General features: G+C 61.7%; 42 protein-coding genes and 1 tRNA gene (1 of these 43 running past the window's edge). 29 read left to right on the forward strand and 14 right to left on the reverse strand.

Translation table 11 applies throughout. From position 1 onward, the window contains the following. Positions 1-731: 731 nt before the first annotated feature. The 7 genes from N3J91_09340 (at position 732) to lsrF (ending at position 9319) form a co-directional block, all read left to right on the forward strand. Positions 732-1586 (forward strand): IclR family transcriptional regulator, encoded by an 855-nt coding sequence (locus tag N3J91_09340; GenBank protein MCX8156634.1) that lies wholly within the window; start codon positions 732-734, stop codon positions 1584-1586. Continuing rightward, complete coding sequence (locus N3J91_09345; GenBank protein ID MCX8156635.1) at positions 1579-5535, forward strand: SUMF1/EgtB/PvdO family nonheme iron enzyme; 3957 nt, start codon at positions 1579-1581, stop codon at positions 5533-5535. The genes N3J91_09340 and N3J91_09345 overlap by 8 nt, the downstream gene beginning before the upstream one ends. Before the next feature lie 132 nt (positions 5536-5667). After that, positions 5668-6270 carry a hypothetical protein gene (locus tag N3J91_09350; GenBank protein ID MCX8156636.1) on the forward strand — a complete coding sequence of 201 codons (603 nt, stop codon included), beginning with the start codon at positions 5668-5670 and terminating at the stop codon, positions 6268-6270. A gap of 48 nt (positions 6271-6318) precedes the next feature. Then, positions 6319-6639, forward strand: coding sequence for a VOC family protein (locus N3J91_09355; GenBank protein MCX8156637.1), 321 nt, complete (start codon positions 6319-6321; stop codon positions 6637-6639). Positions 6640-6652: 13 nt separating this feature from the next. Further along, positions 6653-7654 carry a dihydroxyacetone kinase subunit DhaK gene (locus N3J91_09360; GenBank protein MCX8156638.1) on the forward strand — a complete coding sequence of 334 codons (1002 nt, stop codon included), beginning with the start codon at positions 6653-6655 and terminating at the stop codon, positions 7652-7654. 103 nt (positions 7655-7757) lie between these two features. Then, complete coding sequence (gene dhaL / locus N3J91_09365) at positions 7758-8387, forward strand: dihydroxyacetone kinase subunit DhaL (GenBank protein ID MCX8156639.1); 630 nt, start codon at positions 7758-7760, stop codon at positions 8385-8387. 53 nt (positions 8388-8440) lie between these two features. Continuing rightward, positions 8441-9319, forward strand: coding sequence for a 3-hydroxy-5-phosphonooxypentane-2,4-dione thiolase (lsrF, locus tag N3J91_09370; GenBank protein ID MCX8156640.1), 879 nt, complete (start codon positions 8441-8443; stop codon positions 9317-9319). An 11-nt stretch (positions 9320-9330) separates the two neighbouring features. Here the strand turns inward: lsrF and N3J91_09375 are convergent, their stop codons facing one another. Further along, complete coding sequence (locus tag N3J91_09375) at positions 9331-10674, reverse strand: endo-1,4-beta-xylanase (protein MCX8156641.1); 1344 nt, start codon at positions 10672-10674, stop codon at positions 9331-9333. A gap of 111 nt (positions 10675-10785) precedes the next feature. Beyond that, complete coding sequence (locus N3J91_09380; protein MCX8156642.1) at positions 10786-12048, reverse strand: FAD-dependent monooxygenase; 1263 nt, start codon at positions 12046-12048, stop codon at positions 10786-10788. 156 nt (positions 12049-12204) lie between these two features. Here N3J91_09380 and N3J91_09385 point away from each other — a divergent pair, with 156 nt between their 5' ends. The 10 genes from N3J91_09385 to gyrA all read left to right on the forward strand — a co-directional run bounded on the left by N3J91_09385 (position 12205) and on the right by gyrA (position 28240). After that, positions 12205-12729 carry a hypothetical protein gene (locus N3J91_09385; GenBank protein ID MCX8156643.1) on the forward strand — a complete coding sequence of 175 codons (525 nt, stop codon included), beginning with the start codon at positions 12205-12207 and terminating at the stop codon, positions 12727-12729. A 102-nt stretch (positions 12730-12831) separates the two neighbouring features. Continuing rightward, positions 12832-12908: transfer RNA gene (locus tag N3J91_09390), tRNA-Arg, on the forward strand. Positions 12909-13000: 92 nt separating this feature from the next. Continuing rightward, the gene (locus N3J91_09395) at positions 13001-13387 is read left to right on the forward strand and encodes a hypothetical protein (protein ID MCX8156644.1); all 387 of its coding nucleotides are present in this window, start codon (positions 13001-13003) and stop codon (positions 13385-13387) included. Between the two features lie 243 nt (positions 13388-13630). Continuing rightward, positions 13631-14812, forward strand: a complete 1182-nt coding sequence (locus N3J91_09400) for a TolC family protein (GenBank protein MCX8156645.1) — start codon at positions 13631-13633, stop codon at positions 14810-14812. 186 nt (positions 14813-14998) lie between these two features. Then, on the forward strand, positions 14999-16372 hold the full coding sequence (locus N3J91_09405; protein ID MCX8156646.1) for an efflux RND transporter periplasmic adaptor subunit: 1374 nt from the start codon (positions 14999-15001) through the stop codon (positions 16370-16372). Positions 16373-16378: 6 nt separating this feature from the next. After that, complete coding sequence (locus tag N3J91_09410; GenBank protein ID MCX8156647.1) at positions 16379-19450, forward strand: CusA/CzcA family heavy metal efflux RND transporter; 3072 nt, start codon at positions 16379-16381, stop codon at positions 19448-19450. Between the two features lie 192 nt (positions 19451-19642). Further along, complete coding sequence (locus N3J91_09415) at positions 19643-21397, forward strand: S1C family serine protease (GenBank protein ID MCX8156648.1); 1755 nt, start codon at positions 19643-19645, stop codon at positions 21395-21397. 4 nt (positions 21398-21401) lie between these two features. Then, positions 21402-22706 (forward strand): trypsin-like peptidase domain-containing protein, encoded by a 1305-nt coding sequence (locus N3J91_09420; protein MCX8156649.1) that lies wholly within the window; start codon positions 21402-21404, stop codon positions 22704-22706. Positions 22707-22977: 271 nt separating this feature from the next. Next, positions 22978-25524, forward strand: coding sequence for a DNA topoisomerase (ATP-hydrolyzing) subunit B (gyrB, locus tag N3J91_09425; GenBank protein MCX8156650.1), 2547 nt, complete (start codon positions 22978-22980; stop codon positions 25522-25524). 31 nt (positions 25525-25555) lie between these two features. Then, entirely contained in the window at positions 25556-28240 is a 2685-nt protein-coding gene (gene gyrA / locus N3J91_09430) for a DNA gyrase subunit A (GenBank protein MCX8156651.1), read from the forward strand. 60 nt (positions 28241-28300) lie between these two features. On the opposite strand, the gene N3J91_09435 is transcribed toward gyrA, so the two are convergent. The 8 genes from N3J91_09435 to waaF all read right to left on the reverse strand — a co-directional run bounded on the left by N3J91_09435 (position 28301) and on the right by waaF (position 36683). Next, positions 28301-29368, reverse strand: coding sequence for a 6-bladed beta-propeller (locus N3J91_09435; protein MCX8156652.1), 1068 nt, complete (start codon positions 29366-29368; stop codon positions 28301-28303). A gap of 91 nt (positions 29369-29459) precedes the next feature. Then, a complete protein-coding gene (locus tag N3J91_09440) occupies positions 29460-30200 on the reverse strand; it encodes an outer membrane lipoprotein-sorting protein (GenBank protein ID MCX8156653.1) in 741 nt (246 codons plus the stop codon). Further along, the gene (gene lon / locus N3J91_09445; GenBank protein ID MCX8156654.1) at positions 30197-32590 is read right to left on the reverse strand and encodes an endopeptidase La; all 2394 of its coding nucleotides are present in this window, start codon (positions 32588-32590) and stop codon (positions 30197-30199) included. Before lon ends, N3J91_09440 begins: the two co-directional genes overlap by 4 nt. A gap of 46 nt (positions 32591-32636) precedes the next feature. After that, entirely contained in the window at positions 32637-33041 is a 405-nt protein-coding gene (locus N3J91_09450) for an Hsp20/alpha crystallin family protein (protein ID MCX8156655.1), read from the reverse strand. 57 nt (positions 33042-33098) lie between these two features. After that, a complete protein-coding gene (locus tag N3J91_09455; protein ID MCX8156656.1) occupies positions 33099-33308 on the reverse strand; it encodes a hypothetical protein in 210 nt (69 codons plus the stop codon). Positions 33309-33315: 7 nt separating this feature from the next. Further along, a complete protein-coding gene (locus N3J91_09460; GenBank protein ID MCX8156657.1) occupies positions 33316-34227 on the reverse strand; it encodes an MnmC family methyltransferase in 912 nt (303 codons plus the stop codon). Positions 34228-34232: 5 nt separating this feature from the next. Beyond that, positions 34233-35459 (reverse strand): 2,3-bisphosphoglycerate-independent phosphoglycerate mutase, encoded by a 1227-nt coding sequence (locus N3J91_09465; GenBank protein ID MCX8156658.1) that lies wholly within the window; start codon positions 35457-35459, stop codon positions 34233-34235. 153 nt (positions 35460-35612) lie between these two features. Further along, positions 35613-36683: a lipopolysaccharide heptosyltransferase II gene (gene waaF / locus N3J91_09470; protein MCX8156659.1), complete on the reverse strand. Its 1071-nt coding sequence runs from the start codon at positions 36681-36683 to the stop codon at positions 35613-35615. A 176-nt stretch (positions 36684-36859) separates the two neighbouring features. Between waaF and N3J91_09475 the strand changes: the two genes are divergently transcribed. From N3J91_09475 to N3J91_09520, 10 genes are all read left to right on the forward strand, one after another. Then, positions 36860-37777 (forward strand): segregation/condensation protein A, encoded by a 918-nt coding sequence (locus tag N3J91_09475; protein ID MCX8156660.1) that lies wholly within the window; start codon positions 36860-36862, stop codon positions 37775-37777. A 3-nt stretch (positions 37778-37780) separates the two neighbouring features. Further along, a complete protein-coding gene (gene scpB, locus N3J91_09480) occupies positions 37781-38509 on the forward strand; it encodes an SMC-Scp complex subunit ScpB (GenBank protein MCX8156661.1) in 729 nt (242 codons plus the stop codon). Positions 38510-38521: 12 nt separating this feature from the next. Continuing rightward, on the forward strand, positions 38522-39583 hold the full coding sequence (gene pheA, locus N3J91_09485) for a prephenate dehydratase (protein MCX8156662.1): 1062 nt from the start codon (positions 38522-38524) through the stop codon (positions 39581-39583). Positions 39584-39589: 6 nt separating this feature from the next. Beyond that, entirely contained in the window at positions 39590-40564 is a 975-nt protein-coding gene (locus N3J91_09490; protein MCX8156663.1) for a KpsF/GutQ family sugar-phosphate isomerase, read from the forward strand. Positions 40565-40632: 68 nt separating this feature from the next. Continuing rightward, entirely contained in the window at positions 40633-41340 is a 708-nt protein-coding gene (locus tag N3J91_09495; protein MCX8156664.1) for a prolyl oligopeptidase family serine peptidase, read from the forward strand. A 37-nt stretch (positions 41341-41377) separates the two neighbouring features. After that, positions 41378-42793, forward strand: a complete 1416-nt coding sequence (uxaC, locus tag N3J91_09500; GenBank protein ID MCX8156665.1) for a glucuronate isomerase — start codon at positions 41378-41380, stop codon at positions 42791-42793. Positions 42794-43023: 230 nt separating this feature from the next. Beyond that, a complete protein-coding gene (locus N3J91_09505) occupies positions 43024-44163 on the forward strand; it encodes a hypothetical protein (GenBank protein ID MCX8156666.1) in 1140 nt (379 codons plus the stop codon). Further along, positions 44160-44666 (forward strand): Rieske (2Fe-2S) protein, encoded by a 507-nt coding sequence (locus N3J91_09510; protein MCX8156667.1) that lies wholly within the window; start codon positions 44160-44162, stop codon positions 44664-44666. Before N3J91_09505 ends, N3J91_09510 begins: the two co-directional genes overlap by 4 nt. 23 nt (positions 44667-44689) lie before the next feature. Then, entirely contained in the window at positions 44690-45760 is a 1071-nt protein-coding gene (locus N3J91_09515) for a cytochrome bc complex cytochrome b subunit (GenBank protein ID MCX8156668.1), read from the forward strand. Positions 45761-45775: 15 nt separating this feature from the next. After that, positions 45776-47170 (forward strand): cytochrome ubiquinol oxidase subunit I, encoded by a 1395-nt coding sequence (locus tag N3J91_09520; protein ID MCX8156669.1) that lies wholly within the window; start codon positions 45776-45778, stop codon positions 47168-47170. 31 nt (positions 47171-47201) lie between these two features. Here N3J91_09520 and N3J91_09525 read toward each other — a convergent pair whose 3' ends face one another. The 3 genes from N3J91_09525 to mutY all read right to left on the reverse strand — a co-directional run bounded on the left by N3J91_09525 (position 47202) and on the right by mutY (position 51887). Beyond that, positions 47202-49523, reverse strand: coding sequence for a carbohydrate-binding protein (locus tag N3J91_09525; protein MCX8156670.1), 2322 nt, complete (start codon positions 49521-49523; stop codon positions 47202-47204). Positions 49524-49606: 83 nt separating this feature from the next. After that, on the reverse strand, positions 49607-50608 hold the full coding sequence (locus N3J91_09530; GenBank protein MCX8156671.1) for a lipid A deacylase LpxR family protein: 1002 nt from the start codon (positions 50606-50608) through the stop codon (positions 49607-49609). Between the two features lie 145 nt (positions 50609-50753). Continuing rightward, positions 50754-51887, reverse strand: a complete 1134-nt coding sequence (gene mutY, locus N3J91_09535) for an A/G-specific adenine glycosylase (GenBank protein ID MCX8156672.1) — start codon at positions 51885-51887, stop codon at positions 50754-50756. A gap of 111 nt (positions 51888-51998) precedes the next feature. On the opposite strand from mutY, the gene N3J91_09540 reads away from it, so the two are divergent. After that, positions 51999-54494 carry a glycoside hydrolase family 95 protein gene (locus N3J91_09540; protein ID MCX8156673.1) on the forward strand — a complete coding sequence of 832 codons (2496 nt, stop codon included), beginning with the start codon at positions 51999-52001 and terminating at the stop codon, positions 54492-54494. A 23-nt stretch (positions 54495-54517) separates the two neighbouring features. On the opposite strand, the gene N3J91_09545 is transcribed toward N3J91_09540, so the two are convergent. Next, positions 54518-56035, reverse strand: a complete 1518-nt coding sequence (locus tag N3J91_09545; GenBank protein MCX8156674.1) for a sulfatase-like hydrolase/transferase — start codon at positions 56033-56035, stop codon at positions 54518-54520. 381 nt (positions 56036-56416) lie between these two features. Here N3J91_09545 and N3J91_09550 point away from each other — a divergent pair, with 381 nt between their 5' ends. Next, positions 56417-57671, forward strand: partial view of an adenylosuccinate synthase gene (locus N3J91_09550; protein MCX8156675.1) — the 5' portion only. It continues 20 nt past the right edge of the window; only the first 1255 of its 1275 coding nucleotides appear in the window; its start codon is at positions 56417-56419; its stop codon lies beyond the right edge, outside the window.

The following is a 57671-nucleotide window of genomic DNA, read 5'->3' on the forward strand; positions in this document are numbered from 1 at the left end:
TGAACAAGGTGGAGATGGCGTTTCGGGCGTATGATCCGTGCCTGGGATGCGCGACGCACAGCCTGCCCGGCCACCTGCCGCTGGAAGCCCGCGTCTATAACCACCGCCGCGAACTGGTGGACCTCATCCGCCGGGATTGAACACCCCTCGTGTGTCTTGCCGATAGCCACGTGGACATGGGGGTTATGTCCCTCCACCGGGGATGAGTGTTGCCCACAACCCGCCTCTGTGGCATCCAGCGCTCAGTTGAAATAAATTATTCAAGAAACTATTTGCCTCCTTCGTTGCCCCAAACGTGCCGAAGGTTTCCCACGTTTGCATTCACTTCCGCCTCACCTGCGATCAATAACCCCCAGAGCCATCCTCTCTGCAAGTCCATTTAGGAGAAGGCAAAGTGCAAAATGCAATACGGGCTAGGTGCGGGCCAGGAGGAGGACGAAAGCTGAGTTGCTCAAGCACGATTCAGTTGCAATGGGCATCCTGCTTAATTGGGTGAGGGCTTTTGGCTTTGGCACGTCTGTGAGCCGCTGGCAGGGACATTGGCAATTCCTGCAATCCCTGAGTGGCAGGCGAGAGACTGAAGAGTTTGGCGCGACAACCAGGCCCCGCCATCCCAAGATCGGGACTCGGTCCGGAGGAGGGATGCAACATAAGCAAAGTAAATCTATGATTGACAGGAACCGCCGAGGTTCTTAATTTCACCTGCGAAATACAATTTCATAAGTAAAAGCATGGGCCACCGCCCCGTCCAGCGGCCGGCTGTTGCCGGCAGGATGTCCCGCTACCAGGTGCCGAATCTGGAGCGGGGCCTGAAGATTCTGGAGCTATTGCTCGACTATCCGGAAGGATTGACACAACGCGAAATTGCGGCCCGATTGCGCTGTCCGGCCACCAGTGTTTATCGGATCACCCTGACACTGGCGGCCTATGGATATGTGCAGCGCGACGAGGAGAGCAAGGCGGTGCGCTTAAGCCCCAAGTTGCTGGCGATGGGCAGCCGGGTTTTAGCCGAGGAGGATTGGTTGAGCGTGGCCATGGACGCGGCCAAGGTGTTGCGTGACGCGGTGAAAGAAACGGTACTGATTGGCACGCTGGCGGGGGATGCGTTTGTGGTGCTGGGCCAGGTGTTGGGTGCGCATCCGTTCAAGTTTTCGGTGGATTTGGGCACGCATCTGCCCCTGCACACGGCTGCGCCAGCCAAGGCGATGCTCGCGTTTTTGCCCGAGGAGGAGCGCCGCCGGGTGTTGTGGAAAATCAAGTACGAAAAATTCAATGAGCGCACCTTGAGCAACGTCCAAGCATTACAAGCCGAGCTAATGCAGGTGGCGCGGCTCGGGTATGCTGTGGACCGGCAGGAGCAGTTGACCGGCATTCATTGTGTGGCGGCGCCAGTTTTGAATCGTCACGGCTACCCCGTGGCAGCCTTGTGGACCACTGGCCCGGCCGATCGGTTGCGGGAAACAGATTTTCCCCAGGTGGCGGCGCAGGTGATGGCGCAGGCCCGGCGGGTGTCGCAGCACCTGGGCTTTGGGTGGATTGCCGCCTCCGGCAGGAGCGACGGCCAAGGGCAGCACGGACATGAATAAGATACTGCGGGTCAAATGGATGGTGGGGGCGATGCTTTTAAGCTGGCTGGCCGTCGGAATCCAGGCGGCGGCCCCGGGCTGGGCGGAAGCCTTGCTGGCGCAACGCAAGGCCGCGCTGGAAAAAACCGCGGTTCAAGAATCGCCCTGGTTCACCACCGGGCCGCTGCCGGCTAAATCTTTTGGCGAGGCGTTGTTTCCCGAAAAGGAGATCAACCTCGAAGCGCGCACAGAAGATGGCAAGCGGCGACTTTGGCAGGTGAAGGATTATCCCAACGGGGTGGTGAATGATTTGCGCGCAGGCAACAGCATGTCCACGTATTTCTATCGCACGCTGGTGGCCAGGACGGCGGGGCCGCTGCGGATCAGCCTGGGCAGCGACGACGGCTGCGAGTTTTGGTTCAACGGGGAGAAGGTGTTGTCGCGTGATGTGCCGCGGGGCGCGGCCCCGGATCAGGATGTGGTGAATGTGCAACTCAGACCGGGCACCAACACGGTGTTGTTCAAAATCTACAACCGCACGGGGAATTGCGGTTTTTACTATCAAAGCGGGGTCACCTCGCCGACGGCGATCCTGGCCGGGCTGGCCAGCCGGTATCCGCGGGAGATGGCGTTGTTTGCCAGGTACGGCCAGCCGGCCCGCTGGCTGCGCAACGCGGACAACACCACGGTGGAGCAGGAGGTCATCATTGGTTTGCTTAAGCGACTCAAAGAAGTGGAGGCGGCCCGGCAGCAGTTTCAATCGCTGGTGGAGTCCAAGGCCGCGCCCGACAATCCGGCCTGGCTCACGCTATGGCTGGGGCTGGCGGAGGAAGTGGATGCGTTCGAGCAGGCCAGGGCCGAGGTGGATCGCTTGAGTCCGGCCGCCCTGCGGCTGGCGGTGGAGGACTTGCAAAGGACCCATGGGGAGAAATACCGCGAAGGCGCGGCGGTGTTGGCGGAGTTGCAGCGTTTCGAGCAGGGGCTGCCAAAACTCAAAGAAGCCCTGGCCGCCGGCGAGCGTCGCGCCTTGCAGGCGGTGCAACACTACCGCGCCCTGGAGCGAAGAGCGTTGCTGGCCAATCCAGCCATAGATTTTCAGGAAATCCTGCTCATCAAGCGGCGCGAGGGCAACCTGGGCCTGCCACAAAACTGGCAGGGCAACAGCAGCCTGAATCCGCGCATGGAAAATGAACTGGTGCGGATGAACGTGCGCGAGGAGTTGCCGGCGTTGCGGCGGGTGTACAAGCCCACCAATGATGTTTTCGTGGGCGATGTGGATTTGCATTACGACGGCCAGAAACTGCTCTTTTCCTCCATTGGCTCGCACGGGCGCTGGCAGGTCTTCGAGATCAACGTGGACGGCACCGGCCTGCGGCAGGTCACCCCGGGGGACGAGCCGGACATTGACAGTTATGATGCCATTTATCTGCCGGACGATCGGATCATCTTTGATGCCACCACTCCCTTCACCGGCGTGCCTTGTGTGGGCGGCGCGGACTATGTGGCCAACCTGCATCTCATGACACCGGACGGCCGGCACATCCGGCGGCTGTGTTTTGACCAGGATAACAACTGGTGTCCGGTCATGCTGCCCAACGGCCGGGTGATGTACCTGCGCTGGGAATACACGGACAGCGCCCATTATTTCAGCCGCGTGCTCATGTCCATGAATCCGGACGGCACAGGACAGATGGAGTTCTATGGCAGCAATTCCTACTGGCCCAACTCGCTGTTTTATGCGCGGCCCCTGCCGGGCAGCGCGACGAAATTTGTGGGCATTGTGAGCGGGCATCATGGGGTGCCGCGCATGGGCGAGCTGGTGTTGTTTGACGCGGCGCGCGGGCGGCAGAGCGACGCCGGGGCAATCCAGCGCATTCCGGGGTACGGCAAGCCGGTCAAAGCGGAGATCAAGGATGCGCTGGTGGATGGCTCGTGGCCGAAGTTTTTGCATCCGTTTCCGTTGAGCGACAAACATTTTCTGGTGGCCTGCAAGCCCACCCCGCAGGCGCTGTGGGGCATTTATCTGGTGGATATTTTCAACAACCTGCTGTTGCTGCGCCAGGAGCCGGGCTATGCGCTGTTCGAGCCGGTGCCCCTGCGCAAAACGGAGCGGCCGCCCATCATCCAGGACAAGGTGCGGCCCGGCGCCACCAATGCCGTGGTGTACCTGCACAATGTGTACCAGGGCGATGGTTTGCAAGGCGTGCCGCCGGGCACGGTGAAAAGCCTGCGGTTGTTTCAGTATGAATATTCCTATCGCAACATGGGCGGGCATTATTTCATCGGCATGGAAGGGGGCTGGGACGTGCGGCGCCTGATTGGCACCGTGCCGGTGCAGCCTGATGGCTCGGCTTTGTTCAACGTGCCCGCCAACACGCCGTTGGCCATCCAACCGCTGGACGCCGAAGGCAAGGCGCTCCAGCAGATGCGGAGCTGGTTTGTGGGAATGCCGGGCGAGTATGTTTCCTGCGGCGGCTGTCATGAGCGGCAGAATCAGAGCTCCACCCTGCGCAATGCTCTCGCGGCTCGCAGCACACCGGTGGATCCCACGCCGTGGCACGGTCCCAAGCGTGGATTCAGTTTCCTGCGGGAGGTCCAGCCGGTGCTGGATCGCTATTGCTCGGGTTGCCATGATGGCAAAGACCCCGCGCGGCCCAATCTTGCCGACACGCAAATCGTGCGGACCACCGTCGGGGCGCGGCTGCCGGTATCCTATTTGAACCTGCATCCCTTCGTGCGCCGCAACGGCCCGGAAGGGGATTATCATGTGCTGACTCCCCTGGAGTTTCACGCCGACACCAGCCGGCTGGTGCAGATGTTGCGCAAGGGGCATTACAATGTGCGTCTGGATGCGGAGGCGTGGGATCGTCTGATTACCTGGATTGACTTGAATGTGCCGGCCCACGGCACCTTTCACGAGGCGGGCAGCATCCCGTCCAACTTTGCGCAGCGGCGGCGGGAGGCCGCGATAAAATATGCCAATGTCCACGAAGACATTGAGGAAATCCCCAATCCCTCACCGCCCCGCCCGGCCTTTCAAATGCCCCCGCCGATGCCGCCGCGGCCGGCGCCCGTGACCCTGGCCGGCTGGCCCTTCAGCGAGGCCGAGGCCAAAACCCGGCAGGCGCAACTGGGCACCTCGGAACTACGACTCGATTTGGGAGGGGGCCAGGCGATTGTCTGCCGGCGCATTCCAGCAGGCGAATTTCCAATGGGCGATGTGCAGGGCGAGGCGGATGAATATCCGATGACTGTGGTCAAAATTGAACGGCCCTTCTGGCTGGGCGTAATGGAAGTGAGCCTGGCGCAATATCAACAATTTGATCCGCAGCATCGAAACGGTTACTACGACATGCATTACAAAGATCAGGTCAAGCCGGGTTATCTTATGGACGCGCCCAACCTGCCGGTCATCCGGGTGTCCTGGGAGCAGGCCATGGCCTTTTGCCGCTGGCTCTCGGCGCGCACCGGCAAACGGGTCACGCTGCCCACCGAGGCGCAATGGGAATGGGCCTGCCGGGCTGGCACGGCGTCCCCCATGTACTACGGAGATTTGAACACGGACTTTGCCCCGTTTGCCAATCTGGCAGACGCCACCATCAGCCAGTTGGCCGTGCAGGGGGTGGACCCCCAACCCATACCCAACCCGGACAAGTTTTGGGATTTTGTGCCCAAGGATGCCCGTTTCAATGATGGAGTGCTGCATCTGGCTGAGTGCGGCCGCTACCGTCCCAATGCCTGGGGGTTGCACGACATGATCGGCAACGTCGCCGAGTGGACTCTGGACGACTACCGGCCTTATCCCTACACCCCGGCGCCCGCTGCAACTGTGACCGCCCAAACCCGGAAAGTCGTGCGGGGCGGCTCCTGGGCCGAGCGGCCCAAGGAATCGCGGGCTTCCTCGCGTCTGGATTATCCGGCGTGGCAGCGCGTGTACAACGTGGGCTTCCGCGTGGCCGTGCTGGATTAAGTTTTAACGGCCAACTCAACCCCAACCAACTCACATCAACGCATGAATCGCAGAACTCACCTCAAACTGATGGCCGCAGCCGCCGGCGCCGCCGCGCTTAGTGGCAGTCTGGCCCACGCAGCCCAAACCTCTATGAAAACCAAAACCGTGAAACTCCCCAAGTACTCCAACGCCGACTTCTACGATAAAAGCGGCAAGTTCCTGCCGGAAAAAGCCAAAGCGGCTTATTTCGACATGATGCAGCGCCATGGCTATGACATGCACATCGAGCACGCCAAAAAGTGGGCCACGGACTTCTGGGTGACGGACTTTGGCCTGGGCGACTTTGTGCACGTGGGCATGGGGGGGGTGTTCTGGATCAATTCGCAGGAGCACAACTACTTTGCGCACGAAATTTACCTGCTGCCGGGCCAGATGATTGTGGAGCATGCCCACGTGGAAACCGCCAGGGCCAGGCCCAAGATGGAAAGCTGGCACGTGCGCCATGGCAGTGTGTACTGCTTCGGGGAAACCGGCGGCGACATTCCGGCCGGGGTGGTGTTGCCGAAAAGTCAGGAAAAGTACATCACGGTGCGCCGTTGCACCGAGGTGGTGGCGGGCGATTTGCTCACCCTGAACCGGCCCACGGCCAAGCACTTTATGATGGGCGGCCCTGCCGGCGGCATCGTCAGCGAATACGCCTCTTTTCACGACAACGACGGGCTGCGCTTTACTAATCCCAATGTGAAGTTCTGATCCCCACCTTCAACCGACCCATACCCCCCCATCCCCCACTGAAGCCTTATGCAAAAGGAATTCCATCATATCGGCATGCCCACCGCCCAAAAACGCCCGGATGAAATCTATCTGGAAAGCGTCAAGCTCTTCATCACCGACGCCGGGAAAAACCCGCATCGCATCGAGTGGGTGCGCCCGGAGCCAGGGTGCCCTTTCCCGGAAGTGATGAAGACGAAGGCGCACGTGGCCTACACGGTGGACAATCTGGAGGAGGCGCTGCGCGGCAAACAGGTGATCTGGCCGCCGTTTGAGCCGCTGCCGGGGGTGCGCGTGGCCTTTGTGCTCGATGAAGAGGCGCCCGTGGAATATCTGGAGTTCAAATCCTGAAAAGGAGGTTCTTATGGCCATGAAAAAATTTATCAACAACCCGAAAAACCTTACCCCGGAATTGCTCGAGGGGTTTGTCATTGCCCACGGCGACCTGGTGAAACTGGTTTCCGAAAAAATCGTCTGCCGCGCCCAGCCCAAGCCGCAGAACAAGGTGGCGCTGGTGACGCTCGGCGGGGCGGGGCATGAGCCGGCACTCAGCGGCTTTGTGGGTCCAGGCATGTTGGATTTCAGCGTGGTGGGCGACATCTTTGCGGCGCCGGGACCGCCCAAAGTCATTGAGGCCCTGCGCCTGGCCAGGCGCGATGCCGGCATCTTGTTTGTGGTGCTCAATCACGCCGGCGATGTCATGAGCGCCAACATGGCCATGGAAATGGCCGACAAGGAGGGCATCCGGTACAAAATGATCCTGACGCATGAGGACATCGCCCCCGGCGCGGATGCGCCGGCGGAAGACCGCCGCGGACTGGTGGGGGCCCTGCCGCTGTACAAGATTGCCGGGGCGGCCGCCGAGGCCGGCAAAAGTCTGGAGGACGTTTACACCTTGGCGGAGCGCTTCAATCAAAACATGGCCACCCTGGCCGTGGCGATGAAAACTGCGACGCACCCGGCCACCGGCCAGAGCATTTTTGAGCTGGCAGATGATGAGATGGAAATCGGCATGGGGCAGCATGGCGAGGCGGGCACGGGACCTTGCAAAATCATGACCGCTGACCAGACCGCCGAGATGATGCTCACACGGCTGCTGGAGGCGATTAAAGCCCGTCAGGGCGATCGCCTGCTGTTGATTTTGAACGGCAGCGGCGCCACCACCTTGATGGAGCTGTATATCGTGTTGCGCGCCTGTAAGAAACTGCTGGATGCGCGCGGCCTTCAGCTCGCCGCCGCGGAAGTGGGCGAGTTCCTCACGGTGCAGGAAATGGCGGGGTTCCAGATGTTCGTCGCGAAAATGGATGACGAGCTATTGCACTACTATCAGGCACCCTGCCATACGCCGGCCTGGACGAGGCCCTGACCACCACCGTGGCTCAGCCAATCAAGCTCTCCATGACCAAAGGCTTAGTGCGGCCAGGCCTTTTTCTTTGAGGGAATAAAAGCAGCCGGCAGGAGTTGTAACGATGGAAACAATCAACCTTGCGCAGTTGGGGGCCATGTTGCAGGCGGCGGCGGCACAGATTCGGGCCCACCACGAGATGCTCTCGCGACTGGACAGCGCCATCGGCGACGGCGATCACGGTACCACGATCTTGCGCACCATGGAGACCGTGGAGCGTACCGTGGCGGAGGGCGCGCCTACTTTCCAGGAATTGTTGTCCAAAGTCGCCTGGGCGGTGATGGGCTGCGATGGCGGTTCCACCAGTCCGCTGCTGGGCTCCCTGTTCCTGGGCATGAGTGAGGCGGTGGCCGGCCGGACGGAGCTGGACCACGCAGCCATGGTGGCCATGTTCGAGGCCGGCATCAACAAACTTGCCCGCCAAAGCCGCGCCAAGGTGGGCGACAAAACCATGATGGATGCCTTCCTGCCGGCGTTGGAGGCTTTGAAGGCCGCGGACCCCACGGGCGGCATCCCGGCCGCGTTGGCGCAGGCTGCAGCCGCTGCCGCCCAGGGGGCTGATGCCACCAAAAACATGCGTGCCAAATTCGGCCGCGCCCGCAACTTGGGCGATCGCGTCCTTGGCCATCCCGATCCGGGAGCTGTATCGGTATCCCTGATTTTCAAGGGATTCAGCGACGGCCTGAAACCGTAGTCCGATCCCATCGCGTAACATTGTAATCAATCAACCTTAACTGACCTCACCTTATGGCAGACCAGGAGAACACGTTATCGGCCAAAGACTATGGCATCGGCATTCCCGTGCCACGCCATCCCTTTTTCCTCAAAGGGCTCGACCATGTGGACTGGGGGATGAAAGACCGCCTGGCGCGCATCTTCAACCCCAAATCCGGCCGCACGGTGATGCTGGCCTTTGACCACGGCTACATCATGGGGCCAACGAGCGGGCTGGAGCGCATGGACCTTACCATCACCCCGCTGATTCCTTATGCGGACTGCTTGATGTGCACGCGCGGGGCCTTGCGCAGCATCGTGCCGCCGGCCAGCAACAAGCCCATTGCGCTGCGGTATTCCGCCGGCTCCACCGTGCTCACGGAGCTCAACGACGAGTGCCTGTTGGACATCGAGGACGCGGTTCGCTTGAACGCCTCGGCGCTGGCCGTCATGGCGGCCATCGGCAGCAAGTTTGAAGCCCTGACCATCCGCAATCTTGTGACCACCGCGGATCTGGGCGCCAAGTATGGCATCCCCACCCTCGGCGTCACCGCCGTGGGCAAGGAACTGACCCGTGACGCCCGTTATTTGTCATTGGCCTGCCGAATTTGCGCGGAAAATGGCGCCACTTTTGTCAAAACCTATTTCTGCGAGCCGGACTTTGACAAGGTCACAGCCTCCTGTCCGGTGCCGATCGTGATTGCCGGCGGCAAGAAGCTGCCTGAAGAAAAGGCGCTGGAATTCGCTTACAAGGCCATTCAACAGGGGGCCGCCGGTGTGGACATGGGCCGCAATGTTTTCCAATCCGAAGATCCCGTGGCCATGATCCAGGCCGTCCGGGGCGTGGTGCATGATCACTTGAAACCTGCCGAAGCGTTTGATTTGTTCCAAACCCTCAGGCAGCGCAAATAAGCGGCCCTGCTTTATTGGCGCAAGGTGATTTGCAGGGGTTGGGCAACCCGGTGCCAGGCGTTGGTGACCCGCCCGCCCACAGTCAGGCGGTATTCCCCTGCGTAAGCCGCAGGTAGGGTCAGCCGGCCCTCCGGGTCGGTGGTGAAGGTGCCGCGGGTGCGCCATTGATGATTGATCAGGTGGTCCAGCTTTTCGTAGGCGGGCTTGGGCGTGCCGTCCGGCCGCAGCAGACCCACCGGCGCGCCCAGCCAAGCCCCGCGATCCGAATAATTCCACACGACAATGCCGATGCAGTTGGAATGACTGAATAGCAGGCGGTAAAACTGCTCCAGATAATTGGCCTGCACCGCCTCGTTTTCGGGATCGGTGTGCCAGTCAGTGGCGCGCGAGCGCCAGTCAATTTTACGCCGCGGTCCGCTGAGCACGCTTAATTCCGTGAACAAGACGGGGCGTCCCAGCGTGCTGTGGCGTTCAACAATCTCCCACGTTTGCCGCACGGTCCACGGCCCATCGTGCATGTGGCTCTGCTGGCCGATGATGTCCACCGGCGCTCCGGCCTTGATCAGCTCGCCGACGAAGCGCGTAAAGGCGGCTGAACGATCGTAATCATTGACCACCAGTTTCAGTTGCGGATTCAGCCGGCGCGCCTCTTTTAAGTAATGCGCCACGAGAGCGACTTTGCCTTCGGCCTGCATCAGCCGGGTCATGGGATTGTTGGTGAACCGCTCCCACTGCACCACCTCGTTGAAAATGTCCGCATCCGCCAGTGCGGGCAAAACGGTCGCGGACATCTCGCGCAGGCGTTCATCCATAAGCGCCCGCATGGCGGCAGGTTCGGGCTGGTCTTGCATCATCCAGCGGGGCAGTACGTTGTCCTGATTCCAGAACACCGGATGCCCGCGCGGGGTGAGGCCCTTTTCTTTGAGCCATTGGATGTATTGCAGGCGCACCGCACTCTGCGGCTGCCCCTTTTGCGGCTCATATCCGCCCCAGTAAAGATGCACCGTAGCGTAGTTGAACAGCCGCAGAAAATGCTCGCGATGCCGCCGGTCCACCTCCGTTTCGTCCGGGCGCTCACGGAGACGGGGATCGAAACCGGCGCCAAAATAAAAGTCGTGGCGGAGATGTTCGACCTTGACCTCCGTGCGGGCCAGCGGTTTGCCCTGGGCATTCACCACCTTGATTTGCAGCGGGGCCGTCCGTGCTTTTTGAATGCGCGCGTCCGTTTCCGCCAGCAGGCGGACTTCGTCTTCCGCCAAGGGCGGGGAGGTTTGGGCCAAAAGCGGGGCAGGGGAGAGACTCAAACCGGCCAGCACGACAGCCGCCTGTACAAAATTACAGTGCCAAGGTTGCATGGCTTGCATTCAACGCCAGCAGCCAGGCTCTGGCAAGCCATTCCGCCTGGGCATGGCCCTTGTGATGCGCACCCCGGTTTCTTTCATGGGCGGCACGGGGGACCGGCATTTTCAACCATGCCACGCCAGCCCGAGCTGGGCGCCCAGGTGCACAAGATCCTCTCCCAGGGCCGGCAGGCAGGCCTGCAAGCGAGGGAGGTGCTGTTTGACCCATCCCTCGGCGTTGGGGCCGGCCTGCAAACCGCCGTTTAATCCGAGCAGCGCCTGCCAGGCGCGGTGATGTTGCTGGTGATATTCCTCAAACAATTCCCGGCCCCCTTGCTGGCGCAAAACCCGGGCCAGACGCCGGCCCAAATCCTGCGCCTCCAGCAGACCGGCGTTCATGCTTTGCATGCCGGCCGGCCCGGTCTGATGGGCGGCATCGCCGGCCAGCCAGCAGCGGTCCACGCCAAACCGCCGGGCCACCCGCCGTTCAAACCGCACCTGGCCGTGCCAGATCACCTCCTGCGGCTGTGCTTTGAAGAAGGGCGCGTGTTGTTTGAGCAATTCCGTCAACTGGCTCACCAGCGCATCCTGCGGCCCGCGGTGCACCACCTGAACCGGCTCGCGCACCTTCGGCTGGTGATCTTCTTCCAGACGCGCGCTTTTAGGGAAAGCCCAGCGGCCGCGATCCGGCCCCAGCGGCCAGTAATAGGCCGCGCCATTTTCCTCCAAGGCCACCAGGGCTTCATGCCCGGCCTCAGACGGCAGGCTGAATTCAAAAATTTCATAGGTCTCCGGCGCGGTCCCTGCCTGCCATTCAATGCCCATCGCCCGGCGCACGTAGGAATGATGGCCGTCGGCGCCCACAACGTAACTGGCATGATTCAAAAAACTTTCCTTCACCACCCAGTCCCACGTGGGCACGATGTAACCGGTGGCACTTTCGACCAGTTTTTCGATGGTGCTGAGCACCTCGGTGGTTTCCGGCACCAGACTGGCCAGACGATGATTCCAGAGCAACTGAACCTGCGGTTGTTGGCGCAAGGCCCGCTCCAACAGCCCTTCCAGTTCGCTTTGGGGGATGACCAGCACATAAGGATACCCGCCGCCGAGCTGGTCGAGCCGCACCACGCCCACTTGTTGCTGGCGCACGTAGTACACCTGCCGCTCAATCCGCCAGCCCAGATTGAGCAGTTCGCCTCCCAGCCCCAGGTCGGCCAGCAGACGCAAGGAGCGGCCATGCAGGGCGCAGGCATAGCTGCGGGCGGCCCGGCGCCACTCCTGGTCCACCACCATGACGGGCACTCCCTCCCGGGCCAGGGTCAACGCCGTCACCATGCCGCACGGGCCGGCCCCGACGACCAAAACGTCCGTTTGCTCGTATTTGCGCATAAATGCATGTTTGGTTGTTTTAATAATCTTCTCTTCTGCAATATATCACCAAACCCCAAGCCACCAAGCACCAGTTACGCTTACCCTTCCTCCCAGCCCGGTTCGAGGCGCCCGGCCTGCTTTGCAAAACCTGCACCCCCGGCTTATGCTATTTCTATGAGGACGCTGCCTCCAGCGGAAGTCATGCTGGCCAATGCCGCCCTCGGTTGGCTGGAGTTGGGTCTGCCCAACGAAGCCCAAGCCGAGCTGCAGCGGATCGCCCCTCCTTTCCAGCGTCATCCGGTGATCCTTGAACTGCGCTGGCGGGTTGCTCATGACCTCGCCGATTGGGAGCAGGCCTTGGCCATCGCGCGGGAGGAGATTCAATGCCTCCCCACCGAGCCGATGGGGTACATCCACCAGGCCTACGCCTTGCGCCGTATTCGGGGCGGGGGCCTGGAAAAAGCCCACAACGCCCTGCTCCCCGCCGCCCGTCTATTTCCCGAACTGGATCTAGTCCATTACAATCTGGCCTGCTACACCGCTCAAATGGGGCGGCTGGAAGAAGCCTGGCAATGGTGGCGCCAGGCGCTCAAAGTCACTGCCGACACCACCTGCCTTATGGCCATGGCGCTCAAGGATGATGACCTGCGCCCCCTGTGGTCGCGCATCCGGGAATTAAGCCGCAAACCCGATGTCTGAACCGCGTCCGCCAGGGCTGCTGCCGCCTGCTTTTTACATTTGCGCCCCGCGACGATTTGCGGGATTTTATTGCCGCCCAAAGGCCGCCTGCGGGCGGGGGTTGCGTCCGTAGCTCAATTGGATAGAGCTTCTGACTTCGGATCAGAAGGTTGCAGGTTCGAGTCCTGCCGGACGCGCCAAACGCCGTGCTACGGTGGCGTCATCCCAATCACCTTGGCCATTTCCCGATGATAGCTTGGCAATTTCCTGGCGGTAGGTTATTTTAACCGCTGTGAGTGCGTTCACCAGAAAGTTGGCGGCGTTGATGCTGGCTCTCTATGTGCTGGCCTCAATGCACTGCGTTCTGGAAGCGGTGCCCGGCTTCGAATTTCTTAAAACTTGTTGCTTCGTCGAGTCCTCCTCCCCGGCTGCTGCAGATTGTGAGCAGGATGGCTGCAAGGTGGAGAAAGCTCAATACCGCCAGGAAGAGCAGGGTGGGAGCCTGCCCCAAGCCCAGTGGATTCTGGACGCCTGTCTGGTGCCGACGGAGCCGCCCTTATTACAGACGGTCAAAATCAATCCTTCCCCCGCTGCCAGGCCGCCGCCCGAACTTCTCCGGCGCTGGCAATTCATTTGTCGCACTGCCCGCCTTCCGCGGGCGCCTTCCTATATCGTCTAGGCACTTTCCCGGGCGGGGATCTTGATTAACCTGCCGGGGAGGGAATCTGTCACGGGCGAGGGTGTCCTAGCACACCCTAATCGCGCTCAGCTTTCACCACCGAATTGAAGATTTGTTGATCATTTTATGAAACCATTGGGGCGTGTAATCAAAGGGGCTTGTACGCTTTGGATTGGATTAATCGCAGCGGGGGGAGTCTGCCAACTGCCCGCCCAGCCGGCACCCCTGCCTCGAACCAACCACTTGACGCTGGAAGAGGCGTTGCGGCTGGCGCTTACCCATCATCCTTCCCTGAAAGCCGCGGCGGCACGCATGGCCGCCGCAGCCGGACGGGCCGAGCAGGCCGGGCGGTGGTCCAACCCCGAGTTGGAAATTCGAACGGAGGAATGGGCGGTGAGCCGCGGGCGTGGTTTCGCCGATGCCGAACAGACCGTTGGCATTGCCCAGACGCTGCCTTATCCGGGCAAGAAATCACTGGACAAACAACTGGGGGGCGTGGCGGTTCAGCTTGCCGAGGTAGAGCAGAGGTTGCGCCGGACGGAAATTGTGCGTGAGGTCAAGGCGGCCTTTTACCGGGTCCTGGTCATGGAACGGGTCGTCGAGGTGTCCACGCAACGAGTGGCGCTGGCGGAGTCTTTTGCCCTCACGGCCCGCCGCCGGGTCGAAGCCGGCGCCGCCACCGCACAAGAACAATTACGTGCCGAGGTGCAACTGGAGCAGGCCCGCACCGAATCCGATGAATGGCTGCGGGAGAAGGAAATCAGCCGGCAGTCACTGGCTCTCATGCTCGGACAACCAGAATTAAAAGATGCGGCCCTGATAGGGGCGCTGGCCGAGGCCCCGCCGCCGCGCTGGCCCGAGGCTGAAACGGAAGCCTGGCTGGAGCGGCATCCGAGCGTGATGGCCGCTCAGGCGGCACTGGTGCAGGCACGGTTGGCCCATCGGCGGGCACGGCTGGAGACTTATCCCGACCTCAAGGTAAGTTTGGCCGGCGGGCGCAGGGGCGAAACCGACGAAGGGATCATCGCGCTCGGTTTTTCGCTACCCTTGCCACTCCTGGACCGCGGCCAGGGAAGACAACGGGAATCCCTGGCGCAGGTTCACCAGGCGGAAGCCGAATTACACCTCGTCCAGCAACAGTTGCGGCAGGAATGGATCCGCGCCCGTAAGCGCTACCAGACCGCTGCCATCCAGGTGGGCCGGTACCGCGAACAATTGTTGCCCAAAGCAGAGGAGGCCTTGCATCTGGTGCAACAGGGATTCGAGGAGGGAAAATTTACCTTCATGGACCTGCTGGATACGCAACGCACTGCCGCCGAAACACGGCTGGCGTACTGGCAGAAGGTGCTCGAACTCCATCTTGCGCAGGCTGAACTGGAGGCTCTGCTCCGGCCGGAAACCCCTGGATTAACTTCCCCTCATTGAGAGAACACGATTATGAAAACGTTAAAAGCTATCATGCCCATGGCTCTGTCCGTGCTGGCAGCCCTTGCCTTGCTCACCGGCTGCCGCAAACCGGCAACCCCGAATGAGTCAGCCGAAGACAGGCATGCAGGACATTCCCACTCAGCGCCAAAGGCGGCGCCGTCGAATCCAGCCGGCCAAGCCACCATGTCGGGTGGAGCAAAGTGTGCGGCCCACAATGCCCCCCGCGCCTGGTGCTTCCTGTGCGATGCCCGCCTGCGGGAGCCGGGCCGGTTGTGGTGCCAGGAGCACAATCGCTATGAAGACCGGTGCTGGTTGTGCCATCCCGAAGCGCGGGATAAACAGCGTTTGTGGTGTGAGGAGCATGCATTATACGAAGATGAATGTTTCCTGTGCCATCCGGAGCTGAAGTCCAAGGCCCCTTCTTCCTCCGCCCCGCAAGCCGCGCTGATGTGCAAGGAACATGGCGTCCTGGAGGCCGAATGCGCCATCTGTCATCCGGAGGCCGTGGCGCAGTTGAAACCGGGGGAAGGTTTGCAGGTACGGCTGCCTTCGCCCCAGTCTGCGGGGATGGTTGGACTGCAAACGGCGGCTACGGGGAGCGGGAAGGTTACCGAGAGCGTGGAATGTTTGGCGGAAATCATCTTCAACCAGAACAAGCTGGCGCATATTGCCGCGCCCCTGAGCGGCATCCTCCACACGGTGGAGGCGGAGCTGGGGGCCCACGTAAAGGAAAAGCAGACGGTCGCCAGAATCTGGTCGGCGGCCATTGCAGAAACGGTGGCCAGGGCAGTCCTGTCCCACCAGACGTTGGAGCGGGAACGGAAATTGAGAGCCAGCCGGGTGACCTCCCAGGCGGCGCTGGACGAGGCCGAGGCCGCCCACCGGGCCGTGTGCCAGCAATTGCGCACGCTGGGCTTCACGGAGGAGCAGGTGGACGAGGTGGGCCGGCTGGCGCCTGACCAGGTCTTGCTGGAGGTCCGTGCCCCTTTTGCGGGTGAAATCATAGAACGAACGGGTGTGCGGGGGACCCTCGTGGAGGCGGGCAGGCCCCTGTTCACACTCGCTGACACCTCCACCATGTGGGCCATGTTGCAAGTGCCGGCCACCGCACTGCCCCACCTTCAAACTGGCCTAACAGTGGAACTGCGTGTGGATGCACTGCCGGGGCAGGTCTTCACCGGCACGTTGACCTGGGTGGGGCCGGCCTTGGATGAACGGACGCGCATGGCCCGGGCCCGGGCGGAATTTCCGAATCCGGACGGCAGGCTCAAGGACAGGATGTTCGCCCGGGCGCGCATTGTTGTGCGCCAAAGGGACAACGCCGTGCTCGTGCCCGGCGCCGCCATTCAATATTTGGAAGGGCGGCCAATCGTTTTTGTCCGCCGGACGGACGACCTCTATGAGGTGCGGGCGGTTGAACTCGGGGCCCGCGTGGGGGAACACCGGGAAATTATGGCCGGCCTCAAACTGGCGGAGCCTGTTGCGGTTAGCCGGTCTTTTGCGTTGAAGTCGGCCCTGTTGATTTCGCGTCTGGGAGCGGGTTGTGCGGATGACTAAACGCCTATGTTAAACTGGATTATCAGCGTTTCCCTGCGGAATCGTCTGCTGGTGTGTGTGCTGGCGGGCCTGGGGGTGGCCCTCGGCGCGCGCAATCTCGGCCGCTTGCCGGTGGACGCCTTCCCGGACACCACGCCCGTCCAGGTGCAAATCAATACCACCGCGCCGGCGCTTAATCCCCATGAAGTGGAGGCTCAAATCACCATACCGGTGGAGCTGGCCATCAGCGGTTTGCCGGGACTGCAAAACGTGCGCTCCCTGTCCAAGTTTGGCCTCTCCCAGGTGGTGGCCACCTTTGAGGACCGGGTGAACATCTTTCAGGCCCGCCAGTTGATCCTGGAACGATTGCAGACCGTCGAGCTTCCTCCTGGACTGCCACGGCCCCAACTGGGGCCGATTGCCACCGGCCTGGGCGAGGTTTTTCACTATCTCGTCTGGTCCACCAATGCAAATCGCACCCTCACCGAGTTGAGAATCCTGCAAGATTGGGTAATCAAGCCCGAATTGCGCAAAGTTCGCGGAGTGGCCGAGGTGAACACCTGGGGCGGTTTTGAGAAACAGTACCATGTGGTGGTGGACACTGAGCGCCTCATCAAATACCGCCTGACCTTGGAGGATTTATTTGCCGCGCTCGAAGCCAACAACCAAAACGTAGGTGGGGGCCAAATCACCCGCAGCGGAGAGTCCTTGCTGGTCCATGGCGTGGGATTGACCACCAACACCCAGGCCATCGCCGACATTGTCCTGACCAGTGTGCAGGGTACCCCGGTGCACGTGGGAGATGTGGCCACGGTCCGGGAGGACCACGAAATCCGCCGCGGGGCGGTCACGGCCAATGGCCGGGGTGAGGCCGTGCTGGGGTTGGGCTTCATGCTCATGGGGGAAAACAGCGCCGAGGTGACTCGCGCCCTCAAGGCGAAACTGGCCGAGGTTCAAAAAAGCCTGCCCCCCGATGTCCACCTCGAGGTGTTGTATGATCGGACAGAGCTGGTGGATAACGTCATCCGGACGGTGGAACACAATCTGCTGGCTGGCGCGTTGCTGGTGGTGGCTGTGTTGTTTGCTTTCCTGGGCAATTTGCGGGCTGGTCTGATCGTGGCGGCGGCCATTCCGCTGTCCATGCTCTTTGCCGGCAACCTCATGTTGCAAACCGGCATTGCGGCCAGCTTGCTGAGCCTGGGGGCCATTGATTTTGGCCTGATTGTGGATAGCTCGGTCATCATGGTGGAAAATTGCGCCCGGCAGGCCGCACGCCAGCGCGAGCGTCCCTGGTTGGAGGTGATTCGCGACGCAGCCCTCGAAGTGCGCCAGCCCACCTTGTACGGTGAGCTGATCATCCTGGTGGTGTTTTTGCCGGTGCTCACCCTCGAGGGGATCGAAGGCAAGATGTTTCGTCCCATGGCCTTGACCATGATCTTTGCGTTGCTGGGTTCGCTGCTCATTTCCCTGGTGCTGATGCCGGTGCTCGCCAGCCTGCTGTTGTCCCGGCACATGGCGGCCGGTGAGCCCTGGCTGGTGCGGGCTGCCCGGTGGCTTTACACTCCTTGCTTGAATTGGGCCTTGCGGCATCGGGCGGCTGTGCTGGCGGGGGCGCTGATGCTGCTGGCCGGCGGCGCCTGGCTGGCCGCCCGCATGGGGGGTGAGTTCTTGCCCCGCCTGGGGGAGGGCGCCATTGTGGCCACCACCGTGCGGCTGGCGGGGATTTCCGTGGAAGAGTCCGTGGCCCAAAATCATCTCATTGAACAGAGGATATTGGCCGAGTTCCCTGACGAAGTGGCCCGTGTCTGGACGCGCCTGGGCACGGCCGAAGTGGCCACCGATCCCATGGGCGTGGAGCTGGCGGATTTTTTCCTGGCGCTCAAGCCGCGGGAGCAGTGGCGCAAGGCCCGCACCCAGGAGGAACTGGCCGCGCAACTGCGCGCACTGCTCCAGCAGGTGCCGGGTATGCGGCCTGCGCTCAGCCAGCCCATCGAAATGCGCATGAACGAGATGATCGCCGGCGCGCGCGGGGATCTGGCCTTGAAAATCTATGGCGATGATCTGGAGGAATTGCGCCGCCTGGCCGCCGCAGTGCAGGGCGTGCTGGCTCGCATCCCGGGCGCCAGCGAGGTCTCCGTGGAGCAGCTGACCGGCCAGGGTGTTTTGCAGGTCCATGTCAATTCCCAGGCCCTGGCACGCCACGGCGTCCCAGCCCGTCACGTGTTGAACGTGGTGGAGGCCGTGGGAACCCGGCGGGTGGGCGAGGTCCGCGAGGGGCAAAGGCGCTTTCCCTTGGTGGTGCGTCTGCCAGACGAGCAGCGCCAAAACCCGGAAGCCCTCGCCAACACTCTCATCCCCACGGCCGGCGGGGCGGTGCTTCCCTTGAATCAACTGGCGCAGCTCACCGAAAGCGAAGGCCCCGCCACCATTAACCGGGAATGGGGCCGGCGCCGCATCACAGTGCAATGCAACGTGCAGGGCCGGGATGTCAAAAGTTTCGTTGCCGAAGCCCGGGCCAGCCTCGAGGCCCACATTCAATGGCCTGCCGGCTATGCCTTGGAGTGGGGCGGACAGTTTGAAAACATGGAGCGGGCCAATCGCAAACTCATGTTTGTCACGCCCATGGCCCTGGCGCTGATTCTGGTGCTCCTCTTTTTCAGCCTTAAATCGTTGCGCGATGTGTTGATGGTGGCCACGGGCATTCCGCTGGGAGCGGTGGGAGGCGTGCTCGCCCTGTGGCTGCGTGACATGCCATTCACCGTGAGTGCTGGCATAGGTTTTATTGCCCTGAGCGGCGTGGCCATTTTGAATGGCCTCGTGTTGGTCACTTTTATCCGCCAGCGCCTGGCGGAAGGGGTGGCCGTGGCGGATGCTGTGCGGGAGGGATGCCTGAGCCGGTTACGACCGGTGCTGATGACCGCCCTGGTGGCGGGGGTGGGTTTCCTGCCCATGGCGCTGAATGTGGGCGTGGGGGGTGAGGTCCAGCGGCCGCTGGCCACGGTGGTTATTGGCGGCATCTTCACCAATACCCTGCTTACCCTGGTGGTGCTGCCCGCCTTGTACTCAATTTTTGGACGGGCCCGTGCCATCCCCGCTTGAGAACAGGAGTGGGGGGCATTCGGCAACCGGCCAATTTCACCCCCCGGCCTGTCTCTGGCCGATTTGTGCTGGAAGCGGTCTGCCCGCCACGGCTTGCCAGCGTCCTCGGGCGCGAGTATGTTGCCCCAAACAATGCTCCCACGCTGCACGAACTCACCGCCACCGCGCCGCTCTTGGGGCGGACAGAACTCCGTGCTGCCGCTGCTTGCGTTCCTGGCTTTCGTTCTGGTGCTGCCGCACGGGTTGGGCGCGGCACCGCAGGTGGCCATTGCCGATGATGTCCACGGGCCATTGTATCGTCGCTTGGCGGCCGCCGTGGTGGGCATCACCTGTAAAGTCAAGGATGCCAATCCTGAATCAGGCCAATATTTTGGGACGGGCGTGATCATTTCCACCCAGGGTCTGGTCCTGACCACATTGACCGTGGTGCCGGAAAACCCGGGTGAAATCAAAGTTTACCTCGTAGATGGCAGGGTCCTCGAAGGCCGCGTGGTACGCCAGGACAAGGAGTCCGAAGGCGTCTTGCTCCAGGTGCAGGCTGTCGGCTTAACCGCCATGCCGCTGGCTGATTCCACCGCCTGCCGCTTGGGAGACCCGGCCTATTCGTGGGGCAATCCCTTTCACACCATCATGAAAGACGGCATGGTGAGTCTCAGCGCGGGCACCATCAGTGGCCTGTATCAAGTCAGCAGCGTGGATACCGAAAGCCGCTATGTTGGATGGGTTCTGGAAACCGATGCGGCGGTCAATCCCGGCTCGGATGGTGGGCCCTTGACCGATGCCGACGGCCACCTTCTGGGGATTCAATCTCTGGCTTTCTCGCGCAGCCGATGGCTCGGCACGGCCGTCCCCATCCATCGCCTGGCCGAAGGTTTGCCCGAACTGCACACGCTGCAGCGTATGCCCCGGCCGGTTTTTTCCGGCGCCCGCGCGCGTGCCTGGGCGGCCGAACTGGCATTTCCTCTGGTCCTGGCCGACGCCGCGGCTGCCACGGTCAGTTTTCGGGTCGTGCGGGAAGGAGAGAAAGTGACACTGCCCGAGCGGCGGCAGGATGAAGTCTTGACGCCTTTGGCGCCCTATCCTGCCGATCAGCGCCGCGCTGCGCGCGAATTGGTGCGCCCGGCGGATGCCTACGCCAGCGGGGTGATCATCTCGCCCGAGGGATGGGTGCTGACCGCCGCGCAAAACCTGGCAGCCGCCTCCCGCCGTGCCCCCGGCATTGCCCGGGTGGCTGTCTATCTGGCGGATGGCCGCCGCGTGTCGGCAAAAATATTGGGCCAGGACTCCTTTTATGATGTGGCCTTGCTGCAATTGGAAAAAACCCAGGGACAACCCTATCCGTTTGTGGCCCTGCATGAAGGCCCCGGGCCGGGCACAGGACAATTCATCGCGGTTTTGGGACGCAGTGAACCTCCGGGCGATCTGACGCTCAATGTCGGCCTACTCAGCGCCACCAACCGTTTTCAAAATACCTGCCATCAAATGAACGTGATGGTCAATTACGGTAACCTCGGCGGGCCGGTGGTGGATTTGGAAGGGCGGCTGGTGGGGTTGGCCGTCCGGCTGGGGCCGGGCACCCCTTGGCGGCAAAACTGTGGCGTGGCCTTTATGGCCACCGCGGCGGTCTTGCGGCAGATCATCCCCGAGCTGGCCGCCGGCAAAACCCTGGCCCGTCCAGCCCGTCCTTTTTTGGGTATAGAAGGCGATGTGGGGGCCTTGGACATCGCGGGGGCCCGCATCAACCGTGTGCTGCCCAACAGTGCCGCCGCACGTGCCGGCCTGCAGCAGGGCGACATCATCACCGAGTTCAACGGCCAGAACATCCCGGATTGGCCCAGCCTGGTACGCAGCATTCAGGCGGCGCTGGTGGGCGATACCGTCCGGTTGAAGGTTTTGCGAGGGGAGCAGACCCTGGACGTTGAAGTAACCCTTGGCTCCATGGAATAAGCCCATGTTATCCCGGCTTGTTCATATTGTGTTGTGCGGCCTTGCCGGCCTGGCAGGCGCCTGTGGGCGGTTGATCGCGGCTGATGCCTCCCGCCCGGAAGTGGCGGCTGCGCGCTGGGTCGAGCGCCAATTGGTCCAGGCCGCCCAGCAGGCAGCAGCTTCCTTTGTCTTTATTGGCGGCGGCTCCGGCGTGGTGATTTCCCCGGACGGCTATGTGTTGAGCAATCATCACGTGGTGGAGGCCAGCAAACGCTGGCAGGTGCGCATCGGCGGACGATCGTACCGGGCCGAGGTGGTGGGCAGCGACCCCTACGGTGACATCTCCCTCCTGCGCGTGCAGGGGGTCTCCAACCTGCCGCATGTCGTCTTTGCTGACAGTGACCGGTTGAATGTGGGGGAGCCGGTGCTGGCCCTCGGCAACCCTTTTGCCACTGCCGAATTGGCAGGCGAACCCGCCGTGACGCGCGGCATCATCTCCGCCCTTCACGTGTTCCACGGCAACTACAGCGACGCCATCCAAACCGATGCGGCAGTAAATCCCGGCAACTCAGGCGGGCCGCTGCTGACCATGAACGGGCGGCTGGCCGGGATTAATGGCAAAATCGAAACGCGCTTTCAACAGCGGGCCAACACCGGCATCGGGCTCGCCGTGCCGGCCAATCAAATCCAGCGTTTCCTACCTTTGTTAAAGGCCGCAGGCGGCGGTCTGGTGTATCACGGCTACTTGCGCGGACTGGTCGGAGTCGCGGCGGAAGACGATACCCGCCAGGAAGGCGCTGCCATTAAAAAAGTGCGCCCCGGCTCCCACGCCGAGAAGCTGGGATTAAAGGCCGGGGATCGCATCCTTTATTTCAATGAATTTCGCCTGTTGAATTTCCACCGTTTCCTGGGCGTCATGGGCACCTACCCCGCGGGGGCGCAGGTGCAGCTCCTGGTGGAGCGCCAGGGACAAAGGCTCAGCTTCAAAACCACGCTGGATCAGCTCAATCCCGGCACGCTCGGCGTGCAATTCCGCCGGCCGGCTTCTGCCACGTCGCCCCCAGTGATTGACCGGGTGTTTCCCGGGTTGTGCGGGGAAAAGGCTGGCCTGAAACGTGGCGATACCCTGCTGCAAATCAACGGAGAGCTGATGCTTTCCCTGAGCGACCTGGTAAAATACCTCGCCGAGCAGGAGTTGATGGCGGGTGACACCGTGAAACTCCTGGTCTCCCGGCCGGGTCGGCTGGACAAGGAAGAAATCGAAGTAACCATGGAATTAAGCAGTGTCTTCGACGTGCCGGCCCGCCAGCCGGGTTCAGAGCGCGAGTAGCCCTTGCTGCGCGGCCACGATCCCATTTCTAAATACACTTTTCGGGCGCTTTCTGGAGCGTAGGAAGTTTTGCAGGACAACCACAACAGGTTGGATTATATCAAGGGAATCCCCTCAATCTATTGGGGTCTTCCGGCAGCTTTTCCCCGTAAATTAACGTTGTCAGCCGTCCGCTTTTTGATACACTTACGACACGGGAGACAATGCCCTCAGGCGGTAGGGATTTGTCCCCTGAAATTACCCGGGCGCAAGCAGGGTAAAGCAACGTGTTATGAGTGCCAGTTTGGCCGATGCCCAAGCCGTCAATCCGGCAACTGAAGAAACCTACGACGCTTCCAAATTAGGGAAGCTCGAAGGGCTGGAAGCGGTGCGCAAAAAGCCCGGCATGTACATTGGCGGCACCGACGAGCGGGCGCTTCATCATTGTGTTTCGGAAGTGCTCGATAATTCGGTGGACGAGCACCTGGCCGGGCATTGCTCGCGCATTGATGTGACCATCCATGTGGATGGCTCCATCTCCATCCGCGACAATGGCCGCGGCATTCCGGTGGATATTCATCCGCAGTACAAAATCCCCGGCGTGGAGATGGTGTTGACCACCCTGCATTCCGGCGGCAAATACGGGCAGGGCGGCTATAAGTTCTCCGGCGGCACCCATGGGGTGGGCGCCAAATGCGTCAACGCCGTCAGCGAGTGGTTCAAGGTGGAAGTCAGCCGCGGCGGGCAGGTGCATCACATGGAGTTTTCCCGCGGCAAGACGGTGAAGAAGCTGGAGGTCATCGGCAAGGCCAAGGGCACGGGCACCTTGATCACCTTCAAACCGGACCCGGAAATCTTCAAGGAAACCACCGAGTTCAAGGCGGAAATCATCTCCCAGCGCCTGCGCGAGCTGGCCTTCCTGAACGAGGGCCTGGAGATTACCTTCCTGGATGAACGCAAGCCCAACAGTGCGCGGGAGGTGTACTACTACAAGGACGGCATCGAGGAATTTGTCAAACAGCTCAACAAAAGCAAAATCCCCCTCCACCCCAGGCCCATCAGCATCAGCCGCCAGACGACGCTGCAGACCGCTGAAAAAGAGGTGGAAGTGCAGGCGCAAATTGTCCTGCAATACAACGACAGTTACACCGAGCAGGTGCTTTGCTACACCAACACCATTCATAATCCCGATGGCGGCGCGCACCTGTCCGGTTTCCGCACGGCCCTGACGCGCTCGATCAATCAATACGCCCGGCAAAACGATCTGTTGAAGGAGAAAGATCCCCAAATTACGGGGGATGACGTGCGCGAAGGCCTGACGGCGGTGATTTCCATCAAACACAGCGATCCGAAATTTGAGTCGCAGACCAAGGTCAAGCTGTTGTCGCCGGAGGTGGAGGGCATCGTGTCCACCATCACCTACGAGGGATTGATGACCTACTTCGACGCCAATCCCTCCGTGGCGCGGAAGATCATCGAGAAAAGCCTTAATGCCGCCCGCGCGCGTGAAGCCGCCCGCAAGGCGCGCGAAGCCGTCCGCAAAACCGCCATGACCGGCGGCGGACTGCCCGGGAAACTGGCCGATTGCAGCGATCGCGACCCGGCCAACACGGAGTTGTACATCGTCGAGGGGGATTCCGCCGGCGGCTCGGCCAAGCAGGGGCGCGACCGGCGCTTTCAGGCCATTCTGCCCATCCGCGGCAAGCTCATCAACGTGGAGAAGGCCCGCCTGGACAAGGTGCTGCAAAACGCTGAAATCCGTACCATGATCACGGCGGTGGGCACGGGCATTGGCGATGGCGAGGGGGAGGGGGCCTTCAACCTCGAAAAGCTGCGCTACCACAAAATCATCATCATGACCGATGCCGACGTGGACGGCGCGCACATCCGCACGCTGCTGCTGACCTTTTTCTACCGGCAGATGCCGCAGCTCATCAAACACGGCTTTGTCTATATTGCCCAGCCGCCCCTCTACCAGATCACCCGCAAGAAACGGGTGGAATACGTTGAGGACGATGCCGCCCTGAACCGCATTCTCATCACCCTCGGCACGGAGGAGGTGCGCCTGCGGCACCTGGAGACCCAGCGCGAATTCAGTCAGAAACAACTCTCCGAGATTCTGGAGCTCCTGGAGACGCTGGACAAATACGCCCGGGCCATCCGTCGGCACGGCGGGGATTTCGCCGCGTATCTGGAGGCGCGGGATCCCAAAACCCTGGAGCTGCCCAATCACCTGGTCAAGGTGCGCGAGGGCAATCAGGAAACGGTGCATTATTTCGTTACCGAGGCCCAGTTTGCCGCCTTTGCCGAGGCCAACCCCGATTTGGGATTGTTTGGCGAGGAGGAGGGCGAAAACGGCCGTGAAAACGGCAACGGCACCGAGGGCGAGGCGCGCAAAACCGGCCCCACCCGGCGCGCCACCCACGTGGAATTGCACGAGAGCAAGAGCGTGGCCGAGCTGCTGGCGCGCCTGACCCGCAAAGGTTTGAACATCGAGCATTACGCCGCCCAGGACCATCCGCTTTTTGAACTAATCGAAGGCGAGGGCGACAAGGAAACCGTCAAACCCCTGTACTCCATCGCGGAAATCCTGACCGCCGTCAAAGAAGTCGGGCGGCGCGGCCTGCAGATCAAGCGCTTCAAGGGCCTGGGCGAGATGAATCCCAAGGAGCTTTTTGAAACCACCATGAACCCGGAGCGCCGCAAGCTCCTGCGCATTGATTTGACTGATGCCGTGGAAGCCGAGGAGATGTTCACCAAGCTCATGGGCGATGAAGTCGAACCGCGGCGGCAGTTCATCGAGGACAACGCTTTGAACGTGCGCAACCTGGACATCTAAACCGCGCTAATGGCAGCGCTGGGCTGTGGCTATGGCCGATACCGAGCAACCTTCACCCCCCCCTCCGAACGACGAAACCACCCCGGCGCCCCCCACGCCGGCGGGCGGCGGCAGCGTGTTTGCCGCCAACGAGAAAATCGTCAAAATCAACGTGGCCGAGGAAATCAAGAACTCCTTCCTCGACTACTCGATGTCGGTGATCATTTCGCGCGCGCTGCCTGATGTGCGCGACGGTCTGAAACCCTCCCAGCGGCGCATTCTCTTTGCCATGCACGAGCTGGGCGTGCTGCCCAACCGCAAGCACTTGAAGTGCGCCAAAATCGTCGGCGAAACCATGGGCAACTACCATCCCCATGGGGACCAGGCGATTTACCCCACCCTGGTGCACATGGCGCAACCCTGGGCCATGCGCGAGCGGCTGGTGGACGGTCAGGGCAACTTCGGCTCGGTGGAGGGGGATCCCCCGGCCTCCATGCGTTACACCGAGGCGCGGCTGGCGCCGCTGGGGGCGGTGCTCATGGAGGACATGGATCGGGACACGGTGGATTTCGTGCCCAACTATGACGAAACCCGCATGGAACCCACGGTGTTCCCAGCGGCGTTTCCCAATTTGCTGGTCAACGGCGGCACCGGCATTGCGGTGGGCATGGCCACCAACATCCCGCCCCACAACCTGGGCGAGGTGATTGACGGCATCTGCGCCCAGATTGACCACCCCAACATCACCATCCCGGAGCTGATGCGCCACATCCGCGGCCCGGATTTTCCCACCGGCTGCATGGTCTGCGGGCTGGAAGGCATCAAGGATTATTTTCATCATGGCCGCGGCAGCCTCAAGGTGCGCGGCAAAATCGGCATCGAAGAACTCAAAGGCGGGCGCGAACAACTGGTCATTACCGAAATCCCGTTCAACGTCAACCGCGCCGCCCTGGTCTCCCGCATCGCCGAGCTGGTCAACGAAAAAACCCCGGGATTGACGGACATCACCAACATCCGGGACGAATCCGACGAAAACACGCGGGTGGTGATCGAGCTGAAACGGGACGCCGTGGCCAAGGTGGTCATCAACAACCTGTATCAGCTCACGCAGTTGGAGAGCAGCTTCGCCGTCAACATGCTGGCCATTGATCATGGCCGGCCCAAAACGCTCAACCTCAAGGAAATCATTGCCTGTTACATCGAGCACCGCCGCGAAGTGGTGCTGCGGCGCACCCGCTTTGATTTGCGCAAGGCCGAGGAACGCGCCGAAATCCTCGAAGGCTACCTGGTGGCCCTGGCCAACCTGGATGAATTCATTCGCATCATCCGCAGTTCGGCCAATCGCGAGGAGGCGCGCATCCGGCTGCTGGCCTTTGAGTTCACCCGCGCCCAGGTGGAGGCCTTTGGCATCCGCATCCGCAACGAGGCGCGGCTCACCAGCGGCCGCTACCTGCTCAGTGAATTGCAGGTCAACGCCATCCTCGACTTGCGGCTCTACCAGCTTACCGGCCTGGAGATGGACAAGGTGGATGCCGAATACCGCAAACTCATCGCTCACATCGAGGACTTGCTGGACATCCTGGCGCGGGAGGAGCGGGTCATGGCCATCATCAAGGCCGAGCTGCAGGCCATCAAAGCCAAATACGCCACCCCGCGGCTGACGGAGCTGGTCCCGGACGAGGGGGAGATTGCGATCGAAGACCTCATTGCTAACGAAGGGGTCATCATCACCATCACGCACAACGGCCTGATCAAGCGCACCAACATCTCCAGCTATCGCGCCCAGCGCCGCGGGGGCAAGGGCGTCATCGGCATGGTCACGCGCGAAGCCCCCGCTGTCGAAGGGGAGGATCGCGATTTCATCGAACATCTGTTCACCGCCAGCACGCACGATTATCTGATGTTCTTCACCAACACCGGCCGGGTCTATGTGGAGCGGGTGCTGGAAATTCCCGATCTGGGGCGTGCCTCCAAGGGCCGCAGCATCGCCAATCTGCTCGAGCTGCGGCCGGAGGAAAAAATCGCCGCGCTAATCCGCGTCCAGTCGCGCACCGGCCCCAATCGCGAGGACCTGACCTGGGAATCGCCGGAATTTGTCTTCTTTGCCACGCAGAAGGGCATCGTGAAAAAGACGGCGCTCAACGAGTTTGCCCACGTCCACCGGGGCGGCATCATCGCCTTGAATATTGAGGAGGGAGACACGCTGATTGATGCCAAACTGACCAACGGCAACAATGAAGTGGTGCTCATCACCGCCGAGGGCATGAGCATCCGTTTTCATGAGGAGGACGTCCGGCCCATGGGCCGGCAGGCGGTGGGCGTGTGGGGCATCCGTCTCGAGCCGAAAGACCAGGTGGTCGCGCTGGCCGTGGTCATTCCCGACGCCACCTTGCTGGTCGCGGGAGAGAATGGCTTGGGCAAGCGCACCGAGTTTGAGGAATACCGCCGGCAAACCCGCGGGGGCAAGGGCATCATCACCATGCGCACCACCGAGCGCACCGGCCGCGTAGTGGGCGCCCTCACCGTCCGAGATCACGACGAAATCATGCTCATCACCGCCAAGGGCCAGATGGTGCGCACGTTCGTGCGGGAAATCCGCCAGACCGGCCGCAACGCCAGCGGGGTGAAACTCATTGAGTTGGAGGAGGGCGACACCCTGCAGGCCATTGCCCCGGTCATCAGCGAGCGCGACGAGGAGGAGGCGGAAAACAGTGGCGCGGCGGCTGCCTCCCAATAATTACTGGCTGGTGGCGGCAGCTTCATCCCCTCCGGCATGTCCAGCGGCTCCCGCCGGGGCTTACCCTTTCAGGCGCTCGAGTTTAATGGGATACGTCTGCCCGGAGTTCCATTGCGCCACATAGAGGTTTTCCTCCCGGTCCACCAGCAGGCCGTGCGGATAACGAAACACGGTGGTATTGGCGCTCATGGGCTGCAGGCGTTGGCCCTCATAAACCGGCGCGCCTGCCGCCAGGTTGGCCACGATCCGATTCTGCCGATCCAAAATGGAGACAAAGCCGTTCTCGGTGTCCGAACCTGTGGGCCGCGTGGCGCCCTTCAGGTGGGGCACCACCAGGTGCTCGCCCCAGGGCACTATAAAACAAGGCATGGCCCCGGCCAGGGAGATGGAGCCCAGATATTCCCCGGCCGGGGAAAAGCGTTTAATGGCGCTTTGCGAGCGGCTGGTGATCAACAATTCCGGCCGGGACGGATCACGGCGGTCCACGTGCAGGCCATGCGCACATTTCAGGGCGGCTGGCGAATCATCGTCCCCGCCGAAGACCCGAATCAGCCGCCCTCGCGGATCATAATGCAGGATGTAGTTGAGGCCGTAACCATCCGCCACGTAGAAAGTCCCATCCCCGTTGACCGCCACGTGGGTGGGCTTGTACTGCTCGGTGCGGCGGTAGGGCGGAATCCCCTCCGGCCATCCCAGGGTCATCAGAATCACGCCGTCCAGGGTGGTCTTGTACACTTCATGCCGATCGTGATCTGTTATAAAAAGCCGCTCTTCCCCATCCTCCGTGAACAGCGTCAGCCCGTGCGCCCCGGGCCATTGGGTGCCCCATTTGCCCAGCAACCGGCCCTCGGCATTATAAATAATGACATTGTTGGCCGTGTGGTTGGTCAGCAGAAAAATGCGGCCGTCCCGGCTTTGCACCATCCCGTGACAATCTTTGACCGGCGTTTGCCGGTCCAGCACTCCCCAATTTCTAAGCACGCGATAACGGTAGGAACCTTGCCCCAAAATCATGGGTTCTTCTGCGGCAGCGGATGGCAGGGCGGGCGTTAACGCCGCGCCGGTCAGGGCCACGGCGAGGGAACGCAAAAAATCTCGGCGGCTGTCCGCAGATTCATTATTGCTCATGGATTATATTATCATGACTTCTTCAGGCCGCAAACGTACGACAGGGCAGGGGACGCGGAACAAAAAGAGTTTTGGACTGGACGGCCGGCATCTACTGGCCGACGTCAAAAATGAGGCGTGTGCGGCTGCGGGTCTGGACGTTGCGCATTTCCATTTCCTCCAAACGATACTGGCCGGCCACTTTCTTGAAGCTGTTCAACTCAAACTCTTTAAGCAGTTTGCCGCCTGCATCGTAGGCCTGGGCGCGCAGGATGCCGCCGGTTTCATTATCAATCCAGGAAACGACGCGGCTGTAACCCAGCGCGGCATCACCGGTCCCAGGCCGGCTTTCTAAGACCCGGCAGGGCCGGCTCATGGTCATTTCCTTGCGCAGCAATTTTTGCTCGCGCCAGCGCAGGAATTCCAGCCCCAGGTCGCCGATGTAAAAATCCGACCCGGCAAAGACCTCGGTGGGCGCAATGGCGGCATTGGTTTGGTTCAAGGTGGAGCTGCCCGGGGCGGCCGTCACCAAGACATAGTGATTGGTGCTTCCCGGGGATCGGTGAATAAGCAACTGCCGCGGCGGCAGGTTGGTGTCCCCGGCCAGGGTTTGATAAATAGAAGTCCAGCGGGGTTGCCCCGGAATGACCTTAAACAGAAAGGGGATTTCCCGCGTGGGCTGGCCGCGCTGGCGAATCACCACCTTGCCCGTCATCTCCACGGCCTCCTCGGGACTCAGCGCGCATAAATCCGCGGCGAGGGCCTGCCCCGCCGCGGCGTCGGAAGTGGCGGCAGCCACCCCCCCGGCGGGGATGCCCAAGCTCAAGAGGAGCAACAACAGCCGGCGGTTCATCGGGGCAGCAGGGCGAGGCCAATCAGTTCGTCCACGTGCCGGACAAAATGCACCTTGAGGCGGCGGCGCACCTCCGGCGGCACTTCGCTCCAGTCACCGCGGTTTTCCTCAGGCAGGGCCACCTGTTTCAGACCGGCCCGCGCGGCGGCCAGGACTTTTTCTTTGATGCCCCCCACCCGCAAGACCCGCCCCCGCAGGCTGATCTCTCCGGTCATGGCCAGGTCGGAGCGCACGCGCCGCTGGCTGATCAGCGAGGCCAGAGCCACGGCAATGGTGGCGCCGGCGCTGGGGCCGTCCTTCGGCGTCGCGCCGGCGGGCACATGTACATGGATGTCCCATTTGTCATGATCGTCCAGCTTCAGCCCCAGCTTCTGGCTCTGACTGCGCAAATAACTCAACGCCGTCTGGGCGCTTTCCTTCATGACCTCCCCCAGCGATCCGGTGAGCAACAATTTCCCGCTGCCGGGCATGCGGGTGGCCTCGATGTACAGCACGTCTCCCCCCACCGGGGTCCACGCCAGTCCAATGGCGATGCCGGCATCGGTAATTTTATCCTTTTCATCCTCCGGAAACTTGGGCGGCCCCAGGTAGCTTTCGAGATCCTGCGGTTGGATGACGATGCGCGGGCATTGGCCGTTGTTTTCCACCAGCCGGCGGGCCGATTTGCGCAGCAGGGCGGCCATTTCGCGTTCGAGCTGGCGCACCCCGGCCTCGCGGGTGTAATCGCGAATGATGCGTTTGATGGTCGGCAGGGGCAGGGAGACTTGGCGCGCAGTCAACCCATGCTCCTCCCGCTGCCGGGGCAGCAAATGCCGCCGGGCAATTTCCAATTTTTCCTCGGCCGTGTAACTGGGCAGCTCAATGACTTCCAGCCGGTCGCGCAGGGCCGGGTGCACCGGCTCCAGCCAGTTGGCGGTGGTGATGAACAGCACCTGCGACAAATCAAACGGCAGATCCAGGTAGTTGTCGGTGAAAGTGTTGTTTTGCTGGGGATCCAACACCTCGAGCAGGGCCGAGGCCGGGTCACCGCGGAAATCGGCGCCCACCTTGTCCAGTTCGTCCAACAGAATGACGGGATTGCGGGTCTCCACCCGGCGCAGACATTGAATGATCCGCCCGGGCATGGCGCCCACATACGTGCGGCGGTGCCCGCGAATCTCCGCCTCGTCATGCATGCCCCCCAGGGCGATGCGGGCAAACTTGCGGCCCAAAGCGTCAGCGACACTTTTCCCCAGCGAGGTTTTCCCCACGCCCGGCGGCCCCACCAGACAGAGGATGGGGCCTTTAATTTCGCGTTTCAGCTTTAGCACGGCCAGGAATTCCAGCAGCCGCTCCTTGACCTTTTGCAGCCCGTAATGTTGGGCATCGAGCAACTTGGCCGCCTTGTGCAAATCAAACTGGTCCTCGGTGGTCTTCTGCCACGGCAGCGCCAGTATCCAGTCCAGATAATTGCGCGAGACGGTGTACTCGGCCACATTGGGCGGGATCTGCTGCAACCGCTCCCATTCCTTCATCGCCACCTTGCGCACCTCCTCGGGCAGGGGGTCTTTTTCGATGCGCTCGCGCAGCTGATTCAGCTCCGTGGTCTGGGGATCGGTCTCCCCCAGTTCCCGTTGAATGGCCCGGATTTGCTCGCGCAGGAAATAATCGCGTTGCGACTTGGCCATGCTCGAGGCCACTTCATTCTGGATTTTAGTGCCCAGCGTGAGCACTTCCAGTTCCCGCTGCATGAGCGGCAGCAAATAAGTCAGCCGCTCCTTTACTACGTGCTTTTCGAGCAGCGCCTGGCGATCCTGCAGGCTGATGTTGAGCGTAGGCGCAATCAAATCCGTCAGCGGGCCGGGTTCCTGCGTGTTCAGCGCCGCCACCTTGATCTGTTCACTCAGGGCAGGGGACAGCTTGATAATTTCCTGGAACTTGGCCTGCACGTTGCGGACCAGGGCCTCCACCTCCACGGATTTCTCCGTTTCGTCCTTCAACAATTCCACCCGCGCCTTGAGGTAGGGCGACTGCTCCAGGTATTCCACCACCCGGAAACGGCGCAGACCCTCCACCAGAATGCGGACGGTGTTGTCTGGAAACTTGAGCATCTTGAGCACCCGCGCCGCGCAGCCGAAACGATACAAATCGTCGGGGCCGGGCTCCTCCAAATCCGGTTTGTGCTGCAGGATAAGCCCCAGAAAACGATCGCCCCCTACCACGTCGTCAATGAGTTTGATGCCCTGGCTGGACTCCACCAGCAGCGGCGCCACCATGCCGGGGAAAAACACAATATCCGCCAGCCCCATGATGGGCAGGATGTCCGGCAAGGTTTTGCCGGTGGGACGGGGAGCGGTGGTTTCGCCGCCCTCGGTCAGGATCGAGATGAACTCTGTATCGGGTGTTGCCATGGCCCTTGAATGCCCCCCTGTCGCCCCGTTGAACCCTCACCCGTAATCAGGAACCGCGTCCGGTGGAGGAATGCCCGTTGCGCTCGGTTTGCTGTAGGGGGATGTCAATCCGCAAAAAGCCGTTCACATACGCGGCGGTGGCGCGGCTCAGGTCATAACCGCTGGGGATTTCGATCACATTTTCAAACCGCCCGTAGTTGATTTCCATCACCAGGAAATTGCACTTGGGGGCGCGGCAGCCGTCGGGCCGGTTGCCGCTGATCCGCAGCCGGTTCTCCTCGATGCACAAGGAAAGGTCTTCCCGGCGCATGCCGGCGAGCTCCACTTTGATGACCAACCCCTCGTCGGTGGTATAGACATCGGTATTCGGCACCCAATCTCCTTCGCCCCCGGCGGGGTCCATGCGCGAGGTCTGCCGCGCAAAATGCACCGACGATTTGATCCTATGCATAGGTTGACACCGTGAATACTTTACTCCATGTGTTGCCCCGGCTCAAGCGCGGGTTTTTCATGGGGCAGGGGGTTTGAGGCCGATCGCCACCGGGCCATCCTTGGTGGCCCGCAGGCGCAGCCGGGCGGGGCGGCCACCACCGCCGCCACAGCAATCGCTGCAGGGCAGTCCTTGTACGCCGCGTTGCCGGCGCCGCCACCACCGCCACGCGAATCCCGCGGCGGTGAGCGCCACCAGGCTGAGCGCCACGATCTCCTGAGCATCCATCACCTTATTACAATACGCTCGGATGTCCGGCCTGCAAGGGCTGAAATTGCGGATGGCTTTGGAGTTTCTCCCAGCTTGCGGACGAAAGCCGCCGCCGTTGGTACTGCGGACTGTGCAGGGGTTCGGCACAGGTGGAGCGCCGGGCCCGCGCCAGCCAGGCGGCCGGCAGGGGCCGCTCCACCAATTCCCGATGCGTGGCGGCCAGGGTGGTTTCCTCCTTCTCGCCGGTGGCGCAACCTGTGCCCACAAAAAACCCGGCCAGCAGCCAGGTGACGCGCAGCATCGTGCTGCGGGAATACGTCGCCATCGCGCAGGGGCGCGAGGCATCCAGCAGGGCATGCAACCGCTGAAACAGGGGTAGCGTCCACATCTCCGGATTGCGGGCGGGTGAGAAGGGATCGTAGAGAATCAAGTGCGGCTTGGGCCAGGTGTTCGCCGCCGGGCTGTGCAGCAGGGTGGGGAAGTCGCCCACTTGTAATTCCCAATATACGCTCAGGGCGGCCTCTTGTAATTCGATATGGCGCTCGGTGGCGAGTTGATGGAGCAACGCCTCCCGCCCGCGCAGATAACCCAGCTCCGCGGCATGGGCCAGAGCGAAACGGAGCGGCTCCACCGTGCAGTCAAAACTGATCACCCGCAGCACTGCAGGCAGGGGACGGGCGGCATCCAACACCGCCAGGGCGTTGGCCGCGCCGCCCAGCCCCACATCCCAAATTACAAATTCGCCTGCATGCGCCGCCAGCCGCTCCGCCAGGCGCATTTGCTCCACGTATAGCGCGCGGGCTTCGGCAGCCGGGCCGATGACCGGGTGAAAGGTCTCCCCCGCCGCCACAGCCCGGATGCTGCACACGCCGGTGGGCAGGCGCACAATGGCATAATCCGGGGCCATGGCCGCGGTGGGGCTGCCGCTGCTGGGCATCCGGCTCAGGCGCCGAATTTGTCAAACATCCGGGCGTTGGCCTGGAGCAGGCGGATGAGGTACTTGGCCTCAAAAACGCCCAGCGAGCCTTGATTGGCGCCCGTTTCGGTGAACCGTTGCAACTTGTCCGAGCCGCTGTAGGCGGAATGAATCAGCACCGGTTGCGGATGCCACGAGTGCGCCTTCAAGGCGCACGGCGTGGAATGATCCCCCGTGATGCACAACACATCCGGCTTCTTCTCCAGCAGGATCGGCAGGGCGGCGTCAAATTCTTCGATGGCCTTTTTCTTCGCCTCGAAATTGCCGTCTTCGCCGTATTTGTCCGTGTACTTGTAATGAATGAAGAAGAAATCAAAATTATTGTATTCCGCCAGGTAGGCGCGGAATTGCTCTGCAATGGTTTGCGCTCCTTCGAGCTTCTTCATCCCCACCAGTTGCGCCAGCCCCTTGTACATCGGATAAACCGCAAGGCAGGCCGGTTTGAGCAGGTAGCGCTCCTCGAAGAGCGGGATTTCCGGTTGATGCGCAATGCCGCGCATCAGGAAACCATTGGCCGGCTTCTCATTTTTCAAGAGGGGCAGGGCGGCCTTGTAGAAGTCCGCCACCAGTTTGGCCATTTTCTTCTGTTTGGCGTTGGCGGGATCGCGCGGCTTGACCTGGGGAATAGGGAACCCTTCCCGGTTGGGATCTGCGTCGGTCAGGGGGCCTTCCAGTCCTTTGCCGCGGAAGACCACCACAAAACGATGCTCCTTGCCCGCCTTGATGATGACTTCCGTATCGCCGATCTTTTTGATTTTGTCGGCCAGCAACTTGCACAGGCGCTCGCAGACTTCGGTGGGAATGCGCCCGGCGCGGCGATCGGTCACGATGCCGTTGGCGTCCAGGGTGGCAAAGTTGGCCCGGGCGCAAACATCGCCCGCCTTCAACTCCACGCCCAGTCCCAGGGCTTCGATGACCCCGCGGCCCACCTGATACTCCAGCGGATCATAGCCAAAGAGCGCAAGATGACCGGGGCCGCTTCCGGGGGTGATGCCCGGGGCGACGGGGATCATGCGGCCCTGGGCGCAGCCCTGGGCCACCAGGGCATCCAGATGGGGGGTTTTGGCGGCTTCCAACGGAGTCATTTCGCCTTGGGCTTTGGTGGCGAGATCCCCCAGCCCATCCAGCACCACCAAGGCAATTTTGGCGTTGGTTTTAAGCGTCAGCTCCGAATACACAGCATCAAGGTTCATAGTCATATTCCTTCATGGCTCCGGCCCCTAAGCTCGCCGGGAGATTCCATGTTCGTTGCCCAACATTAACATCCACGTGGCCCGGGGAGCAGGTTTTGCCCCGCGCACCACCCTGCGGGCGATAATGCGGCCTTGGTCTGCGGTGTCAATGGATTATTGGCCTCCGCCGGACGCCGCCAGTTCCCAGCGGCTCTCATGTGGCGGGCGGGAAGTCTCCAACAGAGCGAGAACCCGCTCCAAAACCCGGGCCGGGGGCAGAGTTTGCAGACACTCCAGCAGCGGCCGGTGATGACAGGTGGCCTTCATGCAGGGCACGCATGGCAGGCTCAGTTGCAGGACATTTTGCGGTTGCCCGTACGGACCGGTGCGGGCGGGTTCCGTCGGCCCAAACAACGCCACCACCGGCGTCCGCAGTGCGGCCGCGATGTGCATGGGACCTGTGTCATTGGTCACCACTACGGAGACCAGCCGCAACCACTCCACGGTCTCGGGCAGGGTGGTTTGACCGGCAAGGTTGAGAATCCTCCCGGGGGCTTCCACCGCGATGGCTTGGGCCAGGGGGGAGTCAGCCGCCCCCCCCATCACTACGATTTGAATTGCCGGATGCGCCGCCACCAAAAGCCGTGCCAGGGTGCTGAAGTGTTCCACCGGCCAGCGTTTGTTGGGCCAGCGCGCACCGGGCGCCATCGCCACCCACACCTTGCCCTCCGGGCGCCATCGCTGGGTTATGGAACGATGCGCGGCAAACCGGGGCGGCAGCCAGACAAAGGGAAGGGTGGTGGGCACGCCCAGACGCCGCAGCACTGACACATACCAATCCACCGCATGGGCCAGCGGATGCGGGCGCGGCACGCACAAATCATAAAAGCCATGCGCCCCCTCCCGGCCATCTTCCAGGCCGGCGAGCAATGCGCCGTTGGCCAGCCAGGCAAACACCCCGCTGCGCGCCAGGCTTTGCAGATCAATCACCCAGTCAAAACGACGGGAGCGCATCTGCTGGACGGTGTCCCACCAGCCCAGCCAGCCCCGCCCGTGGCGCCAGCCGCGGCGATCGAAGCGATACAGCCCCGTCAAATCGGGATCCCCTTCCAGCAAAGCCGCATAATCTTTCTCGATCCACCACCAGATTTCCGCTTCCGGACGCCAGCGCCGCAGCAGACGCAACACAGGCACCGCCTGCGCCACGTCACCCAGCGAGCTTGGCTTGAGCAACAGGATTTTCACGCCAATCTTCCCCGCGATTGAGCGAGAGCGGGGGGGAATAATCCAGCAAAAAATCCCAACCCCGGCCTAATCTATGAGGGCCGGCAGCCCTCTCAGCCTTTTTCCGCGTTGCCAAAAGGGCGGGGAGGCTCCTAGGATGATTCCACCCGCTGGCTTGGGCGTCCCAGGCGGGTTGCATGTCGGATTACCGCGTCAAATTCGAGGTGTTTGAAGGTCCCCTGGACCTCCTTCTCTATTTGATCAAGAAGGAGGAGGTGGACATTTACGAGGTGAACCTGACCAAGTTGGCCACCCAGTTCATTGAATACATCGAATTAATGCGGATGCTGGATTTGGAGGTGGCGGGTGAATTCTTGGTCATGGCCGCCACCCTGATGTATATCAAGAGCCGGGAGCTGCTGCCCAAGGAGCAGCAGGTAACCCCGGAAGGCGAGGAGGACGAGGAGGATCCGCGCTGGGAGCTGATCCGCCAACTGGTGGAATATAAAAAATTCAAGGATGCGGCCGCCCAGTTGCAGCAGTTGGAAATCGCCCGTGAAAACACCTACGTCCGCACGCCGGCGCGCATCGAGATGGAGGCTCCCGCACCGCGGCGGGGCGAGGTCTCCATTTTTGATTTGCTCAACGCCGTCAATGCCGTGCTCAAACGCTTCGCCGAAAGGCAGCAGGCGGCCTCGGAAATCTACGATGATCCATGGACGGTCAGTGAGAAAATTGATTTTCTGCACCAGCGCCTCAAAACAACGCCGGTGTTGCGTTTCTCCGAGCTGTTCGCCGCCGCCCTGACGCGCGCCGAGGTCATTGTCACCTTTCTGGCCCTGCTGGAGCTGGTAAGGCTGCGGGCGGTGCTGATCACGCAAACCGAGGATTTTGGCGAAATTGAAATCGCCCGCGCGCCCGAGCCTGCGCCCCTGGAAGAGGCGGAGGCCTTGAAGGCCAAAGCCGAGGAACTGGCCGTGGCCCCGGATGCCCCCCTGCCGCGGCCCGTCACCGCCACCGAATCGGCCGATGCGCCCACCGTGGTGGTGAAAATCAAACCGCCCGAAACCCCGGGGGCCGAAGCCTCCTCGCCCGTGACGCCCCCCCACCCCTGACGCATGGAACTGAAAGACATCTTAGAAGCCTTGCTGTTCAACGCGCAGAAACCGCTCTCCCCGGCGGAGTTGCGGGCCATTTTACTGGCCGCCGCGGAGCAGGCTGAGGAGCCGGAGACCCGCCCCTTCAAAAAAGTGCCCTTGGAGAATATTGAAACGGCCTTGGCGCAATTGGAACGGGAACACCGGGAAGCGGGACGGACTTTCCGCCTCGTTTGCGTGGCGGGCGCATGGCAGTTTGTGACCCAGCCCGAATTTGCCCCTTGGCTGCGCACGCTGGTGGGACAAAAGATGCGCCCGCCGCGGCTTTCCCAGCCGGCGCTTGAGACCCTCGCCATCATCGCTTACCGCCAGCCGGTGACGCGCGCCGAGGTGGAGCAGGTCCGCGGCGTGGCCGTGGACGGCGTCATGCAAACCCTGCTGGAGCGCGGCCTGGTGGAGCAGGTGGGCCGCGCCGAGGCTCCGGGCCGTCCCGCACTCTACGGCACCACCCCGCAATTCCTGGAATATTTCGGGCTGGCGCGGCTGGAGGATTTGCCGGCGGCGGATGAATTGCGCCGGTTGCCGGTCCCCAAGCCGGAGGCCCTGTTGACGGTGGACCCCGGCCTGGCCACCACCCCCCCCCAACAACTGAGTTTGCCGGTAAACCCCGAGACCCCGGCCCCCGCGCCCGGGCCCGAAGCGCCGCCGTCCCCGTCGCCGGACGCTTCGTCCCCGCCGGAGTCTCCCTAACCGACTGCTGCCATGAGCATTTTGGAACATCGCAAGGCGATTGACCGGCTGGATGAGCAGATCGTCAAGCTGCTCAACGAGCGCACCAGGCACGTCTTGGAAATTGGCAACATCAAGCTCAAGGCGGGCGAGGAGATTTACGCCCCTCATCGCGAGCGGGCGGTGCTGTCCCGTGTCTGCCGCCTCAATCAAGGGCCGTTGACCAATGAATCCTTGCAGGCAATTTACCGGGAAATCATGTCCAGCGCCCTGGCCCTGGAGAAAACCATGGTCATCGCCTATCTGGGGCCGGAAGCCACCTTCACCCATCAGGCGGCCATTCAACGCTTCGGCAGCAGTTTGCATTACGTGCCCCACAAAACCATTGCCGATGTGTTTCAGGAGGTCAGCAAGCTGCGGGCCGATTATGGCGTGGTGCCCGTGGAGAATTCCACCGAGGGCGTGGTCACCCACACGCTGGACATGTTTGTGGAAAGCGACTTGAAAATCGTGGCGCAGATCGTCATGCCCGTCCGCCAGTGCCTCATGGGCAATGTGCGGCGCGAGCAGATCCGCACCCTCTTTGTGCACCCCCAATCCCTGGCCCAATGCCGGGAGTGGATTCAGCGCGAGCTGCCGCGGGTGGAAATCATTGAAACCTCCAGCAACGCCCGCTCGGCCGAGATGGCCGCCAAAACCCCTCAATCCGCCGCCATCGCCGGCACTCTGGCGGCGGAACGTTACAAATTGCGCATCCTGGAATATGACGTGCAGGACAGCGCGGTGAACGTCACCCGCTTCCTGGTCCTGGGCCGCAAGTGCGGTCCGCCCACCGGCAAGGACCGCACCAGCATCATGTTCAGCGTTCGCGATGAGGTGGGCGCGTTGCACCGGGCGTTGACGCCCTTCCGCCAGTACCGCATCAACATGACAAAAATCGAGTCCCGCCCCAGCAAGCGCAAGGCTTGGGAGTACTTTTTCTTTGTGGATTGCGATGGCCACGTGCAGGACCGCAAGGTGGCGCGGGCCATCGAGCAATTGGAATTGCATTGCTCCTTCGTCAAAGTCCTGGGCTCCTACCCCAGCGTGGATTAGCCTGCCATGAAATCGCACCTGGCCCGCGCCCGTGAAGTGTTTGACCTGGAAATGGCCGGCCTGAAGGCCGTGCGGGCGCGTTTGGATGAGGCCTTCGACGCCGTGGTGGAGAAGTTGCTGGAAACCGTGCGTCAACAGGGCAAGGTGGTGGTGGTGGGGGTGGGCAAGTCCGGCATCATCGGGCGCAAAATTGCCGCCACCCTGGCCAGCACCGGGGTGACCAGTGTCGTCCTCGACAGCGTGGACGCGGCGCATGGCGACGTGGGCATTTTGAACGATGGCGACGTGGTGCTCATGCTCAGCTATTCCGGCGAATCAGAAGAATTAATCCATCTCCTGCCCGCCATCAAACGCTTCAACGTTTCCCTCGTGGCCGTTACCGGCTATCCCCATTCCAGCGTGGGACGGCATGCGCACCTGGTGCTCAATGTGCACGTGCCCAAGGAGGCCTGCCCCTTCAACCTGGCTCCCACCACCAGCACCACCGCCATGCTGGTATTGGGAGACGCCCTGGCGATGGCCCTGCTGGACGCCCGCGGGTTGAAACGCACTGATTTTGCCCGCTACCATCCCGCCGGTGCCATCGGCCGCGCCCTGTTGTTGAAGGTAGGCGACATCATGCGTACCGGCGAGCGTCATCCCATTGCCCGCGAAACCACCACCGTGCGCGAAGGCTTGTTGCTGATGACCCGGGCCAAGGCGGGCTGTCTGACCATCATCAATCGCCACGGCAAACTGGCGGGGGTCTTCACTGATGGCGATCTGCGCCGGCACATGGCCGACAATCCGCAGGTGCTTGATCGCCCGCTCCGCGAGGTGATGACCCCCCATCCCGTATGTGTGCGCGAGGACGCCCTGGCCGCTGAAGCCTTGAAAATTTTCAATGAACGCCGTATAGACGATCTGGTGGTCATCAACGCCCGCCGCGAGCCGGTGGGCCTGGTGGATTCCCAGGATTTGCCGCGCATGAAACTCATGTAACCCACTACACATCTATGCCCATGAAACACTCCCTCCTCTGGCCCGCGCTGATGGCCGCAGTTTTAATTATGGCACCCCGCACCGCTCAAGCCCAGAAGGCTGGCACGCAAACCCCGCAACGTTTTGCGGCCACCATCACCCGCGAAGTTCACCTCCAATACCTCCTGTACCTGCCCAAGGACTACACGGAGGATGCCGCCCGGCGCTGGCCGTTGTTGCTTTTCCTGCATGGCGCCGGCGAGCGGGGCTCGGACCTGAATAAAGTCGCCGTACACGGCCCCCCCAAGCTCATCCGTCAGGGCACCAACTTCCCCTTTATTGTGGTTTCCCCGCAATGCCCCACAGACGAACGCTGGCGGCCCGAGGAATTGATCCGGCTGCTGGACCATGTCTGCTTTCACTACGCCGTGGATACCAACCGCATTTATCTCACCGGCCTGAGCATGGGCGGCTTTGGCTCCTGGAGCCTGGCCTCGTTGTACCCGGAGCGCTTTGCCGCCGTGGCCCCCATCTGCGGCGGGGGCGAGGTCATTGATGTCCTCTTGGCCCCCCCCAAACGGCGCGAGGCCTTAAAAAACTTGGGCATCTGGGCTTTTCACGGCGCCAAGGATCCCGTGGTCCCGCTCTCGGAATCCGAGCGCATGGTGGGGGCCTTCAAGCGCGCCGGTTGTCAGGAAGTCGAGTTGACGGTTTATCCCGAAGCCCAGCACGATTCGTGGACGGAAACCTACGCGAATCCCAAATTGTACGAGTGGTTGCTCAAGCACTCGCGCTGAGGGCCGCGCCCCATGCGCCAGGGACACCGCTTGACTTATGTCCTTCATCACTGACGATTTCCTGTTACAGACCAAAACGGCCCGGCGGCTTTATCACGAATTCGCCGCGCCGCAGCCCATCCTCGACTACCACTGTCATCTGCCCCCCAAGGACGTGGCCGAGAACCGCCAGTTTCAGAACCTGTTTGAAATCTGGCTGGAGGGCGACCACTACAAATGGCGTGCCATGCGCGCCAATGGCGTGCCGGAGCGGTTGATTACGGGCGATGCTCCCCCCTACGAAAAATTCCTCGCCTGGGCGAAGACCGTCCCGCATACCCTGCGCAATCCGCTCTATCATTGGACACACCTGGAGCTGCGCCGTTATTTCGGCATTCGCGAGCTGCTGGATGAGACCACCGCCCCCAAAATCTGGCAGCGGGCCAACGCACAGCTCGCCCGGCCGGAATTTTCCGCGCAGGGCATTTTGCAAAAGTTCAAAGTGGTGGCGGTTTGCACCACCGACGACCCGGCGGATGATTTGCGCTATCATCAGGCCCTGGCCCGCACCAGCCTCCCCTGCAAGGTGTATCCCACCTTCCGTCCGGACAAGGCGCTCATGGTGCACCGGCCCGACGTGCTCCAGCCATGGCTGGCGCAACTGGAAAAGGTCAGTAACACCGACATCCGCAATCTGGACGGCCTCTTGACGGCTCTGAAAAAGCGTCACGACTTTTTCCACGCCCTGGGGGGCCGCCTGTCGGACCACGGCCTGGAGCGGTGCTACGATGCTTTCATCGCCGAGCGCCGCGCCGCGGCCATCTTTGCCAAAGCCCGTGCCGGGCGTCCTGTGACCCTGGAGGAGCAATTCCAGTTTGCCAGCTTTATGATGCTCCAGTTCGGTTACTGGGATGCCGAGAAGGGCTGGACCAAACAGTTGCACATTGGCGCCCAGCGCAATAACAACACCCGCCTCTTCCGCCAGCTCGGCCCCGATACCGGTTTCGATTCCATCGGCGACTGGCCCCAGGCGCGCGCCTTGGCCAATTATCTGGACCGCCTGGACCAGGAAAACCGCCTGCCCAAGATGGTGCTGTACAACCTCAATCCTGCGGCCAACTACGTCTTCGGCACCATGATCGGCAACTTCCAGGACGGCAGCGTCCCCGGCAAGATCCAGTGGGGCAGCGGGTGGTGGTTCCTCGATCAGAAGGAGGGCATGGAATGGCAGCTCAATGCCTTGTCCAACCTGGGACTCCTCTCCCGTTTCATCGGGATGTTGACCGACTCGCGCTCCTTCATGAGCTACCCGCGCCATGAGTATTTCCGGCGCACGCTGTGCAACCTGCTGGGGCGGGATGTGGAAAACGGCGAGCTGCCCGATGACGATGCCCTGCTGGGGCCGCTGGTGCAGAACATTTGTTTTACAAATGCCTTGAACTTTTTGGGGCTGCCGGCGGTGGGCCGGGCATAAACGATGGGATGTCTTTGATGGGTGTGCATAGGCGGGGCCGGCGTGTCGTCGGCTCAAGAAGCAAATAAAATTGTATTTATTAGTAAAGCTAAAATCTTAATAATATTTTTGCGTTGGCTAAAATGTTATTATATTTGCCGCAACGTCATGCAAATGACTAATCGCCCAATGCGCATGATTCGTCGGCCTAACTTGGTGGCCTTTTGGGCCAGCCCTTCCTCCTTTGTCCTATGATGAATGCCATTCCCGCCATGGATCCCATCCCGCTGCCCGCGCCGGTGTGGCTCTTCAAACTGCTGCACATCCTGACGCTGGCCCTGCACTTCGTCACCGTGGAGATGCTGCTGGGCGGCCTGCTGGTGGCGGCCTGGCTTAATTTCCTGGGCACCCGCGGCGGCCCGCTGGCGGGGGCGCGGCTGACCGCCGGGGCGGCGCTGGCCAAACGCCTGCCGATCGTGATGACCTATGTCATCAATTTGGGGGTGCCCCCCCTCCTTTTTGCCCAGGTGCTTTATGGACGGGCCTTGTACACCAGCAGCGTCCTCATTGGGGCCTGGTGGATAGCCGTCATCTTCCTGCTCATGGGCAGTTACTGGCTGCTGTATCGCTTTGCGGGGCGTGCCCAGGCGGGGCAGGCGGGCTGGATGGGCGCCCTGCTGGCATGGCTCATGGCGGGCATGATTGCCAAAATCTACTCCACCAACATGACCCTTATGCTGCGGCCGGACGTGTGGGTCTCCATGTATTCCACCAGCGCCCACGGCACCCTGTTACCGCCGCATGATCCCACCTTGATGCCGCGCTGGTTGTACATGCTGACGGGCGGCTTTGCGGTGGCAGGCCTGTGGATGATCTGGCTGGCCGCCAACCGCAACATCGCCGACGAGGCGCGCAATTATCTGGCGGTGCGCGGCGGGGCCTTGGCTGCGGTGGGCGGGCTGGCCCTGGCGCTTCTGGGCCTGTGGGTTTTGCGCGCGCAACCCGAGGCCGTCCGGCAGGGGTTGAGCCAGTCCGGTCTGATGCAGGGCGCGCAAATCGGCTGGATGTTGGGGCTGGTGTTGATTTTGGCTGCGGGCCTGTGGAGTCTGCTGGCGCGGCCCCTGTCGCGCCTGGCGGGCACACTTGCTGCGGTGGGCGCGGTGGTGTGCATCGGTGGCATGACGGTGGTGCGGGACGGCATTCGCGATCTGAGCCTGGCGGCCAAGGGCTTCGCCATTCAAGGGGTGGACTTGTGGCAGCGGGCCACCCATGTGAATTGGGGGGTGCTAATTCTGTTCTTTGTCACTTTTGTCATCGGGCTGGCGCTGGTGGGCTGGCTCATTTCCGTGGTGTTGCGGGCCAAACCTGTAACTGAAAAGGTGAACGTATGAGTTCCTCCAAGGATTTTCCAGCGGACAACCCCTCCATGGCCGCCACGCCGGGGGCCTCGGGCGAGGCCGTGGACCGGCGCGTTTTCATCGGTGCCGCCATGGGCGGGGTGGGACTTTGTTATTTGGCCGCCATCGGTTATCCGGTTTATCGCTACCTGGCCTCCCCCGTGGAACGGGCCGAAGCCCAGGCGGCAGTGACAGAAGTAACGTTGCCCGAGGCGCACAAACTGCCGCGCAAGAGTGCGTTGATGTTCAAGTTTGGGCCGTTCACGGCTTTGTTAATCCACCATGAGGATGGCACCTGGAGCGCCTTCAATGCCAAGTGCACGCATCTGGGCTGCACCGTGAAATACGAGCCGCACCACAACCGCATTTTTTGCGAGTGCCATGGCGGCATTTACGATGCCAAAAGTGGGGCCAACACTGGCGGCCCGCCGCCGCGCCCCCTGCAGGTGTATCAGGTCAAGGTGTCGGAATCTGGCGTGGTGGTATCCAAGAGCTGAGGAGCCGCACTATGAAATCTCGCATGGCTGCACTTTACGGTTGGTTGGATGAACGCCTGGGGCTGGAGGAGCTGCTGGAGTTTGCCCGCCACAAAACAGTGCCGGTCCACAAGCATACCTTCTGGTATTATTGGGGCGGCATTTCCTTGTTTTTCTTCATGGTCCAGCTCTTCACCGGCGTCTTGCTGCTGGTCTATTACCGCCCCGGGCCGGAGGCGTATGACTCGGTCCGGCAAATCACCTACGACATCAATTTTGGCTGGCTCATCCGCAGCACCCATTCCTGGGCGGCCAATCTGATGTTGGTGGCCATCTTTGTGCACATGTTCAGCGTCTTTTTCATGAAGGCTTACCGCAAGCCGCGCGAATTCGGTTGGTGGAGCGGCCTGGCGCTGCTGCTCATGACCATGTTGTTTGGGTTCAGCGGTTACCTGCTGCCCATGGACGAGCTGGCCTTTTTTGCCACCAAAATTGGCCTAGAAATGCCGGAGAAAATCCCCTGGATTGGCCCCAAGATTGCCAGCCTTTTGCGGGGCGGCCTCGAGGTGAACGAATTCACGGTACAGCGTTTCTTTGCCCTGCATGTGGTGATTCTCCCGCTGCTTTTCCTGCCGTTGCTGGGCTTTCACTTGTGGCTGGTGCAGAAACATGGCAACGCCCTGCCACCCTCCGAGGAGGCCAAACCCGCGGAGCAGCGGCGCTCGATGCCGTTTTTCCCGAATTTTCTCGCCAAGGATCTGGCCATGTGGCTCATCGCGCTGAACGTGCTCGCCGTGCTCGCCGCCTTGTTCCCCTGGCAGTTGGGCGAGCAGGCCGATCCCACCAAGGCCCCTCCGCCGGGCATTCATCCGGAATGGTATTTCATGAGCATGTTTTATGTGCTGGAACTTTTCCAGGGCACCTGGGGACTGGCCTTGAGCATGGGCATCTTTACCTTGGGATTGGTGCTGTGGATGCTGATTCCCTTTTTTGACCCCGACAGCCGCAACGGAAAACGCGCCCGCCAGGCCACCTGGTTTGGCCTGTTGGTGGTGTTCATTCTCACTCTCACCACCATCCTGGGCTATTGGGGCGTCTATGGCAAAGGCCACTAACCTCTGGAGCGTATTATGAATTATCCATTTTGGGATGTGCCACACATCGGCAGCGGGTGGGTGATCGGCCTCATTGCGATCTTCCACGTCATGATCTCGCATTTCGCCGTCGGCGGCGGCTTTTACCTGGTGCTCGCTGAACGCAAGGCCCTGCGCGAAAACCGTCAGGACTGGCTGGAGATTCTGCGCGGCCACGCCAAATTCTTCCTGATCCTGACCGGCGTTTTTGGCGCGGCCTCCGGCGTGGGTATCTGGTTTGCCATCGGCCTGGCGCACCCTGAGGCCACCAGCACGCTCATTCACAATTTCGTTTTCGGCTGGGCCATTGAATGGGTGTTCTTCATGGTCGAGCTGACCACGGCAGCCGTCTATTACTACACCTACGGCCGCATTTCCAACGAATTGCACCTGAAAGTGGGCTGGCTTTATGCCGTGGCCTCCTTTTTGACGTTGGTCATCATCAACGGCATCCTCACTTTCATGCTCACCCCGGGACAGGCCTGGCTCAATCACGCCCTGACCGGCCGCGAGGCGGACTTTTTCTGGCAGGCCTTCTTTAACCCCACCTACTGGCCCAGCCTCGTCTTGCGCACGCTGGTTTGTGTCTCCCTGGCCGGTATCTGGGCGTTGGTGACGTGCAGCCGTCTGGACGGGGAGACTCACGGAAACTTGAAGACGGAGCTGGTGCGGTGGAGCGCCAAGTGGCTCATTCCCTCCTTTTTCCTGATGCCGCTGGTCATGGTGTGGTACCTGCTGGCGGTGCCGGAGACGCAGCGCGAGCTGCTCAAGCTGGGCATCTCCACCATCGGCTCGGGCGCGTTCACCCAGGTGACTCGTGTGGGACTGGTCATCATCATGGCCTCGGCCACCATTGTGCTGGTGGTGTACTTCCTGGCATGGCGGTCACCCAAGGATTTTACCTTCAGCCACGCGGTGGCGGTCTTGTTGCTTGGCCTGGTGGCCACCGGCGCGGGCGAGTACACCCGGGAAACCCTGCGCAAGCCTTACGTGGTGGGGCAACACATGTACTCCAACGGCGTGCGGGTCAAATGGGTCGAGAAATACAACAAAGAAGGCTACCTAAAAAACAGCCCATGGGTGCGGCAGGATCCTGCTCTCCCACCGGCCCTGGCGGTGGGTGAAGCCATGTTTCGCGGCCAGTGCATGAGCTGCCACACCCGCGATGCCTATCGCTCCATGGAACGCCTCCTGGCCGGGCGCAACCGGGAGTCCATCGGCAACGTCCTGAAAATTCTCCACGAAAACGGCGAGCCATACCGGCGCTACATGCCGCCCCTGGTGGGGACGGAAGATGAAATCAAAGCCCTGGGCGATTATTTGCTGACGCTGGCCAAGCCCGCCGCGCCGGCCACCAATGCCGCCCCGGCGGCGCTTGCCAGCAAGCCTTGATTCCAGTGCCCCTCGGTGGGCTGTCCGTTTCTCACCAAACCCGTAACCGCAGCGGGCCGCCGCCGGGCTTCTCAAAGGGGCCGGGCGTGGGGGAGGAAGGGCTGCGCTTTTTGCCAAAATAGTCCACGTCAATCTTCAAAGGTGAGCCGTCGGGATTGACATACGGTTCATTAGGGACCCTGGCGCGGCCCAATAATTCCGAGCTTACCAAACCTGCTCCCGCACGGGCCAATGCCGAACCGGGGGCAAAATGCAGGAAGAAGCGTCCCTGTTGCTCTTCCAACTTCAAATGCGGATTTAGATTCGTCAGCACCAGCGGATATTTCTCGGCCTGCGTTGGCTCTGCGCCGTGCAAATATACGTTGCCGGCGGCGTACGTGGGAAATTCGCGTCCGTCGTACCCCCACAAACCGTGGCTGACAACCCAGCGCAGCTCCTTGAGGTTGCCGCGGCGCTCCGGGGGCGTGATTTGGCCGGGGCCGACGAAGATGTTGTTGTAAAACCGGTTGTCGCCGCCGGTGGTTTTAGCCAGCCCCGCCACGGCCGTAGTATGGTTGCGGTGGTAAGGCGTGTCGCGGGAAGGCTCCGGCCGGTTGCTGATGTGGCCACTAAAAAGATTGTGCACATAGGCTCCCCCTTCAGACATGTCGAGCAGATTGCGATTGGACAAAAAGATGTTGTTGTCCACCAGGAAAGGCCCGTGATTCACCTCCATGAACACATCCTCCCAGGCGTTGTCGTGGAACAGATTTTGGGTCACTCGCGTGCCCTGGGCCATCCAGTCCAGCCACAGGCCGCGGCAGGTGCGGTAGATGTGATTGCGGCGGATGACCGTATCAATGGCGCCATGAAATTTGATCCCGGCCATTTCGGCGCCCGTGAACAGCTCGCGGACATGAATGTCATGAATGACATTGTCAGTCACCGTGCAAAAAGCGGAGCCCAGGCTGCCCACAATGGCGGTCTGCTCACAATGCGAGATGTGGTTGCTGCGCACCACGTGATGGCCAATATGTTCACGCGTCCAGGGGATGGGATGCGCATGGGCGCGTTTGATGGTTTCTACGTAACCTTCGGCCGTATCGGCAGATGTATTATCATACTTGTCGCCGTGTTTGCCCAGGGCGATGCCGGAGCAGATGGAATGGCTGATGATGTTGTTTTCTATAATCCAGCCCTTGCTCCAGTGGGTGCCAATCAGCCCCACCTGCTCGGCAGTGGGCGGCGCCCAGGGAGTGGCGGCATGACGCATGACAAACCCTCGCACCGTGATGTAGTTGCGTCCCGGTTGGTCAGGGTAAAATACTGTGCGCCGCACATTGATTTCCACCAGCTCCTCGTTGGGATTGACGCGCGGAAACTGCGCAAACAGGGTGGTGTGCGTTTCATTTACCTGCCCAAACCACAACGGGGCCGACAGGGGGGCGGGCTGCAGACCTTTGAAGACGAAGTACACCGTCTGGCGGCCGCTCAGCGGCAGGACGCGCGCCGTGAAGGTCTCCCAGCCCTGCCAGTCGCCGGTGTGGGGGATGACAACGCGCCCCACCTGCGGGCCGTCAGGGCGGTCTAAATGGAATTCAATGAGGCCCCCTTGCGCCGCGGAAGCCCCGCGCACTTCGAGGCTTTCGGTGCGGGCGCCAAAGTCCACGTTGTCAAAACGCAGCCAGTGCCCATGCTCAATAAAACCCACGCAGTCCCCACCCTCGCTGCAGGGGGCGTTTTGCGTGCCTTTTTTGGCGCTGTAGCGGGTGGCAGGCACGCAGTCACCGGCCCCCTGGTTGGGCACAGGCCGAAACCAGGCCACATTGAGCAGATAACCTTGGCGGGCACGCTGCAACCAGGCGGGGGTCTCGCCGGCGGGCAGGAACAAATCATCCAATTGCGCGGCTTCAATGAGCCAGTCCCCGTTCAAATACACCGCCCCGGTATGATGCACGCGGCCTTTGGGGTTGAACCAGTCGCCGCGGATAACATCGCGGTAGGGGTTAAAGTCCCCAAACAAAGCATTGGGCAGGGTTACTTTCCAGACATCGTTGGAGACGCGCACCCAGTTTTTAATCACCTCCGAGCCTTTAATTTCCACGCGCTCCCCTTTTGCTGCCTGGAAGGTAATGCGCTGGCGATCCGAGGTGCCGCCCCGCGGCGGGTTGATCCGCTCGCGGTACGTGCCGGCATGGACGGTAACCGTATCCCCGGGCTGGGCGGCCGCGGCGGCGCGTTGAATGGTGCGGAAAGGCTTGGCTCGCGTGCCCGGTGCCTGGTCGTCGCCGTCGGGGGCAACATGGTATTCGGCGCCAAACGCCGCAGCCAGGCCTGCACACAAAGACAATAGAAGTATGAGCGCTGGTTTCATGTGATGACGGCATCGAAGTAATCCCAAATGCCGCCGGGGTCAAGCCGGCAAATCCATCGGGCCGGGCGGAGGGAGGGCGTTAATTAGAAACTGTAGCTGAGCGTGAGGGCGCCGAATTCGGTATAATTGTTCTGCCCCTTGAATTCTTTGCCCCAGAAAACGTAGGTGAAAGCAGCTTGAACGCCCCGGTAATAAAAGGCCATGCCCACTTCGGCCACCGGCACCATCCATTCCTTGTCCACGCTGCGGCTGTCGCGCCAGGTATTGCCATCCAGGGTGATGTCCCGCGCCACCAGGTTCACATTGCCTCCCCCAAACCAATACACGCCCCACCGGGGGCTGCCCGCTTCCCGGGGCTGCCGCGGCGGCGGCAAATGCACCATGCCCCGCATGAGGGTGGTGCCAAAATCATCTGGAACGCGATAACCAAAGCGCAACTGGGCGCCCACCTGGCCCTGGATCAACACATTGCCCAGCATGGCGTTGGCAATGGGAAGCGCCTCGACGCTGAACCCCCGGGACTCACCCCACAGGGCATATTTGCGGCGGTGCTCATAAACCAGATTCAAAATGGGTTCATTGCGGAGCTGGTATTCCCAGCCTTGGGGCTGCTTGCTGTCCACCAGGTCGTGCACGAACTTTTGCGTTTCCTCAGCCAGGGACCACGGCCCCACCACGCCCGTGATCAACTTGAGGCCGTGGTAGAGATGATCCCGTTCCACGTGGAGCGACAGCCCGGCAAACAGCAGGCCGGCGTAGGGCCGGTCATTGGGGTCAGGCACGGCAAGGGAAGTATCGGCGGGCGTCACCATGATCTGGCCCAGCTCGTAACTCACCGTCCGCCTCCCCTCGCCCCATGGCAGCCGGTCCATCAGAGGATCCAGCCAACTGCGGCCACTGTGGGAAAGGGACAGGGCAATGCCGTCGGTATAAAAACGATCCGCTCCCGCAAAGGTGTCGTTCTCCCAGCGCAGGGAAAAAGTCCATTGGCGAGGCGCCTCGGTAGGAGCGGGCGCCGCCGCCCAGCCGTCCACGCCCGGCCAGAGCAGCGCCAGGCATGCACCTGTGATGCAGCGCAGCTTCATATCCTCTCCATCATTTGTTGGACGCTCATTTCAGCCGTCTGAGAATTGCCGCCTTACGCATTCTTATCTTAATAGAACCACCAGTTGGTTGAAAGTTACAAGCAGCCGGCCTCGCCCATCAAGCGGCGGCTGCTTGCAAAAGTCTTTAGATCCCCCGGGCCAGACGCCGGTGCACTGCGGGCATGGGCAGCCGGTTCAGTTCGGTGCGGGTGATCCACCGGGCTCGCTCATCCCTTGGGGGCAGGGGCAGGGCCTTGGCCCGCCAGACACGCATCTCATAACGATGGCATGTGATGTTATGCCGATAGGTGCCAGCGGCGCGCAAGTCGTGGGCCGTGACGCCCAGCTTCCGGCGTAGCCATTGAACGAGTCTCCGTCGTTCTGCGGCCTTATCTACCCCTTCATTGGCTTCCGCCGGAAGTTCGTAGGCGGGAAATTCCCACAAGTTGCCATTGACACCCTCAGCGGGTCTTTGCCGCACCAAAATTTGATTTCCCGCTTCCACCACGGCGGCCAGGGTAATCCGTTTAATAACCGCTGCCCGCCGCTCCCTGACGGGCAGTTGGTGTGTTTGCTGATGCGTGCAGGCAAAACAGCCCCCGCGCAACGGACAGGCATCACAACGGGGTTGCCGGGGAGTGCAAATGACGGCCCCCAGCTCCATCAGAGCCTGGTTGAGGGCGGAGCAGGCGCGTGGAAACAAGTGCGGTTTTTTTTGTCCGCTCTCCGCCGCCAGTTGGACCCAGGCTTCCGCCAAAGCCCAAAGTTGCTTTTGGGCTGCGGCGGTGCCTGGATTTTGGTGGAAGCCGTGAAAGCGGCAAAGCACCCGTTGCACGTTGCCATCGAGGATTGGCGCCGGTTGATTGAAGGCAATGCTCAGCACGGCGCCCGCGGTGTAACGCCCAACGCCGGGCAGCTCCAGCCAACCGGCCGGCGTGGTGGGAAATTGACCTTGATGTTGCTCAACGAGCTGCCGTGCCGCGGCTTGCAGGTGGCGGGCCCGGCGGTAGTAACCCAGCCCTTCCCAAAGTTTCAACACCTTTTGCGCGGAGGCCTCAGCCAGAGCCTGCACCGTGGGCAGCTCGCGCATCCAGCGTTCCCAGTAGGGAATGACGATGGCCACCTGCGTTTGTTGGAGCATGACTTCCGAAATCCAAATCGCATAAGGATCGGTGGTGCGTCGCCAGGGCAGGGGACGGGCTTCCCGCGCAAACCACTTCAGCAAAGCCCGCACCCAGCGGGTTGAGGGTGGCGCAAGGCGATTTGTCGGACCACGCATGGAGCAAAAAGTAGCTGTTTTCCCCGTTCGCGCAGCAGGAATTATCGCCGGTGCGGCCCGGGGGGGGAGTTGGAGCTTGTCGGTACGGTCGGCAGCGCTAAACTCGCCACCATGCAACGAGTACCTGCCTTTAGGTCGAGTATTGCGATCATTCTTTTGTTCCAAGCCGCGGTGTGGACGGGGCGCGGTGCGGCGGCCGCCGAGGACACCCTGTTGTGGTATCGCCAGCCGGCCTCCCGCTGGACGCGGGCCTTGCCGGTCGGCAATGGCAGGCTGGGAGCGATGGTCTTTGGCGGAGTATGGCGTGAGCGGCTGCAATTCAATGAAATCAGTCTATGGTCCGGTGGCCCGGAGGACCCCAACAACCCGGAGGCCTTGAAAGCGCTGCCGGAAATCCGCCGCCTGCTGGCCGAAGGCAAACAAACAGAAGCGGATCGGCTGGGTGTGCAGAAATTGATTTGCGCCGGTAAGGGTTCCGGCCACGGGCGCGGCGCCCGGGTGCCCTATGGTTCCTATCAAACCTTTGGCGATGTGTGGATTGAGTTTGCCGGCGACACCAATCAGGTGCCTTCCGCCTATCGTCGGCAGTTGGATTTGGACACAGGGCTGGCGCGTACCACTTATCAGCTTGGGCACGTGACCTTTACCCGCGAAATCTTTGCCAGTCATCCGGACCAAGCACTGGTCATGCTGTTGGGGGCGGATCAGCAAAACCAGTTGTCTTTCACTGTGGCGTTGCGCCGTTCCGAAATGGCGGTCACCCGCGCGGTTTCCTCCAATGAACTGGTCATGAGCGGTCAGATGTTTGACGGCCGGGCCACCAATGGCATGCAGTTTGCCGCCCGCCTACGGCTCCTCCCTGTCGGTGGCCGTGTGACGGCCGAGGGAGAGCGCTTGCGGGTGGAAGGGGCCACGGAGGTGCTGTTGCTGCTGACCGCGGCCACGGACTATCAAATGGTCTATGGCAACTTTCGCGGACCTGACCCCCTGAAAACCACAGAGAACCAGCTCCAGGCGGCGGCCCGCAAAACCTACGCCGAGCTCCGTGCCGCCCACATTCAGGATCATCAGGCGCTGTTCCGGCGGGTCAGCTTGGACCTCGGGCGCAGTGAGGCCGCCCGGTTGCCGACGGATGAACGGCTGGCCGCCTTCAGTAAGGGAGGCGAAGACCTTGGCTTGGCAGTGCTGTATTTTCAATACGGCCGTTATCTGCTCATGGGCAGCTCGCGGCCCGGCTCGTTACCGGCCAACCTCCAGGGATTATGGGCGGACACAATTCAGACCCCGTGGAATGGCGATTACCACGCCAATATCAATGTCCAGATGAATTACTGGCCGGCGCTGGTGGGCAACCTGGCCGAGTGCCACGTGCCCTTGTTGGATTTTATCCGCTTTCTCAGCGTGCCCGGCGCAAAGACGGCCCGGGTGCATTACGACGCGGCGGGTTGGACCGTGCACACCATTGCCAACCCCTGGGGGTTCACGGCCCCTGGCGAGCATCCGGGGTGGGGTTTGTTTCCGGCAGGGGGGGCCTGGCTGGCCACGCATTTGTGGGAACACTTTGCCTTTACGGGGGATCGCCCCCAGCTCACACGCGACTGGCCCGCCCTGCGTGCCGCCGCCGAGTTTTCGTTGGACTGGCTGGTGCCGCAACCCGAGACGGGCAGGCTGGTGAGCGGACCGGCCAATTCGCCGGAGAATGTGTTTATCACCCCCGACGGCCAGCGCGGCTCGCTGAGCATGGGACCGGCCATGGAGCAGCAGATCATCTGGGAAAACTTTCGCAACGCCCTGGCCGCGGCGCGGGTGCTGGGGGTGAAGGATCAGTTTCCGCGCCGGGTGTCCGAAGCCCAGGCCAAGTTGCTGGGGCCGCAAATCGGCCGTGATGGCCGCCTGTTGGAATGGGCCCGGGAATATGGTGAGGCCGAGCCGCAACACCGGCATGTATCCCATCTATTTGCGCTGCATCCCGGCTCCCAAATCACGGCGGCCACCCCGGAGTGGTGGGCGGCGGCGCGCAAGTCCCTTGAGGCCCGCGGCGACGCCGGCACGGGATGGAGCATGGCGTGGAAGATTAATTTCTGGGCCCGTCTTCATGACGGCGACCGGGCTCATAAACTGCTGCGCAACCTGCTCCGCGTAGTGGACTTTGAAGGCGTGAACATGACGGGGGGCGGCGGTGTCTATGGCAATCTGTTTTGCGCGCATCCGCCCTTTCAAATTGATGGCAATTTTGGCGGCAGCGCGGGCATTGCGGAGATGCTGCTGCAAAGCCACGTGCCTGCCCCCGGTATCACCGGCGTCCATCAGATGCCGGTGTACGAGCTGCATTTGCTGCCGGCCCTGCCCAAAGCCTGGGCCGCGGGCGAGGTCCGCGGTCTGCGCGCGCGCGGCGGTTTTGAGATCAGCCGCATGACCTGGCGGGAGGGGCGGTTGGAGCAGGTGGAAATCCGCAGCCTGCTGGGCAATCCGTGTGTGCTGCGGCTGGCCGGGGCGCCACAGGTGACCACCCGCGACGGGCGTACCCTCCGCGCGGTGCGGCTGGGGACGGTGTGGAGTTTCCCCACCCAGGCGGGGGAGAGTTACGTGATTGCTCCGGCCTTGTAAGTCCCTTTTCTGAGAGCCACGCCTCAATGATCGTTGGGGGACAAATCCGTCACCGGCGGCAGATCGGGGGCGTGTTGGTTCAGCCAGTGGCGGGCCGCATCGGCGGTGCGCACTTCCTCGCGCATGATGGCCAGCAGCAGATGGCGCGTGACCACGGTATTGAAACGGCGATCATACGGCCCACCAGCACAGCGTCCCGGGGCCTTCAGCAGCCAGGGGACCCGTTCATCGAAACGGCCATCATAGCGGTGGGATTCCCGCCAGGCATGGTCGGCCGTGATCACCAGCCATGTGTTCTCCCACTGGCCTTGGTCTTCCAGTGCCGCCCGCAGGCGGCCCAGCATGCGGTCGGTCAATACCAGGTTGTCCCAGTAGCCTTGCACGGTGGAAAACTGCCAGAGCGTGAACGCATCCTTTTCCGGCACGTAAATCCCCGGCTTGTGCGGGGGCGGCAAATGCAAAAAGACCAGGCCCAGTTGCCGGTTGGTGACCATTTGGAGAGCGGCGGCTTCTGCTTGTTGCTGGATGCGAATTTGCAGGCGGCGCTGTTGCAAAGGGGCCACCATGGAGCACCATTGGTTGACCAGCGCGGCGGTAAAGTTGGAGCCGCGCGCCTGCTCGAAGACCGGCGAAGGGAACCATTCGCAAACGCTCACCACGTTGCTGAAGACCCGGCGGTAGGGATGATGCCAGGCGACAATGGCATTGTTGTAACCCAGACGGCGGGCATCTTCAAAAATATTTGGCATCTGGCTCCACCGCCTTATCTCGCCGGTGGCGGCCACCTCCAACTGCAGATCAAATGGAGAGCAGGGGCTGGCTTTGCGCACCAGCTCGCCAGTGGTTAGGGCGGGCATGGAGAGCAATGTGCCGTACGCCGGCGGCCGCGCATGTGTGGCAAACAACGCCTCCGCGCGCAGCCGGTCCAATTCCGGCAGGCACAACCCCGCCGGGCGCTCTTGAAAAACCAGGCGAAAATCCAGCTCGTCAAACACCAGCCAGATTAGGCGTGGTTGGGAGCGTCCTTCAGGAAGCAGGGAGGCCAGTTTGGGGGGGCCTTCGTGCTGGCGCAATTTCAGCACACCGCCCAGGACTAGCAGCAATTTGCCCCCACTTAACAGGCTCAGGGGCAACAAAATAAACAACACGGCGCGCAGAAACCTAGCTGCCCAGGTCCAGCGCCAAAAGACCAGAAAACAACCTGCCGCGCTCCCGGCTAGAAACAGCGGATGTTTGGCCAGACCGATTATGGTGGCGCCGGGAATGTCCAGCACGGAGAGCCGGAAAAAATTGACCGGGATCAGCAGCAAGGCCAGTGAAAACAGCACCCCCACGGGGCGGCTCCAACGCCAGCGTAGGCGGCGCCAGAGTTGCAGGCCCAGAAATGTCACCCCCGCCAGGGCCAGCAGGCTCACCAGCAGCGCCAGCAGGGTGGCCAGATTGACCGGTTGCCGATTGTAATAGCCGAAATCTTCGTCATAGAGGATGGAGAACCAGGCCCGAATCATCAGCAGATTGGCCATGGATACGGACAAGGCCACATCCACGAGCCTTGGCGCAATTCTCTTACGGGAATGCGTGCACTCCTTCGCCCGGCAGCCCTGTGCCGGCAATGACAGCCTGCTCATGATTCCCCACTCTGCAACCAGCTCACCGGCGTGATCCTTGGATGAGGGGCCGGTACATCCAAATGTCACTCGATATTAAGAACTTTGTAATAATTGACGGGAATCTGTTCAAGCGATTTTTGGTTAAAGACCCGCTTTTCCGCCGCGTCCGCCGCGGCCCAGGTCATGCCAACCGCGGCTTGACACCCCTTGGGGGTGCCCCCTAACGTTTGTTTGTAAATGGCGCGGATGTCACCCCGGATTTACACTCCCGGGTCCTTTGCTGCCTGTAGTAACTGGTGATTTAATCATTTTATGGCAACCACCATTCTGGTTGGCGCCCAATGGGGCGATGAGGGAAAAGGCAAAATTATTGATGTGCTGACGGAGTCGGCCGATCTGGTTGTGCGCACTCAGGGCGGCAACAACGCCGGACACACCGTCATCCTGAAGGGCGTCAAATACGTCCTGCACTTGGTGCCCTCGGGCATTTTGCACAAGGGCAAGGTCTGTGTGGTGGGCAATGGGGTGGTGGTGGATCCGGTCAGCTTGTGTGAGGAAATCGACGGCCTGGAAAAGTTGGGCGTGAAAGTTACCCCCCAAAACCTGGCCTTAAGTGAGACCGCCCATGTCGTATTTCCTTACCACCGCGAGCTGGACGCCCAGCGGGAAGTCCGCAAGGGACGCAACAAAATCGGCACCACCAAGCGGGGCATTGGGCCGGCGTATGGGGACAAGGCTGCGCGGGTGGGGTTGCGCCTGCTGGATTTGATTCAGCCGGAGCGCTTTGCCGAGGCCTTAAAAAACCGCATCAAGGAAAACAACGAAGTGCTCAAGGCGTTGGGCGCCAAGCCGTTGTCGTACAAGAAGGTGCTGGCTGACTATCAGGCGGCCGGTGCACGGTTGCAGCCTTTCGTCACCAACACCGTCGTCCTGCTCAATCAGGCCCTGCGGCAAAAGAAGAACATCCTCTTTGAGGGCGCCCAGGGCACATTTCTCGATATTGACCACGGCACCTATCCTTATGTGACCTCCTCCAACACCACCGCCGGCGGAGCCTGCACCGGCTCAGGCGTGCCGCCCAACCGCATGGACCGCGTGGTGGGCGTCATGAAAGCTTATACCACCCGGGTGGGGGAGGGGCCGTTGCCCACGGAAAACGCCGAAATTGCCGACATGCTCCATGCCATGGGACGCGAATTTGGGGCGACGACCGGGCGGCCGCGGCGTTGTGGCTGGTTTGATGCGGTGGCTGTCCGGCATGCCGTCATGGTCAATGGCATTGATGAACTGGCCGTGACCAATATTGACGGTTTGGACACGCTGGAAACCCTCAAGGTCTGTGTGGCCTATCGCGCGGGTGGCCGCCAGTATGATTATGTGCCCAGCGATGCCGCGCTGCTGGCCCAGTGCGAGCCGGTCTATGTGGAGCTGCCGGGCTGGCGGCAGCCAACTTCCACAGTCCAACGGTGGAAGGACCTGCCCGCCAAAGCCCGGGCCTATCTCAAGGCATTGAGCGACTTGACCGGCGCGCCGATCAGCATCGCCTCGGTAGGGCCAGGGCGGGAGC

It is taken from the genome of Verrucomicrobiia bacterium, assembly GCA_026414565.1.
Taxonomy (GTDB): Bacteria; Verrucomicrobiota; Verrucomicrobiia; order Limisphaerales; family Fontisphaeraceae; genus Fontisphaera.

What these genes read in the sequence shown, in the direction of transcription:
- N3J91_09340 (MCX8156634.1), top strand. Translation starts at nt 732, where the DNA reads ATGGGCCACCGCCCCGTCCAGCGGCCGGCTGTTGCCGGCAGGATGTCC.
- N3J91_09345 (MCX8156635.1), top strand. Translation starts at nt 1,579, where the DNA reads ATGAATAAGATACTGCGGGTCAAATGGATGGTGGGGGCGATGCTTTTA.
- N3J91_09350 (MCX8156636.1), top strand. Translation starts at nt 5,668, where the DNA reads ATGAAAACCAAAACCGTGAAACTCCCCAAGTACTCCAACGCCGACTTC.
- N3J91_09355 (MCX8156637.1), top strand. Translation starts at nt 6,319, where the DNA reads ATGCAAAAGGAATTCCATCATATCGGCATGCCCACCGCCCAAAAACGC.
- N3J91_09360 (MCX8156638.1), top strand. Translation starts at nt 6,653, where the DNA reads ATGGCCATGAAAAAATTTATCAACAACCCGAAAAACCTTACCCCGGAA.
- dhaL (MCX8156639.1), top strand. Translation starts at nt 7,758, where the DNA reads ATGGAAACAATCAACCTTGCGCAGTTGGGGGCCATGTTGCAGGCGGCG.
- lsrF (MCX8156640.1), top strand. Translation starts at nt 8,441, where the DNA reads ATGGCAGACCAGGAGAACACGTTATCGGCCAAAGACTATGGCATCGGC.
- N3J91_09375 (MCX8156641.1), bottom strand. Translation starts at nt 10,674, where the DNA reads ATGCAACCTTGGCACTGTAATTTTGTACAGGCGGCTGTCGTGCTGGCC.
- N3J91_09380 (MCX8156642.1), bottom strand. Translation starts at nt 12,048, where the DNA reads ATGCGCAAATACGAGCAAACGGACGTTTTGGTCGTCGGGGCCGGCCCG.
- N3J91_09385 (MCX8156643.1), top strand. Translation starts at nt 12,205, where the DNA reads ATGAGGACGCTGCCTCCAGCGGAAGTCATGCTGGCCAATGCCGCCCTC.
- N3J91_09405 (MCX8156646.1), top strand. Translation starts at nt 14,999, where the DNA reads ATGTCGGGTGGAGCAAAGTGTGCGGCCCACAATGCCCCCCGCGCCTGG.
- N3J91_09410 (MCX8156647.1), top strand. Translation starts at nt 16,379, where the DNA reads ATGTTAAACTGGATTATCAGCGTTTCCCTGCGGAATCGTCTGCTGGTG.
- N3J91_09420 (MCX8156649.1), top strand. Translation starts at nt 21,402, where the DNA reads ATGTTATCCCGGCTTGTTCATATTGTGTTGTGCGGCCTTGCCGGCCTG.
- gyrB (MCX8156650.1), top strand. Translation starts at nt 22,978, where the DNA reads ATGAGTGCCAGTTTGGCCGATGCCCAAGCCGTCAATCCGGCAACTGAA.
- gyrA (MCX8156651.1), top strand. Translation starts at nt 25,556, where the DNA reads ATGGCCGATACCGAGCAACCTTCACCCCCCCCTCCGAACGACGAAACC.
- N3J91_09435 (MCX8156652.1), bottom strand. Translation starts at nt 29,368, where the DNA reads ATGAGCAATAATGAATCTGCGGACAGCCGCCGAGATTTTTTGCGTTCC.
- N3J91_09440 (MCX8156653.1), bottom strand. Translation starts at nt 30,200, where the DNA reads ATGAACCGCCGGCTGTTGTTGCTCCTCTTGAGCTTGGGCATCCCCGCC.
- lon (MCX8156654.1), bottom strand. Translation starts at nt 32,590, where the DNA reads ATGGCAACACCCGATACAGAGTTCATCTCGATCCTGACCGAGGGCGGC.
- N3J91_09450 (MCX8156655.1), bottom strand. Translation starts at nt 33,041, where the DNA reads ATGCATAGGATCAAATCGTCGGTGCATTTTGCGCGGCAGACCTCGCGC.
- N3J91_09455 (MCX8156656.1), bottom strand. Translation starts at nt 33,308, where the DNA reads ATGGATGCTCAGGAGATCGTGGCGCTCAGCCTGGTGGCGCTCACCGCC.
- N3J91_09460 (MCX8156657.1), bottom strand. Translation starts at nt 34,227, where the DNA reads ATGCCCAGCAGCGGCAGCCCCACCGCGGCCATGGCCCCGGATTATGCC.
- N3J91_09465 (MCX8156658.1), bottom strand. Translation starts at nt 35,459, where the DNA reads ATGAACCTTGATGCTGTGTATTCGGAGCTGACGCTTAAAACCAACGCC.
- N3J91_09475 (MCX8156660.1), top strand. Translation starts at nt 36,860, where the DNA reads ATGTCGGATTACCGCGTCAAATTCGAGGTGTTTGAAGGTCCCCTGGAC.
- scpB (MCX8156661.1), top strand. Translation starts at nt 37,781, where the DNA reads ATGGAACTGAAAGACATCTTAGAAGCCTTGCTGTTCAACGCGCAGAAA.
- pheA (MCX8156662.1), top strand. Translation starts at nt 38,522, where the DNA reads ATGAGCATTTTGGAACATCGCAAGGCGATTGACCGGCTGGATGAGCAG.
- N3J91_09490 (MCX8156663.1), top strand. Translation starts at nt 39,590, where the DNA reads ATGAAATCGCACCTGGCCCGCGCCCGTGAAGTGTTTGACCTGGAAATG.
- N3J91_09495 (MCX8156664.1), top strand. Translation starts at nt 40,633, where the DNA reads ATGGCACCCCGCACCGCTCAAGCCCAGAAGGCTGGCACGCAAACCCCG.
- uxaC (MCX8156665.1), top strand. Translation starts at nt 41,378, where the DNA reads ATGTCCTTCATCACTGACGATTTCCTGTTACAGACCAAAACGGCCCGG.
- N3J91_09505 (MCX8156666.1), top strand. Translation starts at nt 43,024, where the DNA reads ATGATGAATGCCATTCCCGCCATGGATCCCATCCCGCTGCCCGCGCCG.
- N3J91_09510 (MCX8156667.1), top strand. Translation starts at nt 44,160, where the DNA reads ATGAGTTCCTCCAAGGATTTTCCAGCGGACAACCCCTCCATGGCCGCC.
- N3J91_09515 (MCX8156668.1), top strand. Translation starts at nt 44,690, where the DNA reads ATGGCTGCACTTTACGGTTGGTTGGATGAACGCCTGGGGCTGGAGGAG.
- N3J91_09520 (MCX8156669.1), top strand. Translation starts at nt 45,776, where the DNA reads ATGAATTATCCATTTTGGGATGTGCCACACATCGGCAGCGGGTGGGTG.
- N3J91_09525 (MCX8156670.1), bottom strand. Translation starts at nt 49,523, where the DNA reads ATGAAACCAGCGCTCATACTTCTATTGTCTTTGTGTGCAGGCCTGGCT.
- N3J91_09530 (MCX8156671.1), bottom strand. Translation starts at nt 50,608, where the DNA reads ATGAAGCTGCGCTGCATCACAGGTGCATGCCTGGCGCTGCTCTGGCCG.
- mutY (MCX8156672.1), bottom strand. Translation starts at nt 51,887, where the DNA reads ATGCGTGGTCCGACAAATCGCCTTGCGCCACCCTCAACCCGCTGGGTG.
- N3J91_09540 (MCX8156673.1), top strand. Translation starts at nt 51,999, where the DNA reads ATGCAACGAGTACCTGCCTTTAGGTCGAGTATTGCGATCATTCTTTTG.